Source organism: Propionivibrio sp., assembly GCF_029255185.1.
GTDB lineage: Bacteria > Pseudomonadota > Gammaproteobacteria > Burkholderiales > Rhodocyclaceae > Propionivibrio.
Genome location: NZ_JAPUVO010000117.1, coordinates 1 through 55,593, shown reverse-complemented (window position 1 = coordinate 55,593; position 55,593 = coordinate 1). Strand labels below are relative to the sequence as shown.

Sequence of the window (55,593 nt, the reverse complement as noted above, 5' to 3'; positions counted from 1 at the left end):
GCTGTATCGGCTGCGCGCCATCGTGCTGTCGGTGCGCTCCGACGGCCTGATTCGCGCCAACGAGGAAATGATGGCGTGGATCAGGGGCGAACGCTCGATGCCCTTCGGCCAGAACAATGAACATGTGCCGGTGCGGGTGATCGATTTCGACAACCTGGAGCAGAACCAATACGTCGTCACCCAGCAATTCACCTTCCGCGCTGGCAGCGCCGAACGTCGCGCCGACCTGATGCTGGTGGTCAATGGCCTGCCGCTGGTACTGATCGAGGCCAAGACGCCGACGCGGGCGGCAGTGAGCTGGGTCGATGGCGCCTTGCAGGTGCATGACGACTACGAGAAGTTCGTGCCCGAGTTATTTGTCTGCAATGTGTTCTCGGTGGCCACTGAGGGCAAGGAATACCACTATGGCTCGCTCGGCCTTCCGGTCAAGGATTGGGGGCCGTGGAATCTGGATGCCGATGGCGGTGACCCGCAACGGCATCCCTTGCATGGTTTGAAGCTCGCCGCCGAGAGTATGCTGCGGCCGCATGTGGTGCTGGATATCCTCTCCAGTTTCACCCTGTTCGCCACAGACAAGAAAAAGCGCCGCATCAAGATCATCTGCCGATACCAGCAATACGAGGCAGCGAACAAGATCGTCGAGCGGGTGCTGGCCGGTTACCCCAAGAAGGGCTTGATCTGGCACTTCCAGGGTTCGGGCAAATCGCTGTTGATGGTGTTCGCGGCGCAGAAACTGCGCCTGCATCCCCGACTGAAAAATCCGACCGTATTGATCGTGGTCGACCGGATCGACCTCGATACCCAGATCACCGGCACCTTCACCGGGGCCGACATCCCGAATCTGGAGAAGGCCGAGACGCGCGACAAGCTGCAGCAACTGCTGGCGCAGGATGTGCGCAAGATCATCATCACCACGATCTTCAAGTTCGGCGAGGCGGATGGTGCACTCAACGAGCGCAGCAACATCATCGCCCTGGTCGATGAGGCACACCGCACCCAGGAGGGCGACTTGGGCCGCAAGATGCGCGATGCTCTGCCGAACGCCTTTCTGTTCGGCCTGACCGGTACGCCGATCAATCGTTTCGACAAGAACACCTTTTACGCCTTCGGTGCCGATGAGGATGCCAAGGGTTACATGAGCCGTTACGGCTTCGAGGAGTCGATTCGCGACGGAGCGACGCTGAAGCTGCACTTCGAGCCGCGTCTGCTGGAATTGCATATCGACAAGGCCGCCATCGACGCCGCATTCAAGGAGATGACCGGCGGGCTCTCCGATATCGACAAGGACAACCTCGGTAAAACCGCCGCCAAGATGGCGGTGCTGGTCAAGACGCCGGAGCGCATCCGGCGCGTTTGCGAGGACATCGTTCAGCATTTCCAGAACAAGGTGGAACCGAACGGCTTCAAGGGCCAGATCGTCACCTTCGACCGCGAATCCTGCCTGCTCTACAAGACCGAACTGGACAAGCTGCTGCCGCCGGAGGCGAGCGAGGTCGTCATGACCGTCAACGCCAACGAGCCCCAATACAAGGCGTTCAGTCGTAGCCGGGATGAAGAGGAACGTCTGCTGGATCGCTTCCGCGACCCAAACGATCCGCTGAAGCTGATCATCGTCACGTCCAAACTGCTGACTGGCTTTGATGCGCCGATTCTCCAGGCGATGTACCTCGACAAGCCGCTGCGCGACCACACGCTGTTGCAGGCCATCTGCCGGGTGAACCGGACGTACTCCGAACAGAAGACCCACGGCCTGATCGTGGACTACCTCGGCATCTTCGACGATGTGGCCAAGGCGCTGGAATTCGACGACAAGAGCGTAACGGCGGTGGTGTCGAACATTCAGGAATTGAAGGACCGGTTACCCGAGGCAATGCAGAAATGTCTGGCCTTCTTTGCCGGCGTCGATCGCACCGTCGAGGGTTACGAAGGACTGATCGCCGCCCAGCAATGCCTACCCAATAACGAGGTGCGCGACAACTTCGCCGGAGCGTTTAGCCTGCTCAATAAGTTGTGGGAGGCCATTTCGCCCGACACCATCCTTGGCCAGTACGAGAAGGACTACAAGTGGCTGTCGCAGGTGTATCAGTCGGTGCAGCCCTCCAGCGGCCACGGCAAGCTGATCTGGCATTCCCTTGGGGCCAAGACCATCGAACTGATCCATCAGAACGTGCATGTCGATGCCGTCCGCGATGACCTCGATACGCTGGTGCTGGATGCCGATTTGCTGGAAGCGGTGCTGTCGAATCCTGATCCGACGAAGACCAAGGAAATCGATATCAAGGTGGCGCGACGACTGCGCAAGCACCTCGGCAACCCGAAATTCAAGGCGCTTTCAGAACGGCTCGATGCCCTGCGGGATCGCTTCGAGTCCGGCGTGCTGAACAGCGTCGAGTTCCTGAAGCAACTGCTGCAACTGGCCAGGGAAGTGCTTCAGGCCGAGAAGGACGTGCCGCCGGAGGAAGATGAGGATCGCGGCAAGGCGGCGCTGACCGATCTATTCAATGAAGTCAAAACCGCCGAGACGCCGATCATGGTCGAGCGCGTGGTGGCGGACATCGACGAGATCGTGCGCCTAGTGCGCTTCCCCGGCTGGCAGGACACTCTGGCCGGTGAACGGGAGATAAAGAAGGCGCTGCGGAAGGCGCTGTTCAAGTACAAGCTACATGCCGATGAGGAGTTGTTCGAAAAGGCGTACAGCTACATTCGGCAGTACTACTGAGTATCGCGGCCCCGATGCAGCTCAGCTGAATCAGCTTGAGATATCTGACCAAAGGATTTTCAGATGGCTATTCACCAATATCCGGTAGAGGTTCAACCTGATCACCTGGAAAAAATCACGCGGGCCAAGCCCATACAAGCTCTATCGGAATTGGTCTGGAATGGTCTAGACGCTGATGCGACCCGTGTCAGCGTCAGCTTCGAGGAAAATGATCTCGGTGCTCTCGATCGCATTACCGTCCGTGACAATGGAAGCGGTCTTTCCTACGGCGATGCACCAGAACGATTTCGTCGCCTCGGTGGCTCCTGGAAGCGTCCGGGTGCCACGACCGCTAACGGACGATTTTTACACGGTCAGGAAGGTAGAGGGCGCTTCAAGGCGTTTGCCATCGGGGGTTTTGCGGAATGGGCCGTTACGTACCATCGAGATGGCAAGTGCTGGTCGTACACGATAACGATGTCTGGGGGTGACATCCGCCATGTTTCCATCTCGGATGAGGTTGAAGCCGAGCCGGATACTGAAACGGGCATCACCCTCACAATTACGGAACCTGTTAAAGATTTTCGATCGCTTGATAGCGAATCTGCGCTGACCGAACTGACCCAGATTTTTGCGTTGTATCTCGCAGACTACGGTGATGTAACCATTCTCGTTGGCGGGCAACGAATCGACCCGACCACGGTCATCGCCAGCCGCAAGGCATTCAATCTTGCCGACATCGAAGTGTCCGGTAAGGTCCATCCTGTAAGGTTGGAGATCGTCGAATGGAATGGGGTGTTAAACCGTACCCTTTTTCTTTGCAACGACAAGCGTTTTCCGCTAACCCAAGTCGATCGACGCTTTCATATCGGCAACTTCCAATTCTCGGCCTACCTGCAATCTTCCTATCTCAGCGTCGCGCAGCAGGAAGGAACCATCGAATTGGCGGAGATGCAGCAACCGATCGTGATCGCAATTGAGGAAGCGATCAAGAGTATCAAAGACTACTTCCGGAACCGCGCTGCTGAAGAAGCACGTAGCTTCGTGCAGGAATGGAAAGCTGAGGCAATCTACCCCTACCAGGGGGAGGCCGTTACCCATGTCGAACAAGTCGAGCGCCAAGTTTTCGACATCGTGGCACTCAACGTCGCCCGACATCTCCCAGACTTTGCCGATTCACCGTCGAAAAATAGAGCATTCCAGTTGCGAATGCTGCGCCAGGCAATCGAAAAAAGCCCTGATGATCTGCAGTTGATCCTGACCGAAGTACTTAACCTTCCCAAACGAAAGCGGGATGAACTTTCCGAATTACTGCGTGACGTATCTCTGTCTTCAATCATCAGCGCAGCGAAAGTCGTGTCCGATAGGCTTAAATTTATTGCCGGCCTCGACGCAGTGCTCTTCGATCCGGAGCCAAAGAAACGGCTCAAAGAACGCTCACAGCTTCACAGAATCATCGCCGAAAACTGCTGGTTGTTCGGTGAAGAGTATGCGCTTTCTGTCGACGATCAATCACTGACGGAGGTACTTCGATCGCACAAAAAACTTCTGGGCGAGGATGTTGTCATCGACGCGCCGGTCAAGCATATCTCGCAGACACGAGGTATTGTGGATTTGGTTCTTTCAAAGGCAATACGCCAGCATCGGGCCAACGCCCTCACTCACTTGGTTGTCGAGCTTAAAGCGCCCAAGGTGCCCATCAACACCGATGAAATTTCACAGATTGAAGGATATGCCGCGTCGATCATGGATGACGTTCGATTCCGCAATGTTGGAGTGAACTGGGTGTTTTGGGTCATCAGCGACGAACTGGGGCCGCACGCGAAATTCCGCATTGCAGGCGAGCCCACGGGTTTGATCCACAAAGCTGGCAACGTCTCGATTTTCATCAAGACCTGGGCACAAGTTCTTGATGAAAATCGGTCTCGGCTGCAGTTTTTCCAAGAGCGCCTGGAGTACAAGGCCGATAAAGGTGAATCCTTGAAACACCTGCAAGAACGCCATGCACAGTATCTGGAAGGTGTATTCGATGACGAACAAGAACTAACAGCGACTGATGAAGAGGTCGTCAATGAAGTTTAGTCCGAATGGACCGGCAACTGCCCCAGATCCTTGTAGATACAACTCTACGGATTGGAGGTCGTAAAGTTCTAACTTGCGCACTCCACTGACAACTTGGTTTTGGATGCTAGCTGCTTTCAGCAAACGAAGCGATCAGACTGGACTTCTCGATCTTTCAGCTTGATCACGGTGAGACTTGGCCGAGTTACGGTCACGCAAATTTCAATGGTAAAGAAAGCCGAGAGGGTCCCCCCTCCCGGCCTTCCCGTAGCGCTGTCTAAACAGCCGCGCAGTACTCGATCACTTCCTCGGCTGACAGATCGAAACGATAACCTGCCTCGATAGTGTTCAGTCTCGGATCGACGAGCCTGAAGCCGCCGCAGTTATCGATTCTGCCGATTCCGCGGCGGGACTTCTGAGCCACCAGCCCAACGCGTTTTGCCTTACGGCGGGCGCGTTGCTCAAGGGCTTTCTCTGCACGTACTTGCTGGTTCGACATGGCGAACTCCTTTCTAACGAAATGACAAATAGAAAAAGGAGCGCCGGCTGGATGCGTTCGAGGGTATCCAGTACCCGCCTCATGACTTTTGGAAGAAACTACCCTTGCTGCGATACAACCCCTAACCAAGGAAGACCATGACTCACCAAAGCACGCTCGACACCGGTCACCCGGTGTCGCCCGAACGTGCTGAAACGATAGTCTCATTTCGCCACGGCATCAACAGGTCATAACCTCCTTCGCCGACGGTCGAGCGCCCAACCTCCGGCGGTAGCTCTCCGTTTCCTCAGCACGCGAATGACTAACGGCAAGCCCACCGAAAGATCACCCGCCACCAGGCTCCGTTAGGCACCACTTTTTGCCTCCAAACCTCGAAACAAAGCGATAGGGAATCCCCCCTGTCACCTGGAGACATCGCACATGCAACCATCCATCCTCCGGTCGTCCCGCTGGCTCGCCCAGCGGCTCGGCTTGTCCCTGACGACCGTCGAGCGTCTGCGCGCGTCCGGCTCCCAGCACATCCCGCCAGCCATCAAGATCGGCCGCTCGATCCGCTACGACGAAGCGACCGTAGAGCGCTGGTTGGCCGAACGCCAATCCGCCACGCCTACACAACCCGCGCCTGCGACTCAAGGAGCTGACCATGTGGCTTCCTGACATCGAGATCGCGATCACCCTCCCGAAGGGTCCGTTCCGGATTCATCCGGATGCCACGCGCACGGTCGGCCCGTTGCTGTGCACGCACCACAATGGGCAATGGTGGCTGGCTCACCCCGAAGGGGTTCGACGGGGCCAACTCTGCCCTGGCGCCTGGGTCAACCTTTATGAAGGCATCCAAGCCGACGGAACGCAATTCCTGATGCCGGTATTCAGCTATGCCAACGGCGCGGAACCCGATACGCAACCGTTCCTCGATGGCGCAGTCCAGCTCGCCCGCAAACAATGGGTCGAGATCAAAGGCGTGTTGCACGATGACTCCTGCCACCTCGTGCCCGTCGAGAAAAACCTGCCCGAGCCCGATGGCTGGTCACCGCATGTCTTCGCCGACCTCGTCGATAACGGGTTTGGTGGTCGCTATCTGGGATCGTGGCGCGACGTCATGATCCATATCCTTGGCGCGCGCGAATTCGTCGTTCACACGCCGCGCCCGGATTACTTCTACTGGATGCGCAAGCAATTCGACCCGGAAGACACGCAACTCGACCACGAACGCGGCATGGATATCACCGACTAGATCCGCAGGCGCGACCGCTCGCCGCTGACGATCTATGACGCGGCGTCGGACCGTAACCTGCCAGGTCCATATCATCTCCTTGACCCCGGTCGCCGTCATGGCGCCCGGGGCTTTTCTTTTCTGACTCCAGGAGATCACCCCATGCTGCCCCTTGCCGCCATCCCCCTCACCGAAATCGCTGTCGGTACCGTCGTTGGCGTCATCGTCGCCGCACTCGCCCCCGAGCGCATCGACGTGACGGTCAAGTTCAAAGACAAGTCCTGACCACAACAAGAGCCTTCGGCGACGCTATGGGCTCAAAAATCTGAAAGCGTCGTACCCCTCGGAAGCCCGATGACCACCACCGGTCATCGGGCTTCATCTTTTTCCGGTTCCGATTCGAGGAGCATTTCATGACTGCACCGAACACAACGCAATACCTGCGCCTGAAGTCCGATACCGCCCCCAAGCTTGGCCTGCGCGCCTCAGGGGGAATCCACTACTCGATCCTGTGCGACGCCGATCGCCAGAATCTTTTTGTCATGGTCACCGGCAACGACGGCGGCGGCTACTTCTCGAAGGAGATCACGCCGATGTCCAACATCCTTGCCTGCCTGCCGACCGACGGCACAGCGTTTTCAGGCAAGACGCTCGCCAAGGCCTGCGTCTCGCGCACGGCAAATCAGCCCGGCTTCCTGATGGCAATCACTCGTCATGAAGGCCTGACGGCAGCCGCATCGGACAAGCCGCACCAGCATGTCCGAACCGGCGATGTCGAAGCGTGGTCAGCCGCCCTGCTTGCTCTTCCCGGCGAGCCCTATGTCCCGGTCTTCATCGGCGAGGCATCGGCCCCGGTCACGCAAGCGGCCGTCGATCCCGACCCCGCGCCGAGCGAGCAAAGCGCGGCTGTGACAAAGCGCACCAAGCGCGTGTCGAAACGTGCTGCGGCCACCGGCGATGCGTCCGCTTAACCGGCATTCCGATCTTGGCGGGCTCGATCCGGCCTTGCAGTCAGTCATCACGACTTGCCTGCAGCGCTGGATCGACGCTGAGGTGCTGTACGACCCCGACACAGAGACGCCGGTCTATCTGGTCGAGGCCGGCGACACGGGCGAGCAACTGACCACGGCAAGCAGCCTGCTCGCCGCGATCGACGATCCGGACGGCTGCCCGCCCTTCGAGTGGGTGACCGATTTCGGCTGCTGCTTCGAGGCCGCACTGATCCTGTCCGACGACGGGAGCGGCCTGTCGCTGATCGTCCCCAAAACGCCGGGCATCTCATCCGCCCTGCTCGACCTCTGCGCCCGGCTTGCCACTGACGATGTACCGGCGGACTGATCCCCGCCCGCTTCTCTTCCCTGTCGTTTCACATCCGCTGCGCCGCCCACCCGATCGAATCGGGTCTGGGCGGTGTTTACTTTTTCTGGAGGACACCATGAATCAAACCGTCACATCCGCCAGCACGCGCAACCTACCGCGCTTCCCGCTTGGTCAGGTGGTCGCGACGCCGGGCGCACTGGCGCTGCTGGAGCGCTATGGACTGACCGCCTCACAGTTTCTTGCCCGCCATGTGCGTGGCGACTGGGGTGATGTGCCGCCCGAGGACGCCGCCGCGAACGATCAGGCCATTACCGGAGGGCATCGCGTCCTATCGGCCTATCCGGTCGGCGATAAGCGGGTCTGGATCATTTCCGAGTGGGACCGGTCGGTGACGACCGTGCTCATGCCATCGGAGTATTGAGCCGTGGATGCGCCGAAATACGTCCCGCCTACCGACCCACTGGTCGCCGATGTGGTCGCCCGGCTCGATGCTGAAGCGCTCGAACGCTGGAATGAGCGCGCCGGAATTATCGAGTTCAGTTGTCCCGGCACGTCACGCGGTCATGCCGAAGCCCTGGCGTTGATCGACCTGCTTCGGCAGCAATCTTGGTGGCTGACCGGCCTGCTGGCGATTCAGATCGAACTCGACGGAAGCACTGAGTGGGTGCTGACCTGTGACCCGGTGGCCGCGCGACACTTCTTTGCCGACATCGGCGCCGATGAAGTCGCCGTGTTGAACCCCGCCGATGTTGTCCACCAGCAATACGGTGGCGTCGCGATGCTCGGCACGGTCGGTTGATCGCTGCCTTCCGCTTCCTCATAAACCAGAGATGGACCGGAGGTCGTACTTGCTGCGACCTCCGCTGCGGCGTGGCCGCCGACGTGCCCAGAAAGCACAAGGCTTGATGACTGGCGCTCACCGGAATGTCGCGTGTGGTCGTTGGTTTCGTTCTCCAAGCACCCGCGCAGCACCTCGAATCGGACCGCCGGTTCATCTCGATTTTTTTCAACTGCTTTCGATGGAGGATCGACGATGCAACGTCGCATTCGTTTTACCCGGAAGGTCATCGATGGCCTTCCTCCTTGTCCGCCCGATCACGGCGGACGCGAGATTGAATACACCTCACTGGAGGCCCCGCCGGGATTGCGATTGGTCGTCAACAAGCGCGGCGCGAAATCCTGGCTCCAGCGCTACACGATGCCGACCGGCCGTGGCCCCGGCCTCAAGCGGGCGATCAAGCTCGGTGACTATCCGTCGATCGATCCGGCAGAAGCCTGCCGAATCGCGATGGAACACCGCGCCAACATCGGTCGGGGGATCGATCCGCTAGCGGTGCGTCAGGAGTTCATCGCTGAGCCAACGCTGAATGAGTTCTTTGACGAAGAATATTGGCCGCAGCAGGGTCGGCACCTCAAAAGCGCTGCCTGCTTGGAGACACGCTGGCGATTACACATCGCACCGGAATTCGGGAACCTACGCTTCAGTCAGCTTCGCCCGTCCGACGTGATGCGGTTTCACAACCGCAATCGCGAACGACGTTGTGCAGCGACGGCGAATCGCATCCTCGCTTTGTTGAAGCGTGTCTGCAACGTCGCGATCATGCTTGAACGCTGCGACAAGAATCCCTGTCGCGGTGTGCGCCTGCATCCCGAGATGAACATTCGTCGGCGCGTCCTGGCTGGCGACGAACTACGCCGGTTCATCCACGAATGCCAACAAGAAAAATCACGGGTGACTGCGGACTTCCTGATGTTCGCCCTCGCTACCGCAGCGCGCCGTGAAGAATGCTTACAGGCTCAGTGGAGCGAGTTTTCTATCGACGACCGACTCTGGCGCATTCCGGCTGAGCGCGCGAAAAGTGCGCGGTCGCGCTTGATCCCGTTGAACGATTTTGCCCTCAACATCTTGAAAGCCCGAAGGGAAGCCACGACCGGCGACTACGTGTTTCCGGGCAAGCGTGGTGGCTACCTCGTCAATCCGATGAAGGTCTTCGAGCAGATCAAGGCACGCGCCGGGATCGAGGACCTGCACATCCACGATTTGCGACGAAGCGCGGCGTCTCTGATCCTCAACACAGGGGGTGGCGGTACGGGCGGGCTCGTCTTGGCGCAAAACCTTCTCGGCCACGCGAGCAGTATCCTGACCTCGACGCGGTATGCCTTCCTCGCGGACCAGAACCTGATCGATGCCAGTTCAAGACTGGGTTCGGCGTTGGCCGGGGTCAGCGATGGCACTACGCCGTCACCCGCTCATTCAGGCTAGTCGCCTTCATAGAAGATGGGGCAACGGCTTTCGCCGTTACCCCATCTTCTTCGGTTCTTTTTTCATTGAGACCGACCTCCTCGACGTTGGTCGCGTCATTTTCCTGGCGGTGGTTTCATTTTCTGCCCGGGGGATATGTAGCTGTAGAAATGAAACCAGTGCGCGGGCACCCAGGTGCTGATACCAGCGCAGAAAACAGGAGTAGCGTGATGCCACTACCCCCGGCTCTCCAAGCGCAACGGAGTCGATGTTCCGGCCTCGACCAGGGTAATCCGGAATGATCGGCCGGGCAGCTTGGCGAGCTTGACCAAGCCGGCTGCCTCAAGGCGATGCGCGGAATCCGCCGCTGCCCAACGTGAGAGATTGACGCGCGCTGCCATCGATCTAGAGATCTGCACAGTCGGTGAGCGACGAATGGTGACGAGCATCCAGAGTGCGACACAAAAGTGCATCCCCTTTCCCGCGGGCATTGAGGCTGCTGCCTTCTGTAACCAGTCCATCCGAACAGGGCGTGGCTCGCTCGGGTTGAACCGAATGCGCGGCAAATGGTGCGACTGACTGGCTGACATAGGCTGCTCGCATCTGGATTGGATATTGTCTTGTTCGAGCCAGTACTCCTGCCGGTGACTTGTTGTCACCGCCTCTGGTAGCGGGGTGCCACCGGACTATTCACAACACCTCGTCCGCGCTGCTTTCCAGAGATCCCTTAACCGAGGCCGATGGCCCGCGCTGTCGCAAAGCTGTCACGGTCGCCCACAGCGTGGTGATCAGCTTGTCTTTCTGCCGATGACTCAGATTTTGCAACGCGGGCAAGGTACGCATTTCGACGTCGCTCAGCCGCTCATCGATGCTTGGCTCGCGGAATAGCTCGGCGAGACTGACCTGTGGCAATGGCCGGGCGATCGAGTGTTTCGTCTTGTGAAGAATTCGGAGGACAACGCCGTCATCGAGATGACACGGCATATCTTCGGCGACGCCAATCTTTCTGTGGTCGGCAAGCACGGCTTTGAGGCCGCTTCCGGCCGGCGCATGCAATACCAACGGCGTTTCTGCCAGCCCGCTTTCGGCTGCCTGTCGATCGCGTAACGCCTCAACAAATGCGCCCCACTGCCTCCGAGTTAGGGTCGAGGCCGTGATGGCTTGGCCCTCAGCGTAGCCCGAACACGCATCCTCCAGTTTGAAATGGATCCAGCACCGTTCCAGGTGGTAGGCGGCCATCAGGACTTTGGCTTTCCCGCCACCGCGAGATTGCGGTTTCACAACCTGCACGGGGAAAAATCGAAGCGAAATGTGTTCGACATTCCTCGGGATCAAGCCGAATTTTTGCTCGATCTCGCGATAGGCATTCCCGCGCAGACGAGTAATCTGCTTGCGCAACACCTTGCGCTCCGCCGTTTCGGCGATGTCCGGCCAAGCGCATTTCGTTCGCGATTGCCGACCGAGCCATTGATCGTAGATCGGCATGGGCAGTTGCTCAGCCCAGCCCAGCAGTTGTCCGTATGTCTCCAACACCTTGGCGACATCACGATTGGACAAAAGCGTCAGCGCCAGAAACTCCTGGATCAGCCTTGGCAGTGTTCTGGTCGCCTTTCCGGCGCGCTTCTTCGTTAGTAACTCGAACGAAAAATATTCACGCTTTTCTGACTCGTCGATCGGCATTTACGGCTCATGTCCATTGTGGATCAAGCATACGCAGAATTTTATGGTGTGCTCACTGTTTTCACCATAGTGAACTAAGGACTCCCAGCTCTCTGGCGGCGCCATGGGTAGTCGAAGATGGATTGACAACGCGCATTAATCCTGGCGCCTCCAAAAACATCGCTAATTACCATTGTGTAATCAATGGCCTGCATGTTTTTACGCGAAAACCATCGTGGCACCATGAGCGCCATCGATTCACTTTCCACGGCAAAAAACTGCCGCATCCACAGCAATGACAAAACCGAAAACACTTATCGACGCAAAAGACGCTAGCCAGCCGTCGGTCGGAGCTTGCCCTGTGGTCAGCATGGATCTTTGGAGGCGCCACCGGCAAGCACAGGAAAGCTTGCTGAAATCGTTCGTTGAGGGTCTCAAACCAGATCATTCGCTCGCAGCAGGAACGTCCATCGCTGACCGCCGGCGCGAGAAACTGCCCGCTAGTACGCGCATTGCAATCGCATTAGCTGGGATTGGTACTCAACTTCCTGCACAAATGATCGACGACGTCATGGCCAACCAGGTGGCATGGCAAAAATACGAATCGGGCGTCGGTACGAAACCACAACCCCAAAAGCAGATCACCGTGCCTGGAGTTACGGGGCTTTTTCTCCAAGCGTATTACACCGGAGCCCTTCGCTGGCTTGACCGATACATGAATCCTCTAACCGGAAAAAAAACCTGCTCCATCCTGGGGGCCTTCCCGGAGATGTCGCTCGCACGAGCTGCCGCCGCTCACTTCAAGTTGCGCGACGATCTTGCGCAAGGTGTATTGCCAGGCATAGGTGACCGCATGACACTGGACCAAGCAGTCACCGAGCAGGTCTTCCCAAACTCCGAACGGAACGGAAAAAAATCGCTCCGCAGCGATCGGTCCCGGTACCCCAAGCACATCAAGCGCATGTGGGGGGATAAGCGGCTGAGTGAGCTACGTGAGCCGGTCATCCGGCAGGGCATCGAAGAAATCCGACGCGTCGAATCCCCGGCCAATGCGGAGAAACATGTCGCATTCGCCAAGTCGATATTCCGCGACTTGGCGATCTTGAAACTGATCGCGCGCAACCCGGCGGCTGATATCAAGATGATCCAGGTCGAGAACCCGGTCTTGGTAATTCCATCCGACGATCAACTGGCCAAGCTCGGGCAAGCGTTGCTGGCGGAACCTGCCACCGTGTTTTCCGACTTCATTTTGACGGCGATCGTCACCGGCGGCCGACAAGGCGAACTGCGCCACGCGCTGGTCAGTGACCTCGACATTGAACGCAGGGTACTCACGGTCCGTGAAACGAAGAGCGGCCGGGTTGAGACACTTCAACTCTGCGATGTTGCATTGACGGTGCTTACCCGGCGCAAAGCCTTGGCAACGAGTCGCTATCTCTTCGGGTCCCCAAGCGGAGGCCCGCTCGGCGACCCCGGTCATGCGTTCCAGAAGTTCAGCAAGCGGGCGGGTGTTTCTGGCCTAACGCTCCATGCATTCAGGCGGGGGTTTGCAACAGCATGCATACAAGTTCCGGGCGTGACCGCGCACGACGCCAGCAAGCTGTTGACCCACTCCAGCGTCCGCGTCACCGAGAAGTTCTACTTGGTGGCGCCCAACAGCCGCCTGCAGTACGCGGCCGGTGAAGCTGGACGATCGCTCGCCAGGCGCCTTGGACTTGACCCGTTGGGCCGCCCTTTCCTCAAACCTTCGATACGCAGCCTTGCCATGAGCGACGAGGTGCGGTTTGTTGCGGCGTAATACCCGATGACTTTGGATTCATTTTTTTAACCCAGCCATAAGGAGGCTAGAGATGCAGCAAGAACCCTATTTCGATGAACGCGATTACGAGGATGGGTACAGCTACCCGTGCGACGAAGAAGAGCCGGTGAAAGCTCCCAACCCGAGGTCGTCGGCCGTAAATCGACGTCTTGACGATGGTCGTCCCAAAAGTCTCGAAATGCCAAAGCGGAAAGTTCGCGTTATCGAGACTGATGAAGCGCGGCGTGCTCGCCAGTTACAAACCGAATACGACCTCGGAATCCGGCAGCGTCCTCCGACGATTGTCGCGCTTGAAGACCTTTAATCAACGAACTGGAGGCCGACAACCCTTAAAACGACTCTTTGATTGCTCAAGCAGTTTGGTGTGGCAGGCAGCACCGGCAAGCTAGCCGGCGAGAACGGTGCCGCCGCCACGTTACAGCAAGCCATATCTTATAGGAGATAAAACATGGCTAAACACATCCGCAGTCTCATGCTGCGCAACTACTCATCAGTGTTGGTTATGCTGATGGCTCGCATCGCCGTGTACGAGGATGGAATCGGCATCCAGAACGCCAGTGGCAAAACCATTGGCTGGATCGATATCCTGACCGAGGATGAAACCCTCCGCGCGGAGCACTTCAAGCGCACCGCGATGATCTTGAACGACATCGTCAACGACCCGAAGCATGCCGTGCAACCGGACTGGTCGTATCTCGATGAGGGGGTGGTCTCTGCTCCTCTCGAATCGGCCGTGATGCCTACTCGCTCGAAGAAGAAGTTGGACCTTGCCAGTGAAGCCCAAAGCGTCTGATCGCTGATCATCGCCCACCTGAAAAAGCCGCCGTTGCGCGGCTTTTTCTTTTTCCAAACCGGTTTCAATTTCCATACGGGGGATACATAGCGTGAAAAATGAAACCACCGCTGGCGAGCCAAAACGCGCCAGCGATGAAGGAATACTCCATTTCTGCGATGGCTACTTCGCTTCCATGATGGAAGACAGCCTCACCGACGAAGCCCGACTGAAACACGGATTGGCGCAAAAGCCCGTCGCACCGCTTTCGGAACGCGAGCGCTACCTGAAAGCGCATCAAGCTGGCAAACAGAATGTCGGCAGGGCAATACGACGGAAGATGGAGCGCAAGCTGTTTCCGGAGCGCGGCCTCGGTCCTCGGGTGTTCATCGGTTTCGATGCTGAATGGACACGCGCACGGAAGGGTCGGAATCGCATCCTCAGCGTTCAGTTTTACCTGGTCGGGCCGACGGGTGAAGTCTTCACCATGGTCATTCCGGTGGTGAACGGCGAGATCGTCAGCCAGCGCCCGCGACTCGCTGAGGTCATCAATGATCTGCTGGAATCTGCCATGGATGCGGGGGTCATCACGGAACGCCCTGTAGAGGTTGTCCTCTGCGGATTTTTTACGAGGGCCGACATCACGATCTTTTCCGACTTCAAGCATCTCCGCCCGCAATTGGAAGGGGTCGGCGGCACCTTGGTCACCGTGAGCCGGCCCGCTAAAATTGAGTTGCCAATATCGCCGGATCGCCGAGCGGCGCTCAAACACCGCTACCAAGCCGTCGTCGGCGACGAGTTTGAACCCCATCTCTTGAATGTGCACCTGATCGACGCGAGCCGGCTCGCCCCTCCGGGCAAATCGCTTGTCCACCTTGGGAATTGGCTTGGAATTCCGAAGCACGACCTACCAGCGGGCTATGACAAGGCTGACATGGCGCGCTTCCAGCGTGAGCGGCCGGAGGAATACGAAGCGTATGGCTTACGCGACGCTGAAATCGCGGTGATGTTCGTGCTCTGGGTAACGTGGTTCGCCAGCCGTCACCTGGGCATGGATATGCGTCACCTGTCGGCCACCGCCAGTGGCCTGGCTGTACGTATCGGCGAAGCCTGTATCCGTCGCGATGGCGTGGCACTCGACGTCGCCCTGAACTATGAGGTCAAGCAACTGACGCGTTGGGACAACACCACCGGCGTGGGTTACACGCAGAAGAAACGCGTCCCGAAGCGGATTCGCAAGTGGCTGGAGCCCTTTCTGGCCGACGTCTTCATCGGTGGTCATAACCAGTGCTTCACTTATGGACCGACCGAGCGCCGACGTTTCTACGATCCCGATTTGTCTGGCGCCTATCTTTCTGCACTGGCCTACCTCTACACCCTCGACTATGACGAAGTATTCTGGAGCAAGGATGTCGCCGATTTCATCGGCCATGTGGCGGGGTTCGCCCTGGTCGAGTTCTCGTTTCCCGACGAGGTGAAGTATCCCTGCCTTCCCGTTTCCACCGAAGATCGCGGGCTCTTGTTTCCGCGTCGCGGCGAGTCGCTATGCACGGCGCCGGAAATAGAGCTGGCGGTGGCCATGGGCGCCAAGGTGGTCATCAAGCACGGCATTGTCATCCCCTGGATGAAGCGCGAGGACGTTTTCGCGCGCAGCTCGGAGACCCCAGGCAAGCATCGCCCCAAGAAGAAAGCCACGTCGCCTGCAGAAGAATGCGACGACACGCAGGTTGGCCAAACAGAGCAGCAGCATCCGCGCATAATTTCTGATGATGAGGGCTATCGGCTGTTTGAGAGCTATGCGGTTTTCATCCGCGTTACGCGCGATCCATTTGCCCGGAAAACCTTGCCCTTCGAGTTCGTGAAACTGCTCGGCTGTAGCCTTTATGGCAAGACCGGCCAAGGCTTCAAACGAAAGCGTGCATGGGGCGTTCGCGAAATGGGGAGCGTCATCGTCGGCACCTCACGGATATCCGAAGCAGCCATCGCTGCGCTGGTCTGCGGATTCATCCGCGCCGTGATCGCCGAAATCCTCTGGCGGCTGCCGGCCGGAACGACGGTGGTCAGTGCGACGACCGATGGTTTCCTGGTCGATTGCCCGATCGAGCAACTGGACCTGACGGGCGTCATGTGCCGGCGCTTCCAGGATCTCGTCGATCGCGTCTCCCCAGAGTCGCACATGCTGGAAAACAAGCACCAAGTAATGCAACTGTTCGCCGGCCGGACCCGCCTGCAATTCACGGTCGAAGCGGATGGCGATCATAAAACGGTCACGGCCAAAGGCGGCATCAAGCCGGGGCCCGAAGTCGAAGACGAAAACGCCTTCATGCTGGACCTGACGATCAATCGCCAACCTGGCCAGAAAATCACGTACGAATCCTTCATTTCAATGCGTGACCAACTACCGCTGGAACTCGATCTGCAAACAGAAACGCGGGAAACGCGGATCAACCTTGAGTACGATTTTAAACGCCGGCCTATCCCGGCCAGTGTGCGTATGGTTGAGATGGCAGGCACCGATCAAAGCCATTTGGCATTCGATACCGAGCCCTGGGGCACGGTCGATGAAGCGCTGATGACCCGCCTGATCTTCGATGCTTGGCGCGACAACCACTGCCTCAAGACCGTTGAGGACTTCCAGTCCTGGGAGTATTACCGTGCGTTCAAGATGGCAACGCTCAAAGGAGCAAAACCAGCTTCTCCGACGCACAACGGGAACGGGCAGCGGACCGGCCGGAAGAATTTGACGCGTGGGGGTTACCTTGCTGTCGCCAAACAGCTTTTTCTGGCTGCCTACCAGAAGAGGCAGTGGGGTCTCGACGGCGCTGATCTCAGCCAGCGCAAACTGGCGGAATGGCTGACTTCGGAAGGATATAAAACCTCGGTATCGGCCGTGAAAAACGGGACCCGAGAACACCCTGTGGAACACGTGGTGCCGGCGACTGCCGAGGTTGTCACGTTTCTTGAAAAGATGCGTGCTCGTTTCCCGAGCCTGGAAGTTGAGCGCTTCCTGACGGAGAGTTCCTGATTCCTACGCCGTCGAAAGTCGCTGCGGGTCATGCTTAAGCATCGTCAAATGGGCGACTGACCAAACACTTCGGCCGATCTATTAAATACAGCGAACGCCGTACGGCGTTCGCTGTTGACAACTGCCGTAGTCGCTGCCACACTGTGCCCATGTTGATTCAGGAGCGCAGCCATGGGCACCAAGAACGTCACCAAGATCACCGCCAAAATCTGGCGCCAAACGATCGAGAAGCTCGAAAACAAGCTGGACGCTGCTTGTTTGCGTCGCGATAGCTACTTGAGCCGGGTCCTCGACGTAGAGTTACCGATACTCGACCGCGAAATTTGCTTGCGTAACTCGCCAGACGCCAATCGGTTCGTTGCAGGCCGTCTCGAATCGCTCGGCGAGCGGAAACTCGTTACGTTCTCTCTCGATCCCGACGTTGCTGAACGTCTGAACGAAATTTGCGGACGGAAACTGATCGTCCGCGATGCGTTCCTGAATCGAGTGCTTCTCCTTCTTGCCGCGAGCCCGAAGCTGATCAACAGCCTGTTTTTCAAATGGCTCGGCATGGACTTGCACACTTTCATCTTGGATCGGCAAGAAACCGGAAGTCCGGCTGAGACCCGCAACTCGATTGTTTGGGGGGATCGCGGCAAACTCAGTGCGATTTACCCATTGGAACCGTCTATCGACCCGTTCTGGGCGATTCGGGTTGGTATCGAGGAATCCGAATGGGTTGAACTCGTCGACTTCACCGATCCGGATTCAGGATCGATCGTTAAGGTCTGCGAAGGAATCGGCGACGGAAATTTCATGCTTCCGCCGGGCATCTACTCCTCGCTCTTCCACGACAAGCAGTTCAAGGGCCTCGATCTCTACGGCCTGAACTGTTATGTCCCTGATTGGAAGATTCCAGGTCACGAAGCGGAGAGGCGGACTCAGAAACAACTCGACGAGTTATTTGGGGATTGAGGTCCGATCATGAAAACTCTTCACGCCCAAAAACGCGCCCAGCAGCGAGGTATCCCCCCGTTCATTGACGAGTTGCTCGACCTCTATGGCTGTGAGCGGCACGACGGCCACGGTGGCGTCCTGCGTTTCTTCAACAAGAAGAGTGTTCGGGCGATGGAACGGGATATGGGCCGAAAACCTGTCAGTCGCCTCGCCGAATGGCTTCGGGCCTACAAGGTGGTCACGAGTTCGTTCGAGGACACCATCACGACCGGAAAGCTTTTTCGGCGTGTGCTGCACTGACCGACGCTGACACCCAAAGCCATATAGGAGACCGGATCATGCAACTTCAAGCATGTTGTCGCGGCGCACTGCTCGGACTTGCCTGTGGTGATGCCGTTTTGCACGACCATCGAATTCAAACCTCTACGCCGCCGCGATCGCCAAGTGATCTTGGCCTGAATGTTGCCCCGGCACCCGCTCATCAATCAGACGCGACCTAAAGGAGAAAGATCATGGCTACGAAGACTGGCGAAAAGGTTCAGTTGCAATACATCAACAAGCATGGCGAGTTTTCGACACTGACGCTCGACAAGTTCATCGCCGACTACCTGTTCAGAAAGACGGCGAATGCGATGCAATGGGTTCAAGATCGCCATGATGAGTTCGTCCGCTCGATGGGCGAGGGCATGAAGAAGCTCGAAGGGCGCAAACTGGCCCGCGCGGTCGGAGACTCAATCCGTATTTCCGCCTTGACGCTAGCTCTCGGCGACGATGAGTTCTTGGGCGATTTCTGAGTTGTCTGCACAACAATCACCCTGCCGTCTTTATGAATCAAGAAACCAAGTTCGATGCCGAATTGCTCACCCATGCCCGGGGCGCAATGATTGGCGCCTTGGCTGGTGATGCCGCCGGTGCGACGCTGGAATTTCTTGGCCGAAAACCATTTGCGGCAGAGGTAGAGAACGCCATGCGTATGGTTGGTGGTGGGATCTGGAAAACGGCGCCGGGGCAAGTGACCGACGATGGCGAGCTGACACTGGCACTGGCCCTCGGACTGGCCGGGCAATCGGCCTATGACCGCAACCGGGTTGCCCGCGCTTATCGCCATTGGTTTCTCTCGTCACCTTTCGATGTTGGACATGCAACCCACAATGCACTGAGCGAGGGTGATCCCGCCAGTCCAGACTTTGGAGCACAGATGTGGCTGCGCGCTGCGCAAAAAAACCGTGACTCGAAGGCTAATGGCAGCCTGATGCGCGCATCGGCAATCGGGGTCTGGGGCGCCGGCAGATCGATTGGATCGACGGTGTATGCGGCTTTGTTTGACGCCCGACTGACCCATCCCAACCCTACCTGCCAATGGGCCGGTGTCGCGTACGTGGTTGCCATCCGTCACTTGTTGCTCAACCCTGGAGATGCGGCGGGCGCTTTAAAGCTCACTGCTGACATTCTGGACGAGGTTGAAGGCGACGCCAAAGAAGTCCGGTCTTGGTTGGGCGATGCCCTTCGTGGTGAGCTCCCTGCCAGTCACCCGCAGGCGGGGTACATTCGGATCGCCTTCACTTGGGCCTTTCATCATTTGTCCATTCAGACATCGTACGAATCGGCAATCTTCGCCACCCTGTCGGGCGGCGGTGATACTGATACCAACGCCTGCATCGTTGGCGGGCTGATCGGCGCCTTGCACGGTGAAAAGGGCATCCCCGAGACGATGCGGAACGCGGTATTGCATTGCGACACCCATCAGGGGCGGTCGCGTCCAGAGTGGCTTCAAACCAAGCAGGTCGATGCACTGATTGTCCGCCTTTTGCAGCCGACTACTTGGTAACAGCGCAGTCTATGGCTTCAGAACGCGACCCCTGGCCGTGGAGCAAGGGCATTCGTTTGCCTACCCAAGACACGTGCTTCAATAATGCATCTAGACTACATCGGCCTCAGTAGCTAGAATCAACGCCGGTGCCCACCCTACTTGCACGCGAGTAAAAAAAGGCAACACGGCAACGACCGTCATATCTTGATAGACCTCTCTTTGAGCCTCGTCGTCGGGGACTTAAACGCGTGCACCTGACCCGATCCGGCGAGGTTTTCAGGAAAGGTTGATCATGACGATCAAGCAACTTGCGTTTGACGCACAGCAGCACCTCCACGCCAATACGGGCGCGAACTTCAAGCGCGCCCACATCTACGAGCTACTCGCCGCCGCGCTCGGATTCAGTTCCTACGCGTCCCTGACCGCGGGTCACGTCTTCACCCAAAACGGCCTCACCAGTCGGCACCCGGCCAGTTTTGCCGAACGAGTCGGCCGCCGATGCCTAGACTTGGACTACCCGCCTGAAGCGGCCCTTCGGGTTTCCCAGGCACTCCCGATCTACATGACGCAGAAAGGCATCGGCGTCGTCCGCATCTCCGATCTGCTTGCAAACCTGCTGGGGGAAACGGGAGATTCGTCGTATGGCGGCGGCGACTCTGAGGGTGACGACAACGAACGGCTCGAATCGTGGCTCGATGTCGAATCGATTACTTGCCCCATCCTCCTCGAAGGCCTAGTCGCAGCAGGGGATAGGGGCGATGCACGCGCCCATTACGCGTTGGCGCTTCTTCACGCTCCGACCGACGACGACCCCTACGATGAACCCGTCGGCAGTGAGTTTTGGTACACCGAAGAGAAAAACGGCCGCGTTCTTGCGGGCGTTGAGAAAGAATGGGCTGACGCATACGCGGCCTCGCTTAGCAATGCCGAAAAGTACGAGCACCACCTTCGGACCGCTGGCGCCCTCGGACATGAAGGCGCCTTGCTCGAAATGGCCGAGCGCTTCGACGATCCGTCTTTCTTCGAGCGCCCCCCACACCCGTCCGCGGACATCGATCCGTCGCTTGCGGCCGATCTGGCCGAAAGATTAGGCCGCCCTGACGACGCATGGCAGTGGCTCACCATCGCCGCTGAACGTGGTGACACCGAAGCCATGCGAAAACTCATTGAAGGATACGACCAGTCGACCCCGCAGCGATGCTGGCAATGGTTTTACCTTGCCGAGATGCTTGGAACCGATCTCGCCAAGGACGAATACCGCGCCATAAATGAGGACGGATCAGACTATGACGATGATATCGGTGGCCCGGCCTATGTTGGAGGGCGTGGTGGCGTCGAGTTAGAGCTGATCGATGCGGCGTCAAAAGCCGCAGCAAAAAGCGCTGCATCCACGTTTTTTGACGCCATCAAAGTTAGGGGCGATGCGTTGCGCAGATCGAGTTCGATTTGACCCGGTTTCCGGTCCGGTTCCGGTACATCAGACCCCGTCTGGTACACTTCTGGTTCCGAATTTGTGGTTTGGGTTCGTGTCGAGAAACATGAACTAGCCTTTGCACTCAACAACTTAAAAGCAACGCACAAGTTGAGAGGGCGCGTTTCCGAGGGGCTCATAATCCTTTGGTCCACGGTTCAAGTCCGTGCGGGCCCACCAATTCTAAAACCCAACCCTTACCGGTTGGGTTTTTTTCTGCCCGCCGCGCCAGTACTGGCGGGGCTTTCGGCGGGGTCTGGTGTTTCGTCATCGCCCCGGCGGGGCATTCTCCTACCAGAAGTGGCCCGGACGCCTCTCTTTTCTCCATTTGACCTGTGGCTGAACAAGGCTCACCCCCTCGATTTCATGCGGGTTTCGGGCCGATAGTTGGGCGTCAACCGCACTGACCAGAAACCTTGCAAACCCGTTTTACGCATCGAATCCATCGAACAATGCGTGCTGCTCATCCCAATCCGACGGCGGCAAATGGTTCTTCAACCAGAGCAAGCTCAAGGTCTTCGGCTGCTGCCCATCAAGGATGCTGCGGATCAGCGTCGGCGAGAGCAGCGTCAGTCGCAGCAGCTCATTCACGGTCGTCTGGTGCAAGCCCTCGCGCCGGGCAATGTCTGAACCGCTGCTGACGATGCCTTCGTCGATGAGTCGCTGCCAGTGAAACGCCCTGGACAGCGCCGTCAGGATCGGCGCATCGTGCTCCGGTATCTTGTCGCCGGTCGCTGCCGGAATCACCACCTTGCGACCACCGTGCCGCTTGATGCGCACAGGGATGAAGGTCGTCAGTTTCGCGCCCGGCCGACCACCTTGATGCGTGGCCGTGCCCGTCTGAATGATCCTTGTCATGCCATCACCTCCTGCTGTTCCATCTCCAGTAATTCCGCCCCAATCGTGCCTGGCCGCATCTCGCCGGCCAGGGCGTGCCATCCGGACTCTCGCCATGTAATCTCGATGCCTTCCTCCCGGAGCGTCACGCGCTCGATCAGCAACTGGACGATGCGCTGGCGCTCGGCGGGGAACAACTGCGTCCAGACCTGGCCCATCTGCCGCAGCGGCAACACCACCTCCGGTTCGGTCAATGCCGGGTATTTCTCCCGGGCCACATCCCATACCGACTGCACCATCTCAGGTGACATCAGCGTGGCGTGGATTTGCGCCAGCACCAGTTCCTCGATGGGTTCCGCCGGCACCCGGCCTGCCGGGCTGGCGTCGGCACCGAACCGCACCTTGCGGTTGGGCACGTAGTAGCGATAGCGCTTGCCGTTGGACTTCTTCGTGAAGGCCGGCTGATACTTCTCGCCATCGGCGGTGTAGAACAGGCCGAGCAGCAATGCCTCCGGCTGACGCCGCTGCCAAGTCTCCGAAGTGCGCTGGCGATTATTCTGCGCGAGGATGGCGTGCGCGGCATCCCACAATCCCTGTTCGATGATCACCTCGTGCGCTCCAGGATAGAACTGCCCCTTGTGGGGAATCTCGCCCCGATAGACGCGGTTGTGCAGCAGTTTGTAGAGCATCTGCTTGCTGAAGGGTTTGCCCTGCTTGTTGGTCTTGCCGTCGGCAGCCAGTTGCCGCACCAGATCCGTGGTCGACCGGCAAGCCACGAAATCCGTGAAGATGCGCCTGACCAAGTCGGCTTCCGTCTCGACCACCACCAACCGCCGATCCTCGACTCGGTAGCCGAGCGGCGGATGACCGCCCATCCACATTCCCTTGGCTTTTGACGCCGCGATCTTGTCGCGGATGCGTTCGCCGGTGACCTCCCGCTCGAACTGCGCGAAGGACAGCAGGACGTTGAGCATCAGCCGGCCCATCGACGTGGTGGTATTGAATTGCTGGGTGACCGACACGAACGAAACCTTGTGCCGCTCGAAGACTTCGATCAGCCGGGAGAAATCGCCGAGGCTCCGGGTCAGGCGGTCGATTTTGTACACCACCACGATGTCGACTTTGCCGGCCTCGATATCGGCCATCAGGCGTTTCAAACCGGGACGTTCCATATTGCCACCGGAGAAGCCGGGATCAATGTAGTCGTCGGGCACAGGAATCCAGCCCTCGGTACGCTGGCTGGCGACGTAGGCCAGCCCGGCATCCTTCTGCGCATCGAGGGAGTTGAAAGTCTGGTCGAGACGCTCGTCACTCGATACCCGGCAATAGACGGCGCAGCGCTTCGGAGCAACAAGGTTCATTTCCGTCCTCCCTTCACGCCGAAGAAGGCTGGCCCTGACCAGTGCGTGCCGGTGATGGCGCGTGCCGCCGCCGATAGGCTCTTGTAGCGCTGGCCATTCAGTTCGTAGAACCCATCGGGCAGGACGGTAACACGGTACTCGCAGCGATCCCATTCGCGGATCAGCGTGGTGCCCGGCATCATCCGTACCTCGGGGCCACGACCGACCTTGATCTTGGAATACTGCTCGCCGCAGTCGGCCAGATGGGCCTTGACCGCCGGCGGCAAACCGCCAAGGGCGATCTCTTGCAAGCGGTAGGCCAAGCGCGCTTCAAGGTATCGACGATGCACACGCTTGGGCCGACGCGGGAAATGCTCATCCCACAACGCCCACAGGCGATCCTGCGGGAGTTGGGGCAACGCCGCCAACTGCGCGGCCACAGAGGATTTCGGACTGGCTGTCATCCTCAGTCCTCCCAGATCTGTATGACGTCCAGCGTGGTCCACAGACGGGCGTCATCGACGGTGGCCATCTCGCGTGTAGCGAGTCCCCTGTCTAGGCTCCGTCCCTCCTTGCCCGTGTAATGGTAGGTCTGCCCGGCGTGCTGAATACGTACCGGGCCGTGGGCGTCAAACTCGACCTGCACAGGCATTGCTCCACGAAAGTATCTGTTGGTGTCGGTCACCAGGGCGGTAACGGTTGTCATCTTCATTTCAATCTCCTTCATTGAGAGGGTTTTGCGGACCTCCATGAACGCTTCTTCCCGGGCAGAAGCCAAGTCAAACCGCGCTCTGTTCGGGCTCATCGGCCTGCCCAGTCGCAACATCGAAGCGCTCGCCCAGCAAGGTCTGCTTCCTGCCGGTACGCTTGTCCTGTACGCCCAGGATGTAGACCTCGCCATTCCACACCCCGCAGGCCACGTCGGTATCGTCGGCGTCAGCCGGTAGCAACCAGCCGGTGATGCCATCGGGCAATGTCAGCAAGTCCTCCGGCCGGTGGATCGGCCAGCGCATCGCCTCCTGATAACGATCGGCAAACTGCAAGATTTGCGGTGGCACGTCCGGGAAGTTCTCCTGACTGAGGATGGGAATCCAGGCCAGCAACTGCCCGCTGGCAAGCCATTGCTGGACGCGCTGGTGGACTTCCGGATCGAAGTGGCCCAGCCGCTCGATGGGCAGATGGCCGGTGGTGGTGGTCGTAGTGCTGTTCATTTCATCTCCTTGAATGGTGGTAACCCGGCACATCGCCGGGGTGGTAACCAGGGTGGTAACTGGTAACCTCGTTTCGTGGTCTATCGGTAGCGGGTCAGCGGGCTCGCGCCCCCCGCATGGCATTGCGGCGAGGAAGGACCCGTCGAATCATCTGGCGCTGCAGCTTGTTGAACTGCTTCATCTGCTGCTTTGCTGACTTGCGCATCATTCGGGTCAAGCGAATGCCGGCGACGATCCAGCGCCACTGCCAGGGTATATAGCCAACGATTCGCCGTGGCCGGAGTGCGGTAGTGGGGTAGCGTTGCTGAACCACCGGCCCGCCATCCCATTCCTCGACCTTGACGGTCACCATCGTCACGGCAGGCTCGATGGCTGGCGCAGGGTGGTGCATTGGCATCGGTGGCAGCATCTCGGCCAGTAGTTGCTCACGTTGCGCGGATGGCATCTGCCGCAGGACGGTCTCGACCTGATTCACCCGCTCCTGTAGCGGCGCGAACGGATTGGTCATATCGAATTGGGTGGATTTGATTTCCATTGATCTCTCCTGGTTGTTGAGGGATGCCGGCTTTCTGCGATGCCTTTCGCAGTCAGCGCCGGCGGCGCATTACCTGGCATGGCGAGCAAGAACTGACGCATCCCGAAATCGCTGCGTCAGAACGGATGGCGGCTATGCCGGGCCTCGTCGCCACCCGCCACAAATCAATCCGATGGAATCTCGGCGTCGAGCGATGCCGTGGCCGCTTCCAAAGCAGCGTCAGGAATCTGGATTTCGTAGGTATGGCGGTTGCCACCGTAGGCGCGTGCCTTGCTGACGGCGGCCCGGGCGATCACCTGGATGAACTCCGGCATCTGCTCGTGGAGATCGATCTCGGCAACCGATGCCTGGTCCGATTCGATGCACCGCCGCAGTTCCCTCTCCTGAGCTGGAATGTTCCCCAGTTCGGATTCGAGAGCCGCATCCTGCTGACGAACCTTCGCAACCGCTTCGGCGAGCAGCTTCAAGTCCTGGCGGCGCTTGACCAAGGCATCCGACGCGCTCGGCGCATCGCCACCCGACTCGATCAATGCCTGCGTGGCCGACTCGGTTTCCTGGTTGATCTCACCCCGCAAGGCCGTAATGCGCGACTCGAGCTTGGCGATGGCGGCCCGCTGTTTCTCGCGTTCGGCTGCGATCTGTTTCCGTCGCGTCGCCAGCGCCTTCAGTTCAGCAACCCGCTTTGCCAGACCATCCGGGGCCTCGGCCTTCCAGCGCAGACTGCGGTGCTCAAGTTCCAGACGCCCCAGGCGGGTTCGTAATTCGTCGTAGTGATGCTCGGCGGCGTTTTTCTGGCGCAGAAGATCCTGCTCGCGCCGCGTCCACACCGTCGAGTTGGATTTCTGCTCAACTTCGAAGAGCGCTTGCCGGGCATCTTCGAACGCAGTTTTTGCCTCGGCGACCTCGCGGCGCAGGGCCTCGAGTTCGCGGGTGCGTTCGGCGTAATCGGCCTTGATCTTGTCGAAATAGCCGTTGGTTTTGCGGCGGAATGGATTCAGTTTCATCGTTGCTCTCCTTGTGTCAGTGGGTGGAATCGGGGGTGTGGTCAGGCCACGGGTAGCGGGAATCACCGGGCAGCACCACGGTGCTTTCCCAGGTGTGCGGCCCAAGCCGGCGACGGATGCCAACCGGTGTGCCGTAGGGCGGGCGGTAGTCGCAGGTCGGTTCCCACTCACCGCTCTGTCGAGCTGCGCGAGGCAAGGCCGTGGCAGGACGAGACGCCTGTCTTGATGGCTGCACGGCAGACGGGCGAGAGGTGCGAGTGGCCTGCGGCTGGAAGCCGAAGTGGCGATACCAGATCGGATGCAGGTTGGAAGGGGGTTCTCTATTCACGATGAGCTCCATAACGAATGCCACCCTCGACGCCGGGCGGCGTGGCGGTTGAATGAGTGCGGATCAGGGCGATGCGCCACAGCGCGCCTTCCCGGCTGTGGCCGAGATGGCTGATCTCAATGCCCTTGGCGCGGTAGGCCGGCGCGATGCGGCGCAACTGGTCGGCCAAGCCCTTCGGCGACTTCGGCCAGGTGCTGCGATCCGGGATGATCTGGTTGTTGAGCAGGTCGTAGAGTTGGCCAGCCGTGCCCTGCCAGTTCCACGGCGTGATGCGCTCCTCGAAATACTTGTCGAGCACCTGCGCGACGGCGTTGCTCTCCAGGGCACGGTCGATGCCGGCACGCACCAGTTCGGCGTATTGGCGCTGGAATTCGCCGGGCTCGAAACCGAGTGCGCGGGCCACCGCCTCGCCGAAGCGCTCGAAGTCAGCCATGCGCTGCTTGTGGGCGAGCTTCACCGACGACAGGATGCGCAGGGCGTCGGCGAAGAGATCAAGTAGCGCGCCGAACACCAATGGCCGGTCACGTTCCCAGGTCGCCGAGGTGTCGGCATCGTCCTTCCTTGCCTCGGGCGGGATCGTCGGCATATCGACGTGAATTACCCGGTCGATCAGATCGGGGCGCGTAGCGACCACGGCGATGCCGTTCAGCACTACGGGCCGCTTGGTTTCCATGATGTGTTCTTCGCCATTCGTGTAGAGCTGACGCGAGGCGAAGCCACCGCCCGTACTCAAGGTGCAGAAGGCATCCTGTTGTTCGGCGGTGAGGCCCGAGAGGTTCTCGTAGGAGACCAACCAGTTGTTGGCAGCGGCGACGAAGATGTCTTCGACGGTCTTCGGCCGACCACGCAGCATCACCTTGTTGGGATCGACGAGACTGCGCAGCACGGACTGTGTGGTGGACTTGGCCGAGCCTTGCTCGCCAACGAGTTCCAGCACTGGGAATGGGGTATCAGGCCGGAAGCTGTCGAGCAACCACGTCAGCACCATCACGCGACGGTTGCCGGGGATGTTGGTGTGCTGCCAGAGCAGGCCGATGTCGCCGCCGCGCTGCGGTTCGGGCAATGGGCGCATCGACTGGGTGCGGGTGAAATACGCCCGGGAGTGGTCGAGCACCTGCCAGCCGGTCGGTGTAACCAACACTGCGCGCCATTGCTCATCGCAAAGATCGATCAGGTAGCCCGCGTCGTCCTTAGCGGCGCGGACGTGAAGGTTGATCTGCTCACCATCATTGATACCGGCGGCGGCAATGGTCGCCAGGGCCGACTTCATCGTGGTTTCTGGCACACCAGCTTCCTTGGCTCGCCAGTAAGCAGTACGCAGCCATTCCTCGTAGCCGGTGGAATAGACGCGCCAGACTTCCTGCCGGCCCGGCATCGGGATGACGGCAATGGCGTTGCGGTCGGGGTCGTGCTTGAGCTGGCATTGGTTGCGGGCCAGCGCGACCAGTTCGTCGAGGGCCGAAGGTTCGTCACCACCGCCCGGCAGCGATTGCTGCACGGCCTTATCGAGTTCAGTGACCAGGCAGCCCTTGTTGGCTTCCTTAGCCTTATGCCGTAGGCGCAGGTAATTGGGCAGGTCGGTGGCGCGCAGGATGGAGAAGGCGGTGACCACAGTGGGTTCGACGATAGCCCCGACGTCATCGCGCAGGCGCTCGATGGCGGCTTCGATGATGGTAACGGGATCGTCGGGCATCCCCTCTGCTGCCGACTGCAACAATAGAGAGGCATCGTCACCACCATCACCAACATCACCGATGTGACGGTGGTGATGATCGTGATGGTCGTTGTCTACTGACCGGGCCGGGGAAAGGGAGGTGTCGGCCATCACGACATCACCGTCCTGGATACCTTGGTGCGCTCGGCAATCCACGCATCGATCTCGTGTTCGAGCCAACCGACCGTATTGGCGGACAAGCGGATCGGTGCCGGAAACTGCCCGTCGGCGATCAGGGCGTAGATCGAACTGCGGCCAAGCCCGGTGCGTGCCTCGACCTGACGGCGGCGCAGCACTATCAGCCGGGGCTGGATCGTTTTGGACATCGGATGAACCTCCTGTTTCGCGTTGGAATGCGATGGAGGTTGGCAGGCCGAGTCCTGCCGTAGGAAGGCCCTACGGCAGGCGATCCAGTAACGGCGCGGGTTTCAGGCGAGTTTTACGGTGGGGAAATTTGAATCCGCCCCTACCGGAAATACGGTGGGGCTACGGCGGGGACTACTGTTCGTCGAACAGTTTGGCCCACTTCGGGAATTCTTTGCGCAGGACTGGGGCTACCTTGTGGCTCCCCAAATGCCTGGCATCGATTAGCCAGTGGGCGACCAGATCAGGCCGCCACCACGAGGGGTAGCTCTTGGCCCCGCGATTTTTCAGACCCTTCTGGACAAGCGCTTCGCCGAGGGCTTTGTTGGCGCGCGAGACATTGCCCATGCGCTCTTTCCACCACTTCTCGTTCTGGTGGCGAGTATCTTCAACCTGAAAAGCACTGATGATTTCGTCGGTAGGCACGCCGAGCTTGCGCAATTCGTCTTCGGACGGATAGGAATCGTAATCCGGCTTGGTGTCGGCTGGTGATACAAGTTCCTCATCCCAATCGTCATCCTCATTCTCTTCATCTGCGGACTCGGCGGACAAAGCAGATGCGGCGGCGGCTTTCGCCTCGGTGGCGCGCATTTCCATTTCCTTTACCCATTCTGGTGGGTCAAAGGGAAGCGGTGGTGTATTGGTGGGCTGGGCCGGTGGGGTTGCCCTGATCGGTGGTGTGACCGGCACCCAATCCCACTGTTCTTCATCAAACAGGCAGTCGCCCGGCGAGGCCCATCCCGGGTAGGGTGGCTGCTTGCGCGGACGCGCTGGCAGCGGGCTTTGGCCATCCACCGCAGTAGCCCAGGCAACGAAGCTGTCCCGGTCTATCAGCAGGATGCCGCGTGCAGACAGTTCGTGAATCGGGTCGTCGAAGGTCTTACCGTCGCTGCGCCGGTAGTAAACCTCGCCTCGCTCGCAGGCCGAGAGCAGCGCTTGTTGCTTGGCGTAACGGCACCGGGCGTCTTGCTGGCACCAGCGGTCGAGAATGTACTCTGGCGGCAGCCAGTCGGCATGTTCCCAGATCGGATCGCAGGTGTTGTTCGGCCAGTTCATCGGTGGTAAGTTCCAGTACGGAAATATTACCGGAGATGGGACATCCCTTCCATGCCGATGCAAACAATAGGCGGGCATCATCACGACTGTCACGACCATCACACTGCCGGTGATGATTGTGATGATGGTGACGGTCAGTCACTATTGTTATGGTCGGTGGAAGGCGGTATGGCTACCCGGTGTGATGATCACGGTCGTGGACATATCCCCGTTTCCGGCGACGTAAACAATAGGCAGCCATCGTCACAACCATCACCACTGTCACGCTGACAAAGACCCGGTGATGGTTGTGATGATGGTGATGGTCACTCGTATTGTTATGGTCGGCGGGAAAGGGGATGCCCAGGTAAGAGGGGTCCTTCCTGGCGATAAACCCATGCGGGGGGCGCGAGCGCGGCGCTTCGATAGCGTCAGGGTGCAAACCGAGGTTTGCAGGGTTTGCGGTTTGCACTCCGGCCAAGGGTGTGCGTTGAGTTCACACCCTTGAAACCGAAAAACGGTCACCCCTATTCCAGCCAGCGCTGGAGCAGGTTCCCTGCGATTTCAGGGTCGAAAAATGGCAAAACGGCCACCGAGTAAATTGGCCGAAGAAAAGGGTATCGATTGAAGCGATACCCTTGGGCGGTTTGCGGTCAGGCGATGCGATAGGCCCGCTGCCCGTCCGCCCCCTTCTCTGTGATCACCTCGTAGCCGAGGCGCTTCCTGACCATGCCGGATATCGCGCCCCGAACGCTATGGGCTTGCCAGCCGGTGCCGGCCATCATCTGGGCAATGGTCGCGCCGCCGGGATTGCGCATCGCGTCAATGATCGCGGCCAACTTGGTACCGGGGCGAAGGGTGTGTGGGATGGGCTCACTTCTCGTGAGGGCATCGGGGGCGTCCAGTTTCCGGACATCCTTGGGAATCCGGCTTCGTTTGCCGACGGCGGCGTAGCCGGCATCGGTCAGCAGGTGGCTGCCTTCAGATTCCGCGATGAGCCCTCGGGCGAGCAGGCCATCGATGACGGCGGTTCGAGCGCCGCCGCGCAGATTGGTCGGCAATGGTTCGATGTTGCCATCCGGACGGTCGGCAGCGGCTTTGAGGATGGCGGCTTGGGTGGTAGTCAGTTTGGCGTTCATGATCATCTCCGGTGGTTGGTGGGCGTCGTCACTCGTCGCCGCCGAAGATCGCCAGCAAATCGTCCAACCCAGCTTCTACCCGCCCGAGGTCGCCGACGTGGCCCCAGTTGATGGCGTCGGGGTCATGACCGAAATGGTCGTCGGCGAGTTGCTGCAGCCGTTCCAGCTTGGCGTGGATGGCGGCGGTGCGGGCGAGGTAGGCGTCGAGTGCAGTTGGCTTGGCGTTCATCTTGGGCTCCGTGATGTGATTGACGACACCAGCATGAACGCGCTGTTCTACAGGGAAGCCAAGCTATTTCTGATGCGGTTCGCATCAAACACTACCCCGGAAAGGCCAGACCTGATAGATTGCAACCTTTGCTACTAAAGCCGACTTTATGCTATCCGATCAACTGTTGCAGGAGCGCAGCGATGGCTGAGCCTTGGGTATCCGTCGAACAGCTCGTCGAGCATCTGGGCGTTACACGCGATTCGATTTACCGGTGGATTGACCGCAAGGGGCTGCCGGCACACCGGGTTGGTCGCCTGTGGAAATTCAAGGTTTCCGAGGTGGATGAGTGGGTACGCGGCGGTGGCGCGGATGAAGAAAAACACGGCGATGCTGCTCCGGCATCGCCGCGAAAAAAATAGAGGGATGGCCTGAATGCCCACACTCAACTGGATCGGCAAAGAAGCCGTCGTCAAACACCACAAGGAAGTGCCGTTCCGCCTGCTGGAACCGGTGCCGGAACTGTCCTGCGAGAAAGTCGGCGCTGGCAGTACAGCAAACTGCGCGGCGGCCAGCGGCAATCTGATCGTACAGGGCGACAACCTGCACGCCCTCAAAGCCCTGCTGCCCCGCTACGCCGGACAGGTGAAATGCATCTACATTGACCCGCCGTACAACACCGGCAACGAGGGCTGGGTGTACAACGACAACGTCAACAGTCCGGAGATTCGCAAGTGGCTGGGCGAGGTGGTCGGCAAGGAAGGCGAGACGCTGGACCGGCACGACCGCTGGCTGTCGATGATGTACCCGCGCCTGGTCTTGCTGCGACAGTTTCTGCGCGAGGATGGCGCGATCTTCGTTTCTATCGATGACAACGAGGTGGCGACGTTACGGTTGCTGATGGACGAGATATTTGGGGCTAAGAATTTCGTCGCATCTGCCATCTGGAACATGATGGACAGTCCCAAAAATAGCGCTCGGCATCTCAGTGAAGATCACGAGTACGTTGTTTTGTACGCCGCGAACAAGGACAAGTGGCGACCGAACCCTTTGCCGCGCAGCGAAGCGATGATTGCGCGATACAAGAATCCCGATAACGACCCACGTGGCCCTTGGTTGCTCAGCGACTTGGCTGCGCGCAACTTCTATGCGCAAGGTCGATACGCGATCACGACTCCTTCAGGAAAGGTGATCGATGGTCCGCCATCAGGAAGTTACTGGCGAGTGAGTGAAGAAAAATTCTGGGAACTGGATAGGGACAATCGAATCTGGTGGGGTAAGACAGGCAGCAATCGTCCTGGAATTAAACGTTTCCTCACCGACGTGAAAGATGGCGTTGTTCCCCGAACGCTGTGGCCTTGGCAGGAGGTCGGTAGCACGCGGCATTCAAAGCAGGAAATCAGCCAGATTCTCAATTTGGGAGCATCCAGCGACCTTTTCGTTACTCCAAAGCCGACGGCTTTGATTCAGCGAATTCTGCAAATCGCAACAGATGCGGATTCGCTCGTGCTCGATAGCTTCGCCGGTTCCGGCACGACCGGTCACGCTGTGCTCAAGCAGAACGCGGAGGATGGTGGTCACCGTAAATCAATTCTGGTGGAAATGGATGAAGGCATTGCTAGTAGCCTCACTGCCGAACGCGTCAAACGCATCGCCAACGGCTACACCAACGCCAAAGGGCAAACAGTAGAGGGCCTCGGCGGCGGCTTCCAATTCTGCCGCCTGTCCGCCGAGCCCCTGTTCGACGCCGACGGCCAGATCCGCAGTGATGTGAAATTCGCGCAACTGGCCGAGTTCGTCTGGTTTGCCGAAACCGGCACGGGCTTCACCGGTACCGCCGATTCGCCGCTGTTGGGCATCCACGACGGTCGCGCCATCTATCTGCTCTACAACGGCATCCTCAAGGACAAATCCGTGGGCGGCGGGAATGTGCTCACCGGCCCGGTGTTCGATGTGCTGCCGAAGTTCGCCGGCCCGAAAGTGATTTACGCCGCCGCCAACCGCATGGGTGCCCGCGCCGCACGCGAGGGCATCACCTTCAAGCAAACCCCTTACGCGTTGGAGGAGTAAGCCATGTCCGGATTCGCACCGAAAATCTATCAACAGCAAGTGCTCGACAGCGTGGAGGCCTATTTCAAGGCATGCCACGAACTGCCGTCACCCTCGATTGCTTTCACCGCCACCACCGAACGCCTGTGGGGGCGCGGCAATGCGTACCACCCGTTGTCGGGCTTCCCGGCCGATATGCCGTACTTCTGTCTGCGCGTGCCTACCGGCGGCGGCAAGACCTGGCTGGCGGCGAAAAGCGTCCAACTCGTCAACACGCATCTGCTGCGCTGCGAGCACAGCGTGATTCTGTGGCTGGTGCCCAGCAAGCCGATTCGCGAGCAGACGATCAAAGCATTGAAGGATCGTAGCCACCCGTATCACGCCGCACTGCGCGAGGCGGGGCCGATTACGGTGCTCGATCTCGAAGAGGCCAAGAGCGTCACCCGCGCCACGCTGGATACTTCGACCACGGTGATCGTCGCCACGCGCCAGGCGTTCCAGGTAGAAGAGGAAGAGTGCCGCAAGGTGTACCAGTCCAGCGGCGCACTGATGCACCACTTCGACAACCTGTCGCCGACGCAGCGCGATGAGTTACTGACCGATGGCGAGGGCAGCGAGCGCACCACGCCGTATTCGCTGGCCAACGTGCTGCGCCTGCGCCGGCCATTCGTGGTGGTGGACGAGGCACACAACAGCCGCACCGAACTGGCCTTCGACATGCTGGCGCGCTTCCGCCCCAGCGGCGTTATGGAGCTGACCGCCACGCCCGATCTGGAGCGCACGCCCAGCAACGTACTGCATAGCGTATCCGCCGCCGAGTTGAAGGCGGAAGAAATGATCAAGCTGCCGGTAGTGCTGGAAACCGAACCCAACTGGCAGCAGTGTCTGGCCGATGCGATTGGCCGACGCGATGCCCTGCACAAGCTGGCGGATGAAGAACGCCGGGCAGGTGCTCCCTACCTGCGCCCACTGGTGCTGATTCAGTCTGAACCGCGCCGCGCCGGCATCGAGACGTTGGATTTCGAGAAGGTGAAGAACGAGCTGATCACTAACCACGGCATTCCCGCCAGCGAAATCGTGGTGGCCACCGGTGAGGAAAAGGGGCTGGAGCAGATCGATGCCGATTACAAGCTGGGTATCGCCGACCCGGCCTGCCCGGTGAAGTTCGTCATTACCCAGAAGGCACTGGCCGAGGGCTGGGACTGCCCGTTTGCTTACATTCTGGTGAGCATGGCATCGCTGTCGTCGGCCACGGCGGTGGAGCAGTTGCTCGGGCGTGTGTTGCGTCAGCCTGATGCGGCCCACCGGCAGGCCAGGGCATTGAACCAATCCTATGCCTTCGTGGTGTCGCGCAACTTTGCCGAGACGGCTGGCGCACTGCGCGACCGCCTGGTAGCCGGTGCCGGGTTCGAGCGGCGCGAGGTCACGGAATTCGTCACTGCTGCCAAGGCCGAACAGGCGCGGCTCGACCTGGAGGGCCACGCCGGGCGCGTGGTCGTTCGGCCCGTAGCGATTACCTTGTCCGAAAAACCTGATCTGAAGAGCGTGCCGAAGCCGGTGCGTGACAAGGTCAGTTGGGACGGCAAGCTCAACACACTGACCATCAGTACGCCGCTCACGGAGGATGAGGCCGAAGTGCTCAAGGCCTCGGTTACTTCCGAAACCGCTGCGGCGGCGATTGTTGAAGCCGCCGAAGTCAGCCGCACCACGGCCATTGAGTTCTTCCAGACGCCCGCCGAGTTGGGTGAGCGTTTCCGCGTGCCGCAGTTGGCCTTGCGCGTGCAGGGCGAGCTGGCACTATTTGATGATCCGGAGGTGCTGGAGTATCCGTGGGACTTGTCTCCCTACGATGCCGCGCCGACAGCCGATGATCTGACGGCATTGGGTGCGGCACTGAAGGTGTCGGAAGGTGGTGAGATCGACATCGATGAGGGCGGTCATATGGTGTCGCGCTTCCTGCCCGAATTGCAGCGCGATCTGGGTCTCGTCTATCAACCTGAACATTGGGATGAGGTTCGCATCGCCACCTGGCTGTGCCGCAACCTGCCCGAGCAGTCGCTGACCCATGCCAGCAAGCAGGCCTTTGTCGCGGCGTGGCTCACCGATCTACTTCGCCGGGATAGCTTCACGCTGGCACGCGCCAACCTGCAGAAGTTCCTGATCCGTAATCTGGTCGAGGCGCGTATCCGTGAACTGCGCAAGCAGGCGGTCGGCAAGGCATTTCAGCAGGCGTTGTTCGGTGACGATGCGGCCACGCGGGTGGCGGTGACCGATCAATATGCCTTCGAGTTTCACGCCCAGGCCTACGCCCCCAGCCGCGACTACGATGGGCGCTTTGGCCATTTTGATTTCCGCAAGCACTTCTATGGGCGGATGGGCGACTTCGACAGCAAGGAGGAATTCGAGTGCGCCTGCAAATTGGATATGTGGGCGCAGCAGGGGCGCATCCAGTTCTGGGTACGCAACCTGGTTCGGCGCGAAGGCAGTTCGTTCTTCCTGCAGAAAGCCGATGGCCGGTTCTATCCCGATTTTCTTTGCCAGTTGCCCGGCAGTGCAGACAAGCCCGGAGTGATTCTGGCGGTGGAGTACAAGGGGGCTGATCGCTGGAACGGGGCTGAGGATGATCGTTTGATCGGGGGCCTGTGGGCCAACCTGTCGGAGGGCCGTTGCCGGTTCGTGATGGTCAAGGATAAGCGGTGGGAATGGATCGAGGAGAAGCTTTGATGGCCGAGACATACTGGTTCGTCGGTGCAAGCTACGACCGCACCAATGATCAAACACCACGATTCCTTGCTGATGGCATTTGGGAAAACGGATACGACGACCGCTATCTGGATCAGGTCAAATCCATGCGCCCCGGTCAGCGCATCGCCATCAAGTCTACCTATACCCAAAAGCACAACCTGCCCTTTGATGCCAAGGGGCAGCCTGTTTCGGTCATGGCGATCAAGGCCATCGGCACCATCACCGAGAACATGCAAGATGGTAAGCGCGTCAAAGTCGACTGGGAAAAAGTCGATCCTCCACGCATCTGGTGTTTCTACACCAACCGACTGACCGTCTGGCGCGTGGAATCTACGGACTGGTGCACCGAAGGGCTGATTGACTTCACCTTCAAGGGGCAGCCCCAGGACATCGACCGGTTTCGCAATGCCCCGTATTGGAAAGACCGCTACGGCGATCAGTCGACGTCGAACCAGTTCGCATGGACCGAGTTCTACGAAGCCTTTGCCCGCAAGCTGCTCGAGTACCGGCACAACCGTGCTCCTCTGATTGACGGCCTGCGAACGCTGGCAGAGACACAGCCTCTGTTGACCTACCTCACCAACGACGAAAACCCGGCGAAAAACAGAATCGCGCTGGATGATATTTGCCCATTCACCCTGATGGGCGGATTCAATCGTGGCAAGGTCACCAACAAAAACCGGACGACGATTGCCGGGCAGTTGGCCAAGATGATCGGCATCGACAACGGTCCGCCGACGTCGTTTGACGGCATTCCCATCCTCAATCCGCAGAACTCCTGGTTTTTCTCATACGCGTACCGGCGCAAGCCCGATGACATCGAAAAGCTCTGGCGCGTCTTTGAGGCCGCGATCAACCTGGCCGACGACGAGAACGGCACAACCCGCAACGAATTCATCGAGGCATACAACGCTGCCATTCAAATTCGCGGCACGTCCTGGAACCTGAGCCAAGGGTTCTATTGGGTATTGCCCTGGCACTACCTGACGCTGGATGGGCAGTCGCGCGATTACCTCGAAAGCAAGTTGGGCATCCAGATTCTGAAGCCTGGCCAAGGCGCACCCTGCAGTGCAGAGCGTTACCTTGAACTGGTTGAACAACTTGAGGGGGAGTTTGCCAGCAACCGTTTCCCCGTCCACGATTTTCCGAGTCTGTCGCTTGCAGCCTGGAAGTTCGGCTCAGATGCTGATGAATCGCCAACACAACAGGCAACGGTAACTCAGAAACTGGCAGCTCAAGGAGGCGGCATGAGCAAAAACGTCATCTACTATGGACCTCCTGGCACGGGCAAGACGTATGCATTGATGCAACTGCTCAAGCGTGACTACGAACGTGCCACCTCCGATGTATCCAGTGATGAGTGGCGCCAGCAGTTCATCGCGGACAACTTCTCGCATTTGAAATGGTGGGAGGTTGCCGCTGCCGCGCTATACGAGATGGGTGGCAAGTCAGCAACCGCGAAGGTCAGCGATATTGCCAAGCATCCCTTTACCCAGGCCGTGGCCGCGAAGAAGGGAGCAAAGCTCAGCGTCATCCAGAACACTCTGTGGCGCACGCTGCAAAACCACACCGTTGATGAGTCCGCTACGGTCAATATGAAGGTGCGAATTTCACCGGCGATTTTCGACAAGACCGAGAGCTCGTTCTGGCAGTTCGCCGGTGATTGGGAAGACGACTGTGCGCACCTCACGGAGTTGGTCGATGAGATGAAGAAGGGGCCCGAGCCTGTTGGGGCAGTGCAGCGATACGCCTTCGTCACCTTCCATCAATCCTATGGCTACGAGGAATTTGTCGAGGGCCTGCGCCCTGTGCTGACCGGCGGCGCAGAAGAATCCGATGTGCAGTATGAGATCCGATCCGGGGTGTTCAAAGACCTCTGCCGCCGTGCCCGACTGGCACCGGATCAGCGTTTTGCGATGGTCATCGACGAAATCAACCGGGGCAACATCAGCAAGATTTTCGGTGAACTGATTACCCTGATCGAGGCTGACAAGCGCGAGGGCGGTGCTAATGCGGTGACGGTGACGCTCCCCTACTCGGGAGAGACATTCAGCGTCCCGGCCAACGTAGACATCATCGGTACGATGAACACAGCAGACCGTTCACTGGCGCTGCTGGACACGGCGCTGCGCCGCAGATTCGATTTTCTCCCTATCCTTCCGGATGCCCGTGACGATGCAGATGCCCCGCTGGCAGGTCTGCGCGTTTCAATGGATAGCGAAGTCATCAATATTCCGAAAATGCTGGCCGTAATCAACCAGCGCATCGAAGCCCTCTACGACCGCGATCACTGCATCGGTCATGCCTATTTCACAGGCCTGAAGGAAATCGCTGACGGCCAGGCCAGATTGGATGCCTTGCAGGATGTTTTCCGTAACCGGATCATTCCGTTGCTGGAAGAATACTTCTTTGAGGACTGGCAGAAGATCCGCTTGGTATTGGCCGACAACCAAAAGCCCGTGGCCGCTCAGTTCATCACCGAAAGCCCTGACCACGAGGACGATTTGATCGGGCTTTTTGGCCGTGACCACGGTCTGGATACCTTCTCCACCAAGAGACGGTTCCGCAAGAATGATGATGCTCTGGCCAGTCCCAGTGCGTACATTGGCATCTACGAGCCACTGGCTGACTGATTGGCTCAGAGCGATGAACAGCCTCTCCATCTATGAATTCGACGCCCTGGTATCAGGGAACATCGGGGGCGCGAGTGCCGATGGGATTCATGGTGTTCCCGCCGTGGTGTTCGAATGGCTGGAGTCCGAGGCTTTGCGCATTGCGGACAGGGGCGAAGGTTCCTGGGTTAGGTTGTCTCAGCGCAAAGGTATGCGCGCAGTCCAAGTAACCAGTTTTGTAGGTGTACTGCGCGCACCGAACGGTTTTCAGATTGAGGTGCTGCCCAAGGTGGGTAAAGCCATCGGCGGTGGCGCGACGGAAGCTCGGCAATTCCTGATTGATATGCTCTGCTGCCTGCAACGCTTCCGGCATGTGCAAACAGACAAAGCCAGACTGTTGGCCCGCCGTATGCCGTTGCTGGAGGTCTTCATCTCCGAATTTCTGCGTGCGACTGACCAGGTAGTCAAACGTGGGCTTCACAGCGATTACGCTGTCAGACAAGATAATCTTTTCGCGCTGCGCGGCAAGTTGATGGTAGGGCAGCACTTGCGCCAGAACCAGTTTCGGGCCGATCGGTTTTTCACGCAGTTCGATGAGTTCACCACTGACCGCCCGGAAAACCGCCTGCTTCATGCTGCTCTCCGGCAAGCCCTTCGACTGACCTCTACCCAGGAAAACCAGAAGCTGGCCCGTGAGTTGGCATTCGTTTTTGCGGATGTCCCTGTGTCTGAGCAGCCAGGTGCCGATTTTCAGCGAGTGCACATCGACCGTAGCATGGCGCATTACGAAACAGCGTTGGCATGGGCACGCTTGATCCTGGGCAATGAATCCCCGATGACCGGTTCGGGCAATCATTCCGCGCCATCCCTTCTGTTCCCGATGGAGGCTCTGTTTGAGGCCTTCGTTGCCAAGCATCTGCAAAAGCAGGTCACCACTGGCCTTGTGCTCAAGACCCAGGCCCGCAGCCACTACCTGGTGCGCCATCAAGAGCAAGACTGGTTCCGGATGAAGCCAGATTTGCTCATTCACGATGACACAGCCAATCGACTGGTGTTGGACACAAAGTGGAAGTTGCTCGATGCCGTGAAGGAAAACGGTTCTGACAAGTACGGGCTTTCCCAGTCCGACTTCTATCAGCTGCAAGCCTACGGCCAAAGCTACCTTGACGGTGTCGGAGTGCTGGCGTTGGTTTATCCCATGACGTCGTCGTTTGACCAACCGCTGCCGGTATTTGAATTTCCAAAGTCTGAGGGGCTGCGCTTGTGGGTTCTGCCGTTTTGCTTGCGGGAAAAGCGCTTGCTGCTGCCACCTTGCGGCAGCCTTGATGCGAGCCTTATGTCCCGGGTACCAATACAACGTGCGATCCCCGAACCTGCCAGCCAACCCAGAGAGGCGGCCTTCATATGACGAAACTTCCCATCAACCTCAATGACCTGCTGCGCCAGCGCACGGTCGAGGGCGACCGTATCGAGTACAAGGCTGGATGGAACCCGGACCCGATCATCCGCACCGTGTGCGCATTTGCCAACGACTTCGAAAACCTCGGCGGCGGTTATGTGGTGATCGGGCAGGATTGCGACGCCAATGGCCAGCCGGTGTTTCCGCCGGGGGGGGTGCCAGACAAGCAGTTGGACAAAATTCAGCGGGAACTGTTGGCCTACTGCCAGTTGATCCAGCCGCCGTACTTCCCGGTATTGAGTGTTGAGGAAGTTGAGGGGCGCAAGCTTATCGTGCTGTGGGCGCCGGGCGGCCAGAACCGTCCCTACAAGGCACCGGAGTCGGTGACGGCCAAGCACAAGGTGTGGCGCTATTACATCCGCCGGTACAGCAGCACTGTGGAAGCCAAGGGCGAGACCGAGCAGGAATTATTGAGCCTGGCCGCCAAGGTGCCATTCGACGACCGCTACAACCAGTCGGCACGGATCGAGGATCTGTCCAAACCCCTGATGCAGGCATTTTTGCAAGAGGTGGATAGCGCATTGGCGGCGGACGCGCCCGGGTTGTCGGTCGAGGCATTGGCGCGACAGATGAACGTAGCGGGCGGGCCTACCGAGTCACCGTGGCCCAAGAACGTGGGTTTGCTGTTTTTCAATGAGACGCCGGAGCGATTTTTCCCCAGCGTGCAGATCGATGTGGTCTGGTTTCCCGAGGGCGCGGGCGGTGATCGCTTCGAGGAAAAGATCTTCAAGGGCCCACTGGCGCGGATGACGCGCGAGGCCTTGAGCTACATTCAGCGCAACTACCTGCGCGAGACGGTCATCAAGCATCCGGATCGCGCCGAGGCCACGCGGGTCTGGAACTTCCCCTACGCCGCCATCGAGGAAGCCTTGGTCAACGCGGTCTATCACCGGTCCTACGAGGAGCGTGAGCCCATTGAGGTGCGCATCGGCAACGACGAACTGGTGATCTTGAGCTTCCCCGGCCCGGATCGGTCGATCCGGCTGGAGGACTTTCAGGCGGGGCGTCTTGTCAGCCGCCGCTACCGCAACCGGCGGATTGGGGAATTCCTCAAGGAACTGGAGATGACCGAAGGGCGATCCACCGGCATCCCGAAAATTCTGAAGGAAATGGCGGCAAACGGCTCGCCCGCACCGCTGTTTGAGACGGACGACGACCGCCTCTCGTTTGTGATCCGTTTGCCGCGACATCCGCTGGCGCTTGTTCCTCCAGCAGACTCCCCGCAAGTCACCCCGCAAGTCACCCCGCAAGTCACCCCGCAAGTCACCCCGCAAGTCACCCCGCAAGTCACCCCGCAAGTGGGAATGCTGCTGGCACAGATAGAGGGGGAAATGACCCGGCAGGCAATTCAGGATGCTCTAGGGCTGGCCGACCGGGAGCATTTTCGCAAGACCTATTTGGCACCGGCGCTGGAGCTGGGCGTCATCGAAATGACCCTGCCCGACAAGCCCAACAGCCGCAGTCAGCGTTACCGCCTGACCCCCCTTGGGCAACGCTGGCTGGATACGCATCCTGGTGGTGGCGCAAGTTGAAATCCGGAGGAATGAGCCATGGCCGTTGAGAATCTTCCCGATTTCACCCGCCCCGCCCGCCAGCGTTGGGAGTCCATCCCCGCAGATATCCGCCAGCGCCTGCTGGCCAATGTCTGGTGCGGGCAATGCCGCCACGAAGTGACGATCACCAATTTCACCGGGACCATCAAGGGTGGCGACCTGCTGCTAGTGGGCAAGTGTGCCGAGTGTCACGGCGACGTGGCGCGGGTGATCGAGGGCTAGTGAGCACATTGCCGCAGCAACCCGCACCAGTGCTCATTGGCCCCAATAGCGAGTAATTCGGTTGTAAACTGCACGCCACCAGTAGCACCAAAGCCTCCAGAAATGGAGGCCTTTTTCATTGTGCGCCCAGCATGGGCGCGATCTTGGAGGTGAAAGTCCTCCCGTAAGTTGATCATAGCAAACGAAGCGAAGCGCAACTGCATGAGGGTGACCGAGTGCGGGAAGGATCAAGTTGACTAGCGACTTGATGCCAATTAAGGTATAGTTTCTATACTATGAATTTCTTCGAATTTGACACAGCAAAGAGTGAGTCCAATCGCACGAAACACGGCATAGATTTTGTTGAAGCGCAGAGTCTCTGGAGCGACCCGATGCTGTTGGAGATCCCTGCAAAAACGGATGATGAGCCGCGCTGCCTCGTGATTGGGCTTATCGATGGCAAGCATTGGTCAGCAGTCATTACCTACCGCGGGGCAAATATCCGATTGATATCCGTTCGTCGCGCACGCACAGAAGAGGTGGTACTTTATGAAAGCTAAAAAGTTCGAGCAACAGTTTGACGAGGGTGTCGACATTACGGCTACTTTGGACTTGTCCAAAGCTAAGCGCGTGCTGCAAGAGCAGAAGCGGGTGAATGTGGACTTTCCAACTTGGATGATTGACTCGCTTGATCGCGAAGCTAGCAAGCTGGGGGTTACAAGGCAGTCTGTTATTAAGGTCTGGCTAGCCGAGCGTCTTGAGGCGACCGCTTCTAACTTGCCGTGCCAACGGACGCGCGCAGGTGCCGCGCACCGCTGAACTCAACGTTGTGCCTCTCATTTCACACGGAACGCCTGGAGCATGAACCATTTTCTGAAACGTGTTGCATTGCTTGTGGCGCTGTTGTCTTGGCTGCCTTTTGCATCGGCACAGAATACTTCGACGTCCTCGCCAACTAGGAATCAAGTACGAGAGGCAATGAAGTCCCAGCTACCACTGCCACCTGAAGGATTCGGTTGGCAACTGTACAAAAACGTCGTTTTCCTTAAGCCTATTGGCTGGACTGAACAGGAGATGACGGAGAACATCGCGGGAATCCCCGCTACCACTTATGCGGCAAGCCCCGAGGTGTTTTCTCGCGCAAAGCAGTTCGAGATGGGGGTAACTATTCAACACATCAGTGGCTCTCAACGCATTCGTGGAATCTCAGCGAAAAAGCTAGCACTTGTCTACCTGAAACCGTTCCTTGATGCACACAAAAAGGAGGAGGTGCTAATGCTTCAGAAAAGTACCCAAGGAGACTTCGAGCGCACTTTCTTCCGTTATCGGGATGCACCTCCGGGGCTTAAACCGATCATCGTCCATAAATTCATTGTTGCGAATGATGTGACCGACAACATCAACATCTTTACCTTCGAAAGCCCCGTGGAAACGTGGAACGAAAATTGGGTGAAGTACGGAACTCCAATAATCAGCAAGCTAAACGTTATGCCAAGTGTTCCATCCGAATTCAATCGTTTCACTGAAGAATTGCCCCCTTTGCTAGAGAAGGATGCTGCGACTGTGATGGCGCGAGGCATGGCAATAGACTCGGCAAAGACTCTATGCGCACGTGTGGGTGGCGATGTAGCCCAGGCAGTGGTGAAGGAGGTTACTGCATGGCGGTCGCGAAACGATGGGTACCTAAAGGCAGCAGGGCAGGCATTCGATGAAATAGGCAATCGCCACATCTCGGACGGCGGAGAAGCAGAAAAGCAATCCTATCTTCGGATGGTAATAGTCCAGACGGGAAAGGTTACGAGCGAGAGCGTGCTACGCCGATTTGGCGGTGCCAATTTAGACAACGCCATCGTGCCCACGCCTGCCCAGTGTTTGAGCGAGGCATCGTCGCTTCAGAGCGGTCAGCGTGAAATTCGCAATACACCGGACATTACCAAAGCGCTTTTACCGTACATGGAACGTAAAGGGCTACCCGGGCGATGAGTGGCCCAACGAACAAGGTTAGATCGTGCAACCAGCGCATTAACAATATGAACGATGTGCTGAAAGCCATTGATGCGGCCAAGGTTCCCGATGACGTGCTGGCCAGCAAGGTGTTCGATTTTGACGGCAGGCAACTGGCAACCCTGCTGGACGGGGCGATCTACGGTCGACGCTTTGCCACAAATACGTATTGCTACGGCTGGAATGCCTGCTGGCCAGCCACGCAGCCTCGCTGAACTTGCCCGATGAGATCAACGTCGAGCACATCCTGCCGCAGACGCCGGCCAAAACCAGCCAGTGGATCAAGAATTTCACGGAAGAGCAGCGGGATCAGTGGGGAACCGCAGATGCCCGCAGCGTTACTCATTGGCCCCAACAGCGAGTCGTTCGGTAGCAAACTGCACGCCACCAGATCAAGCCCCAACACTAACCGGTTGGGGCTTTTTTCTTGCCTACACTACATGACAAAGGATTGACTCAACGAGGTGGTCTCATACAATGACCGATCTCCAATAACTCCAGCGAATGTTTTGGCCGTCACCGGCAACCGAAAGAATCAGCCGCATGCAATGGATCGCCCCTTCAGTAAAAGACGCCGCTTCCACCTTGCTTGAAAAGCGCCTGTGGGACGCCGCCGACCAGCTCCGCGCCAATTCCGGCCTCAAGGCGCAGGAATACTCCGGCCCCATCGGATCGCCGCGCGAGGTGGGCTCGGCCAGTGCATCAAGATCGCGTAACAGATTCGCGTCCTTGGCCACGGCGCTAACGCCTCCACGTCCAAGGCTACGTGCTTCAGTGGCTGCCCACATGCGCAACGCCGCTTCATCCAGCCGTCCAGACAGCGCTTGAAATTTTGCCTCGATCATCGCCAGGTTACCCATGGCTTCATCATGGCGTAAGGCACATATTGTTCAGGTCATATTTGCTTGATCAATAAGTTTCTGATCGTAAAAGTTTTTATGCGTTGGCTTATGACATTTGCGTAATCGATTGCCCTGACCAGCGGAGGGCCAGACTTTGTTGTTTCTTTTGCTTGGCGCTGGCGCACGTCAGGTTAGAATGCCGCCCATGCTGATTCTTGGAATTGAATCCTCTTGCGACGAAACGGGGATTGCGCTCTACAGCCCCGACGCTGGCGGCCTTCTCCTTGCACACGCCCTGCACTCTCAGATTCTTATGCACCGAGAATACGGTGGCGTCGTCCCGGAGCTGGCCTCGCGCGACCACATCCGGCGCGCCGTGCCTTTGCTGCGTAAGGTAATGCGCGATAGCGGCCACTCGCTCACCGAGCTTGCGGCCGTCGCCTACACGCAGGGCCCCGGACTGGCAGGTGCCTTGCTGGTTGGCGCTGCGTTTGCCGAAGGGCTGGCGGCCTCACTGGGCATCCCGACGGTGCCGGTACACCACCTCGAAGGTCATTTATTATCGCCACTACTGTCGCGCACACCGCCGTGTTTCCCGTTCATCGCGCTCCTGGTCTCGGGCGGACACAGTCAGTTGATGCGTGTTACCGGTGTTGGCGAGTACCAGTTGCTCGGTGAGACGCTTGACGACGCAGCCGGCGAAGCCTTTGACAAGACCGCCAAATTGCTTGGCCTGCCCTACCCCGGTGGCCCGGCGCTGGCCGAACTGGCCGAGCACGGGCAGCCGGACACGGTAAAACTGCCGCGCCCGATGCTGCATTCCGGCGACCTCGACTTCAGCTTTAGCGGCCTTAAAACGGCTGTGCTAACCAAGGTGCGCGAGATGGGGAATCTCGACGAGCAGCAGCGCGCCAATATCGCACGCGGCTTTCAGGATGCCATCATCGACGTGCTGGTCAGCAAGTCGATGCACGCCGTGCGGCAAAGCGGTCTGAAGCGGCTGGTCGTCGCCGGTGGCGTTGGCGCCAACCGCGAACTGCGCCGTCAGCTCAATGCGCAAGCGGCACGCCTGGGAATTTCCGTTTTCTACCCCGAGCTTGAGTTCTGTACCGATAACGGCGCCATGATCGCCCTGGCTGGCGCCTTGCGCTTTCAGGCTGGATGCTCGATCAAGCCGGCTGGCGCCTTCGCCGTGCGGCCACGCTGGCCGTTGGCCGAATTAACGGGCTGATCTTTTACCGGCGCCGATCTTCGGCTCGGTTCCCGCCATCAGCCGTTGCAGGTTCTGCCAGTGCTTGCCGATCAAGGCCATGGCAATGATCCCGACGGCCAGCAACCTGACATCGCTGCCCCAGAGAAAAAAAGCGAAAAGCGGTGCCGCCGCCGCTGAAACCAGTGCCGCCAACGAAGAGTAGCGCAGCAGGGTGGCAATCAACAGCCAGCTGGCGAAGATTGCCAGACCAAGCCGTGGATCGATGGCCAGCAACACGCCAGCAGCGGTGGCTACGCCTTTTCCACCCTTGAATTTCAGGAATATCGGGTACAGATGCCCAAAAAAGACGGCCAGCGCGACGAAGCCGACGAAACTCTCTTCGAAACCGTAATCAGGGCCATAGGTCTGGGCCAGAAAAACCGCCAACCAGCCCTTGGCCATATCCCCGAACAGGGTTGTTGCGGCAGCAGCCTTGTTGCCGCTGCGCAGGACGTTGGTCGCGCCTGGATTCTTTGAACCATAGCTGCGCGGGTCAGCCAATCCAAAAAACCGACTGCAGACCACGGCAAACGGGACGGATCCCAAGAGATAGGCCATAAGCACGGCTAATAGAGCGATCAGGGCATTGGACATGGGGAATTCCGTAAACTGGAAGGATGGCTGACAGCCTGGGTTAGAATGCGCACACTATCGGGTTAGGTCTTTCCGCCCGACCGGCAATTCTACACCGCCCAGACCCTCTCCCACATGGACATCATCTTTATCGACGACCTTCACCTATCGACCCTGATCGGGATTTACCCGCGCGAAAAGGCGGTTCCCCAGACGGTCGAGATCTCCTTGCAGATCGGTATCTCCACTGCCGGCGCCGGGGCCAGCGACGATGTTGGCGACACCATCAACTATGCCGTTGTCGTTGATCGCCTGCGCAATGAATTGGAGACGCGACACTTCAACCTGCTCGAAAAGCTGGCCGAGTACGTAGCCACACTTCTGCTCGAAGAGTTCGGCGCCACCTGGGTACGTGTCTCAATCGCCAAATTGGGCGTGATGCGCGGCGTTCGACGTATCGGCGTCGTGATCGAACGCGGCGTAACGAGCTGATTGGCTGATCTTCTCAGCCCTTTAACGCGACCTGCACAATTTTCGGCAACAGCGCGCGCAGCAGATCGTGCGGATGCACGCCGACCAGATAGCCACGGCGGCCGCCGTTGATGTAGATCAGAGGCAAATCGAGGATGCTTTTCTCGATGCATATCGGCATTTTATTTTTGGTTCCGAACGGGCTGGTACCACCGACCAGAAAACCGGTATGCCGGTTGGCGACTTCCGGCTTGCACGGTTCGATCTTCTTGCAGCCGATTTGGCGCGCCAGTTCCTTGGTCGACACTTTGCAATCGCCATGCATCAACACGATCAGGGGCGTCCCGGATTCGTCTTCCATCACCAGCGTCTTGACCACCGCATGCTCGTCGACATTGAGTTCGCGCGACGATATTTTTGTCCCGCCATGCTCTTCGTAGTCGTAGAGATGATTGGAGTGGGCGATGCCATGTTGCTGCAAAAATTTTGTCGCCGGAGTTTCCGGGGCGTTTTCGGATCGCATGCTAATACTCCTGAAACACGATATTCCTGGCAAAGGATAACAGATGCGCTGACGCTTCAGCCGCGCGGGTGGTGCTGGGCATGCAAGGACTTGAGCCGTTCGCGGGCAATGTGCGTGTAAATCTGCGTCGTCGAAATATCGGAGTGCCCGAGAAGCAACTGAACCACCCGCAGGTCGGCGCCATGGGTGAGCAGATGCGTGGCGAAAGCGTGCCGCATGACATGCGGCGACAGTCGTGCGTCATCCATTCCGATCAGCCGAGCATAGCGCTTGATCAGGTACCAGAAGGCCTGGCGCGTCATTGCCGATCCGCGTGTGGTAACGAAGAGATCATCGCTTTGCTGCCGCTCGAGCAGTGCTGGGCGGCCTTGCGCAAGATAGCGCCGCAGCCAGGCGATGGCGTCCTCGCCAAGAGGCACCAGGCGCTCTTTGCTGCCCTTGCCGAACACCCGGACGACGCCCATGTCAAAATTCACTTCGTGCAGCTTCAGCCCGACCAGTTCCGAAACACGCAAGCCGGTGGCATAAAGTGTTTCGAGCATGGCCCGGTCGCGCAAACCAAGGCTGGTGTCAACTCGTGGCGCAGCGAGCAGAGCCTCAACCTGCACTTCGGAAAGCACCTTCGGCAGACGTGAGGGTTTGACCGGCATAGCGATCTTCAGCGTCGGATCGGCACTGATGCGCCCATGCGCCAGCAGGTAACGATAGAAGCGGCGCAGGGTAGAAATGTAGCGCGCCTGCGATGTGGCGCGCAGAGTGTGCGAGAGCGTGGCGACAAAGTGCGTAAGCGCCGGCTCATCGGCCTGGCAAAGCGAAGCCAGTTCCTGCTCACGCAGCCAGGTCGACAAATGGATCAGGTCGCTGCGATAACTGGACAGCGACGCCTTGGCCAACCCATCCTCCAGCCATAGGGTGTCGCAGAAGGCATCAATCTCCGTCTGTGCGTCCACACCCGTTTCAGTGTCCTTCATGAGCCAGCAGCCAACGCTTGACGTCAAGCAGAAAGCCGCCGCGCTGCCGGGCAAAACCACCCAGTCCGCCGCCGGTGGCGATCACCCGATGGCAGGGCACGATGAGTGGAAAAGGGTTGGCGCCGCAGGCCTGGCCGACCGCCCGTGGCGCGTTGTGCAGGATCCTGGCCAGTTCACCGTAGCTCTTCGTCTGACGACTGGGAATCGCGATAATCTGTTCCCAGACACGCCGCTGAAAGGCGGTTCCCGAGGGCCGCAGCGGCAGTTCGAAGATAAAACCGGGATCAATCAGATAAGCGCGCAACTGGCGCGCGGCTTCCGCCGCTAAAGGGTTCCTTGGCGGCACTTCGGGGCCGGGTTCGAGATAGACAAGGGAATGAAGTTCGCAGTCGTCACCGCGCAGCCCGAGGCAGAAACTTGGGGCGGCGACGATCGCCTGATAGGTCTCACTGACCGGCGCGCGCATCAAATTTTTCATGCTGCCCCCTGCGGGTGTTGTTGCAAGTGCTTTAGCTACGTACCTGTCCATTGCCGAGCACGATCCATTTCTGACTGGTCAGCCCCTCAAGCCCGACCGGGCCACGGGCGTGTATCTTGTCGGTCGAGATGCCGATTTCCGCACCGAGGCCGTATTCAAAACCGTCGGCAAAGCGCGTCGAGGCGTTGACCATGACCGATGCTGAATCGACCTCGCGCAGGAAACGCATTGCGTTGGCGTAGTTCTCACTGACAATCGTTTCGGTGTGATGCGATCCGTAACGATTGATGTGCTCAATCGCCTCGCCAAGGCCAGTCACCACCTTGACCGAAATGATCGGCGCCAGGAACTCGCTGGCGTAGTCCTCCTCGGTCGCCGCCTTGGCTGCGCTGACCAGCGCCTGCGTTTCGGCGCAACCACGGATTTCGACGCCTTTACCCATCAGCATGGCCGCAATCGGCGGCAGCAGGCGAACGGCGACGGAACGTGCAACCAGCAGGGATTCAGCGGTGTTACAGGTGCCGTAGCGCTGCGTCTTCGAGTTCTCGACGATGGAGAGCGCCTTGTCGGCATCGGCATCGTCGTCGATATAAACGTGACAGTTGCCGTCCAGATGCTGGATCATCGGCACCCGCGACTCGGCCAGCAGGCGCGAAATCAGCCCTTTGCCGCCACGTGGAACGATCACATCGACGTAGTCGCGCATGGTGATCAGATGGCCGACAGCGGCGCGGTCGGTGGTGTCGATCACCTGCACGACGTTGGCCGGCAGGCCTGCGGCGGCTAGCCCCTCCTGGACCAGCGCGGCGATTAGGCGATTGCTGCGGATCGCTTCGGAACCGCCGCGCAAAATGGCGGCGTTACCCGATTTCAGGCACAGTGCTGCGGCATCGGCCGTCACGTTCGGACGGGCTTCGTAAATGATGCCGATGACGCCCAGCGGGACGCGCATTTTGCCGACCTGAATTCCGCTCGGGCGAAATTTCAGTTCGCTGATTTCGCCCACCGGGTCGGGCAGCGAGGCCACTTGTTCGACGCCTTCAGCCATGGCGGCAACGCTTTTCTCGGACAGCGTCAGACGCTCAAGCATGACTGGTTCGAGACCAGCGGCGCGGGCGGCGACCAGGTCTTCCCGGTTGGCGGCAAGCAGCGCAGCCGATTCGCGCCGGATGGCGGTGGCGATGGCACGCAGTGCTTCGTTCTTGACCTGGCTGTCGGCACGGGCGATGACACGCGAAGCTTCGCGCGCCTGGCGCCCGACACGCTGCATATACTGCTGGAGTTCCACGACTGACCTTCTTTCTGGGCCCAAAACATGATTATAGCCAGCGATCGAACAAAACCCTCAGCGGAACCATTGGCAAGAGATGCACTCTGACCGCTATCAAATCTTGCACGTATGGACCATGACTACAAAACTGATTGTCCCCGCTGAAGTGAAAGTTTGCGCAACCTGTAGCTACTGGGACGGTGAGCGCGAGATCGATCCTGAACTGCGAGTGGTCGTCGTCTCTGAAAGCTGCGAAGGCGAATGCCTGGTACAAGGCAAATGCTGCCAGGGCCTAAGCCAGGAAGCCAAATGGCGCGATGACTGCCTGTGGGAACATCTGGCGCCTGACGAGCCGGCCAGCAAGGAATAACCGTTATTGAGCCAGACCGGGGCAGTCAGCAGATTCGCAGACCGAGACGCAAAAACTCATCCCACACATCCCCGGCCCCGGCAGCTCCCTTGATCATCCGATCGATCAGCGCCGCATGCGCCAGAGCAGCATTGGCCCGGGGGGCATCGATGCGTTGCAAGGCACGTTTGAACAACGGTTGTCGCACACCCCAGACGCGAACCTCCTTGAGCATGACATCGACCGACTGGCGCTGTTGCAGACCGGCTTTGACCTGGGCTAACGCCCGCACTTCTTCAGTCATCGCCCAAAGCACCAGGGGCGGCGCTTCGCCTTCCTGCTGCAAGCCGTCCAGCGTCCGGGTCAGGCGCGCCACATCGCCGGCCAGCAGCGCTTCGCGCAGACCGTCAAGGTCGTAGCGGGCAACGTTAAGCACCGCCTCTTGCACCTGTTGCAGCGTGAGTTCGCCAACCGGGTAAAGCAGACCAAGCTTGAGGATTTCCTGATGTGCGGCTAACAGGTTACCTTCGACACGTTCGGCAATGAAGCGCAGCCCTTCGTTATCCGCGCCCTGCCGCTGGCGGCGCAGGCGACCGGAAATCCACGCCGGTAATTCAGCCAGATTGGGAGGAATCAGCTTGACGGCAACGCCGGCCTCGGCCAGCGCCTTCAGCCAGGCAGCTTTTTCTTCGCTCCAGTCAAGCCCGGGTAAGGTCACCAGCAAGAGAGCATCGGGTGAGGGATTGGCGCAGTAGTCCTGAATTGCCGCGCCGCCCTCACGCCCCGGTTTGCCCGTTGGAATGCGTAGATCGATCAGTGTCCGACCGCCAAACAGCGACATATTACCCGCCGCATGGTGCAGTTCAATCCAGTTAAATCCGGCTATGGCGGTGAGCACTTCACGCTCGTCGAAACCGCGATGGCGAGCCGCCGCGCGAATGGTGTCGGCCGCCTCAATGACCAGCAATGGGTCGTCGCCATAGACAACATAGACCGGCTTCAGATCACGCTCAAGATGGGCTGCCAGTTGCTCACCCTTAAGTTGCATGCCGCTTTACTCCACCATCGGAGGCATTGGTTTGACGGCTGCCAGTCGGCGCATCAACTGCTGCACCAGATCGTTTTCCATATCCCGCCAAAGCAGATCTTCTTCCTGGGTCTTGGCCAGCACGTCGGAGTCGGCATAGGTCAGATCACGACTCAACTCGACCGTTCCAGGCAGCACCAGATCACGCCCCTTATCATCAACAATGCGGTAGCCATAACGATAACGCAGCCGTTTTTCACGCACGCGGCCGGCACTGGAGAGCGAGAGAATGATCGGCTCCTTGGCGTCCACCGTAGGCAGGAAGGTCGCCTGCGCGTCTCCGGCAGTTTCGGCAAGACGGGTTGAACCCGAGGAGCGGATGGCGCGTTTCAAACCGGCAACGATCAGCGAATAGTCGGGGCCGGCAATAAAAATACTCTCGTAGGGCAGAGCATAGGAGCCGCGCAATTGAAAGCCGCAGCCTGCGACAAGCGTTGTGGCCAGAGCAAATAAAGTTAAACGCAGCGTTGAGCGCATCTTTGCAGTCCTCGGCAATTCACACAACGATATTGATCAGCCGGCCCGGAACGACAATCAACTTCTTGGGCGCTTTCCCGGCAAGGTGTTTGTGCGCCACTTCACTGGCTAGCGCCGCCGTTTCAATGGCCGCGCGGTCGGCGCCAGCGGGAACGCGCAGGCTGCCGCGCAGCTTGCCGTTGATCTGCAACATCAGCTCGATTTCGTCCTGCTCCAGCGCTTTTGCATCGACTTTCGGGAACGCTTGCTCAGCCGCCGCCCGGCCGGGTTTGAGTTCGGCGTATAACGCTTCGCAGACGTGTGGAACGATCGGATAGAGCATCAGCGTTATGGCCTCCAGCGCCTCCTGCCTGACCGCGCGTGCGCTCGTCGCGCTCGACGAACTCGTCGAGTCGGCGGCGAGTTTCCCATAGGCGTTGAGCAGCTCCATCACAGCAGCGATGGCCGTGTTGAACTGCTTGCGCCGCCCATAGTCGTCGGTCACCTTGCCGATGACCTGATGCAACTGGCGACGGAAGGTTCTTAGCTCATCGGTCAGTGCGCTCACCTCGCCGCTCGCGCAGGCGGCCACGAGGCCACCCGAGACGTGCTCGAAGACGATCCGCCAGACCCGCTTGAGGAAGCGAAACGCCCCTTCGACGCCGGCGTCAGACCATTCCAGTGACTGATCCGGAGGCGCAGCGAACATGATGAACAGGCGCGCCGTGTCGGCGCCAAACTGATCGATCAACGACTGTGGATCGACGCCGTTGTTTTTCGATTTCGACATCTTCTCGATGCCCCCGATAAGCACTGGCAGGCCATCGGCGCGCAAATTCGCACCCACCGGCCGGCCGCGCTCGTCGCTGGTGAAATCGACATCGGCCGGGTTGATCCACGCCTTCTTGCCAGTGGCGTCCTCGCGATAGAAGGTCGGTGCCACAACCATGCCCTGAGTGAGCAGGTTGGCAAAGGGTTCGCCAAGTTGGTGATCACCAAACAGGCCGACATCGCGCATCAGTTTGGTCCAGAAACGCGAGTAGAGCAGATGCAAGATGGCGTGCTCGATGCCGCCGATGTATTGGTCGATGCCTCCTTTGCACCAGTAGGCGACACGTTCGTCGACCATCGCCTGGTCGTTATCCGGGCAACAATAACGCAGGAAATACCACGACGACTCGACAAAAGTATCCATCGTATCGGTCTCGCGACGTGCCGACCGGCCACACTTCGGGCAACTGCATTCATAGAACTCTGGCATCTTGGCCAGCGGACTGCCGGCGCCGGTCACCGTCACGTTCTCCGGCAGCACCACCGGTAGTTGCGCGTCAGGCACCGGTACGTCACCGCAAGCGGCACAGTGAATGATCGGAATCGGACAGCCCCAGTAGCGCTGACGCGAGATGCCCCAGTCGCGCAACCGGAACTGTGTGCGCTTGGCACCTAGTCCCTTGGCCGCAAGGTCGCCGGCAATCTCGGTAAACGCTGCCTGAAAATCAAGGCCGTCGTACTTGCCGGAATTGACACAAACGCCAGGCTCGGCATACGCCTCGTTCCACGGGGCGCTGACCTGTTTATAAGCATCACTCGGCGAGCCAATAACCATGCGGATTTCCAGCCCATACTTGGTGGCGAAAGCAAAATCGCGCTCATCATGCGCCGGGACGGCCATCACCGCACCTTCGCCATAGCCCATCAGCACGTAGTTGGCGACCCACACCGGTAGTTTTTCGCCATTGAGCGGATGGATCACGTAAAGCCCTGTCGCCATCCCCTTCTTTTCCATCGTCGCCATATCGGCTTCGGCAACGCCGCCGCGCTTGCATTCGGCAATAAATTCGCACAACTCGAGATTGTTGATGGCCGCCTGTGTCGCCAAAGCGTGTTCGGCCGCTACAGCAACATAGGTCGCGCCCATCAGCGTATCTGGACGTGTGGTGAACACCTTGAGCACACCCTCGGCGCCGATCGAAGCAGCATCGTAGGGAAAGCCTACATCGCAACCGAAGCTCTTGCCGATCCAGTTCTTCTGCATCAGCTTGACCTGCTCCGGCCAGCCGCCGAGTTGGTCAAGATCCGCCAGCAGTTCTTCGGCGTAAGCGGTAATTTTCATGCAGTACATCGGGATTTCGCGCTTCTCGATCAACGCGCCCGAACGCCAGCCGCGCCCATCGATCACCTGCTCATTGGCGAGCACGGTTTGGTCTTCTGGATCCCAATTGACTGTGCCGAGGCGCTTGTAGATTATGCCTTTTTCATAAAGGCGGGTGAACAGCCACTGCTCCCAGCGGTAATAATCAGGCTTGCAGGTCGCCAGTTCACGCTCCCAGTCGATGGCAAAGCCAAGCCGCTTGAGCTGCCCCTTCATGTACTCGATGTTGGCGTAGGTCCACTGCGCCGGCGGCACCTTGTTCTGGATTGCCGCATTCTCGGCGGGCATGCCGAAGGCATCCCAACCCATCGGCTGCATGACGTTAAAGCCCTGCATCGCGTGGAACCGCGCCAGTACGTCGCCAATCGTGTAATTGCGCACGTGTCCCATGTGCAGCTTGCCCGACGGATAGGGAAACATCGACAAGCAGTAGTACTTGGGCTTACTGCTACCTTCGCTGACACGCGCGGCACCCGTCTTGTTCCAGTGCGCCTGGACGGCGAGTTCAATCTCTTGGGGCTGGTATTTTTCCTGCATGGCGGGCAAAGCTCAGAAATAGACTAACCGGCGAATTATACGCGGTTTGCCACAGCGGGCCGGAAGGAAGGAGCCTTGTCAAAGGACAAAGCGAGTTTCCAAATCCCATGGGCCGGTGGTATATTCCCCGCCAGGAGATGGCATTCCTCCCTAGGCCGTTGGCATGACACAAGGCGGGCGCTGTTCCTGTGGCTCGTCCGCAGATTAAACATGTGATCAGGATAGTGCGATGTGGAAATCGATCCTGGCGATCAGTCTCGGCGCGGTGCTTGGCACCCTGTTGCGCTGGCAGCTTGGCAGCAAGCTCAACAGCATCTTTCCAACAATCCCTCCCGGGACGCTTGCGGCCAACTTGGTCGGCGCCTATGTCGTCGGGATTAGCCTTGCTTTCTTCGCGACCTTTTCGGCGATTTCGCCGGAATGGCGCCTACTGGTGATCACCGGTTTTTGCGGTGGCCTGACCACGTTTTCAACGTTTTCCGCCGAGATCACCATGCTGTTGCAGCAGGGGCGAATTTCCTGGGCGCTTGGTGCTGTTGCGGCGCATGTCGTCGGATCGGTGCTGATGACCTTCGCTGGAATCGGTACCGTGTACCTGCTCAAAAACTCACCGTGAAGCAAGCGTCAATCGACTGATATGTATTGACCTGTCAAGTTTTCCAAGAACCCAGTTTTAGATCATCGTCCAGTGTGTGGGTAGCAGAACGGGCGGCAAGCCGACGGTTGATCAGTCTGATATGCGCGGGTTGGCTACCGCATGACAACCGATT

59 protein-coding genes and 1 pseudogene (1 of these 60 only partly in view) are annotated in these 55,593 nt (G+C 59.0%); 35 read left to right on the top strand and 25 right to left on the bottom strand.

All coding sequences use genetic code 11. The features are described from left to right. On the top strand, positions 1–2,719 hold the 3' portion of the coding sequence (locus tag Q1J43_RS10775; RefSeq protein ID WP_301102502.1) for an HsdR family type I site-specific deoxyribonuclease. 263 nt of this gene lie to the left of the window's left edge; only the last 2,719 of its 2,982 coding nucleotides appear in the window; its start codon lies off the left edge, out of view; its stop codon occupies positions 2,717–2,719. A 63-nt stretch (positions 2,720–2,782) separates the two neighbouring features. Beyond that, on the top strand, positions 2,783–4,780 hold the full coding sequence (locus Q1J43_RS10770) for an ATP-binding protein (protein ID WP_301102501.1): 1,998 nt from the start codon (positions 2,783–2,785) through the stop codon (positions 4,778–4,780). Positions 4,781–5,036: 256 nt separating this feature from the next. Here Q1J43_RS10770 and Q1J43_RS10765 read toward each other — a convergent pair whose 3' ends face one another. Next, positions 5,037–5,258, bottom strand: a complete 222-nt coding sequence (locus tag Q1J43_RS10765) for a hypothetical protein (protein WP_301102500.1) — start codon at positions 5,256–5,258, stop codon at positions 5,037–5,039. Between the two features lie 420 nt (positions 5,259–5,678). On the opposite strand from Q1J43_RS10765, the gene Q1J43_RS10760 reads away from it, so the two are divergent. The 8 genes from Q1J43_RS10760 (at position 5,679) to Q1J43_RS10725 (ending at position 10,054) form a co-directional block, all read left to right on the top strand. Beyond that, a complete protein-coding gene (locus Q1J43_RS10760; protein ID WP_301102499.1) occupies positions 5,679–5,915 on the top strand; it encodes a helix-turn-helix domain-containing protein in 237 nt (78 codons plus the stop codon). Then, a complete protein-coding gene (locus Q1J43_RS10755; protein WP_301102498.1) occupies positions 5,902–6,492 on the top strand; it encodes a hypothetical protein in 591 nt (196 codons plus the stop codon). The genes Q1J43_RS10760 and Q1J43_RS10755 overlap by 14 nt, the downstream gene beginning before the upstream one ends. Before the next feature lie 141 nt (positions 6,493–6,633). After that, positions 6,634–6,756 (top strand): hypothetical protein, encoded by a 123-nt coding sequence (locus Q1J43_RS10750; RefSeq protein WP_301102497.1) that lies wholly within the window; start codon positions 6,634–6,636, stop codon positions 6,754–6,756. A 128-nt stretch (positions 6,757–6,884) separates the two neighbouring features. Then, entirely contained in the window at positions 6,885–7,442 is a 558-nt protein-coding gene (locus Q1J43_RS10745; RefSeq protein WP_301102496.1) for a hypothetical protein, read from the top strand. Then, positions 7,429–7,809, top strand: coding sequence for a hypothetical protein (locus Q1J43_RS10740; protein WP_301102495.1), 381 nt, complete (start codon positions 7,429–7,431; stop codon positions 7,807–7,809). The genes Q1J43_RS10745 and Q1J43_RS10740 overlap by 14 nt, the downstream gene beginning before the upstream one ends. Before the next feature lie 97 nt (positions 7,810–7,906). After that, positions 7,907–8,212: a hypothetical protein gene (locus Q1J43_RS10735; RefSeq protein ID WP_301102494.1), complete on the top strand. Its 306-nt coding sequence runs from the start codon at positions 7,907–7,909 to the stop codon at positions 8,210–8,212. Between the two features lie 3 nt (positions 8,213–8,215). Then, complete coding sequence (locus Q1J43_RS10730; RefSeq protein WP_301102493.1) at positions 8,216–8,590, top strand: hypothetical protein; 375 nt, start codon at positions 8,216–8,218, stop codon at positions 8,588–8,590. Between the two features lie 234 nt (positions 8,591–8,824). Further along, positions 8,825–10,054 (top strand): site-specific integrase, encoded by a 1,230-nt coding sequence (locus tag Q1J43_RS10725; RefSeq protein WP_301102492.1) that lies wholly within the window; start codon positions 8,825–8,827, stop codon positions 10,052–10,054. Between the two features lie 215 nt (positions 10,055–10,269). On the opposite strand, the gene Q1J43_RS10720 is transcribed toward Q1J43_RS10725, so the two are convergent. Further along, on the bottom strand, positions 10,270–10,506 hold the full coding sequence (locus tag Q1J43_RS10720) for a hypothetical protein (protein WP_301102491.1): 237 nt from the start codon (positions 10,504–10,506) through the stop codon (positions 10,270–10,272). 217 nt (positions 10,507–10,723) lie between these two features. Beyond that, a complete protein-coding gene (locus tag Q1J43_RS10715; RefSeq protein WP_301102490.1) occupies positions 10,724–11,713 on the bottom strand; it encodes a hypothetical protein in 990 nt (329 codons plus the stop codon). 388 nt (positions 11,714–12,101) lie between these two features. Here Q1J43_RS10715 and Q1J43_RS10710 point away from each other — a divergent pair, with 388 nt between their 5' ends. The 9 genes from Q1J43_RS10710 (at position 12,102) to Q1J43_RS10670 (ending at position 21,504) form a co-directional block, all read left to right on the top strand. Continuing rightward, positions 12,102–13,490 (top strand): site-specific integrase, encoded by a 1,389-nt coding sequence (locus tag Q1J43_RS10710; protein WP_301102489.1) that lies wholly within the window; start codon positions 12,102–12,104, stop codon positions 13,488–13,490. A 52-nt stretch (positions 13,491–13,542) separates the two neighbouring features. Continuing rightward, positions 13,543–13,815 carry a hypothetical protein gene (locus Q1J43_RS10705; RefSeq protein ID WP_301102488.1) on the top strand — a complete coding sequence of 91 codons (273 nt, stop codon included), beginning with the start codon at positions 13,543–13,545 and terminating at the stop codon, positions 13,813–13,815. 144 nt (positions 13,816–13,959) lie between these two features. Then, the gene (locus tag Q1J43_RS10700; RefSeq protein ID WP_301102487.1) at positions 13,960–14,304 is read left to right on the top strand and encodes a hypothetical protein; all 345 of its coding nucleotides are present in this window, start codon (positions 13,960–13,962) and stop codon (positions 14,302–14,304) included. Positions 14,305–14,395: 91 nt separating this feature from the next. Next, positions 14,396–17,308 carry a hypothetical protein gene (locus Q1J43_RS10695; protein ID WP_301102486.1) on the top strand — a complete coding sequence of 971 codons (2,913 nt, stop codon included), beginning with the start codon at positions 14,396–14,398 and terminating at the stop codon, positions 17,306–17,308. 171 nt (positions 17,309–17,479) lie between these two features. Beyond that, positions 17,480–18,262 carry a hypothetical protein gene (locus tag Q1J43_RS10690; protein ID WP_301102485.1) on the top strand — a complete coding sequence of 261 codons (783 nt, stop codon included), beginning with the start codon at positions 17,480–17,482 and terminating at the stop codon, positions 18,260–18,262. A 9-nt stretch (positions 18,263–18,271) separates the two neighbouring features. Next, entirely contained in the window at positions 18,272–18,544 is a 273-nt protein-coding gene (locus tag Q1J43_RS10685; RefSeq protein ID WP_301102484.1) for a hypothetical protein, read from the top strand. Positions 18,545–18,756: 212 nt separating this feature from the next. Beyond that, positions 18,757–19,038, top strand: coding sequence for a hypothetical protein (locus Q1J43_RS10680; protein WP_301102483.1), 282 nt, complete (start codon positions 18,757–18,759; stop codon positions 19,036–19,038). A gap of 32 nt (positions 19,039–19,070) precedes the next feature. After that, complete coding sequence (locus tag Q1J43_RS10675) at positions 19,071–20,072, top strand: ADP-ribosylglycohydrolase family protein (protein WP_301102482.1); 1,002 nt, start codon at positions 19,071–19,073, stop codon at positions 20,070–20,072. Between the two features lie 274 nt (positions 20,073–20,346). Next, positions 20,347–21,504, top strand: a complete 1,158-nt coding sequence (locus Q1J43_RS10670; RefSeq protein ID WP_301102481.1) for a hypothetical protein — start codon at positions 20,347–20,349, stop codon at positions 21,502–21,504. Positions 21,505–21,954: 450 nt separating this feature from the next. Here the strand turns inward: Q1J43_RS10670 and Q1J43_RS10665 are convergent, their stop codons facing one another. The 13 genes from Q1J43_RS10665 to Q1J43_RS10605 form a co-directional block, all read right to left on the bottom strand. Continuing rightward, positions 21,955–22,383 carry a site-specific recombinase resolvase gene (locus tag Q1J43_RS10665; protein WP_301102480.1) on the bottom strand — a complete coding sequence of 143 codons (429 nt, stop codon included), beginning with the start codon at positions 22,381–22,383 and terminating at the stop codon, positions 21,955–21,957. After that, positions 22,380–23,723: a recombinase family protein gene (locus Q1J43_RS10660; RefSeq protein WP_301102479.1), complete on the bottom strand. Its 1,344-nt coding sequence runs from the start codon at positions 23,721–23,723 to the stop codon at positions 22,380–22,382. Before Q1J43_RS10660 ends, Q1J43_RS10665 begins: the two co-directional genes overlap by 4 nt. Further along, a complete protein-coding gene (locus Q1J43_RS10655; RefSeq protein WP_301102478.1) occupies positions 23,720–24,166 on the bottom strand; it encodes a DUF2924 domain-containing protein in 447 nt (148 codons plus the stop codon). Before Q1J43_RS10655 ends, Q1J43_RS10660 begins: the two co-directional genes overlap by 4 nt. A gap of 2 nt (positions 24,167–24,168) precedes the next feature. Beyond that, complete coding sequence (locus tag Q1J43_RS10650) at positions 24,169–24,414, bottom strand: hypothetical protein (protein WP_301102477.1); 246 nt, start codon at positions 24,412–24,414, stop codon at positions 24,169–24,171. 67 nt (positions 24,415–24,481) lie between these two features. Further along, positions 24,482–24,913, bottom strand: a complete 432-nt coding sequence (locus Q1J43_RS10645; RefSeq protein ID WP_301102476.1) for a hypothetical protein — start codon at positions 24,911–24,913, stop codon at positions 24,482–24,484. A gap of 94 nt (positions 24,914–25,007) precedes the next feature. After that, positions 25,008–25,448 (bottom strand): hypothetical protein, encoded by a 441-nt coding sequence (locus tag Q1J43_RS10640; RefSeq protein WP_301102475.1) that lies wholly within the window; start codon positions 25,446–25,448, stop codon positions 25,008–25,010. 164 nt (positions 25,449–25,612) lie between these two features. Further along, positions 25,613–26,452: a hypothetical protein gene (locus Q1J43_RS10635; RefSeq protein WP_301102474.1), complete on the bottom strand. Its 840-nt coding sequence runs from the start codon at positions 26,450–26,452 to the stop codon at positions 25,613–25,615. Positions 26,453–26,468: 16 nt separating this feature from the next. Then, positions 26,469–26,780, bottom strand: coding sequence for a hypothetical protein (locus Q1J43_RS10630; RefSeq protein ID WP_301102473.1), 312 nt, complete (start codon positions 26,778–26,780; stop codon positions 26,469–26,471). Beyond that, positions 26,773–28,605: a hypothetical protein gene (locus Q1J43_RS10625; protein ID WP_301102472.1), complete on the bottom strand. Its 1,833-nt coding sequence runs from the start codon at positions 28,603–28,605 to the stop codon at positions 26,773–26,775. Before Q1J43_RS10625 ends, Q1J43_RS10630 begins: the two co-directional genes overlap by 8 nt. Further along, a complete protein-coding gene (locus tag Q1J43_RS10620) occupies positions 28,605–28,820 on the bottom strand; it encodes an AlpA family transcriptional regulator (protein WP_301102471.1) in 216 nt (71 codons plus the stop codon). The genes Q1J43_RS10625 and Q1J43_RS10620 overlap by 1 nt, the downstream gene beginning before the upstream one ends. Before the next feature lie 172 nt (positions 28,821–28,992). Beyond that, a complete protein-coding gene (locus tag Q1J43_RS10615) occupies positions 28,993–29,913 on the bottom strand; it encodes a hypothetical protein (RefSeq protein WP_301102470.1) in 921 nt (306 codons plus the stop codon). Between the two features lie 632 nt (positions 29,914–30,545). Beyond that, positions 30,546–31,031 (bottom strand): DUF3489 domain-containing protein, encoded by a 486-nt coding sequence (locus Q1J43_RS10610; protein ID WP_301102469.1) that lies wholly within the window; start codon positions 31,029–31,031, stop codon positions 30,546–30,548. Between the two features lie 28 nt (positions 31,032–31,059). Then, a complete protein-coding gene (locus Q1J43_RS10605) occupies positions 31,060–31,260 on the bottom strand; it encodes a hypothetical protein (protein WP_301102468.1) in 201 nt (66 codons plus the stop codon). A gap of 182 nt (positions 31,261–31,442) precedes the next feature. Between Q1J43_RS10605 and Q1J43_RS10600 the strand changes: the two genes are divergently transcribed. From Q1J43_RS10600 to Q1J43_RS15915, 12 genes are all read left to right on the top strand, one after another. Next, positions 31,443–31,661 (top strand): helix-turn-helix domain-containing protein, encoded by a 219-nt coding sequence (locus tag Q1J43_RS10600; protein WP_301102467.1) that lies wholly within the window; start codon positions 31,443–31,445, stop codon positions 31,659–31,661. A gap of 13 nt (positions 31,662–31,674) precedes the next feature. Then, positions 31,675–33,309 carry a site-specific DNA-methyltransferase gene (locus tag Q1J43_RS10595; RefSeq protein ID WP_301102466.1) on the top strand — a complete coding sequence of 545 codons (1,635 nt, stop codon included), beginning with the start codon at positions 31,675–31,677 and terminating at the stop codon, positions 33,307–33,309. 3 nt (positions 33,310–33,312) lie between these two features. After that, positions 33,313–36,012: a DEAD/DEAH box helicase family protein gene (locus Q1J43_RS10590; RefSeq protein WP_301102465.1), complete on the top strand. Its 2,700-nt coding sequence runs from the start codon at positions 33,313–33,315 to the stop codon at positions 36,010–36,012. Then, positions 36,012–38,666: an AAA family ATPase gene (locus Q1J43_RS10585; RefSeq protein ID WP_301102464.1), complete on the top strand. Its 2,655-nt coding sequence runs from the start codon at positions 36,012–36,014 to the stop codon at positions 38,664–38,666. The genes Q1J43_RS10590 and Q1J43_RS10585 overlap by 1 nt, the downstream gene beginning before the upstream one ends. 13 nt (positions 38,667–38,679) lie before the next feature. After that, positions 38,680–40,053 carry an McrC family protein gene (locus Q1J43_RS10580; protein ID WP_301102463.1) on the top strand — a complete coding sequence of 458 codons (1,374 nt, stop codon included), beginning with the start codon at positions 38,680–38,682 and terminating at the stop codon, positions 40,051–40,053. After that, entirely contained in the window at positions 40,050–41,636 is a 1,587-nt protein-coding gene (locus Q1J43_RS10575) for a Fic family protein (RefSeq protein WP_301102462.1), read from the top strand. The genes Q1J43_RS10580 and Q1J43_RS10575 overlap by 4 nt, the downstream gene beginning before the upstream one ends. Before the next feature lie 18 nt (positions 41,637–41,654). Beyond that, positions 41,655–41,879: a hypothetical protein gene (locus Q1J43_RS10570; protein WP_301102461.1), complete on the top strand. Its 225-nt coding sequence runs from the start codon at positions 41,655–41,657 to the stop codon at positions 41,877–41,879. Between the two features lie 275 nt (positions 41,880–42,154). Then, positions 42,155–42,418, top strand: a complete 264-nt coding sequence (locus Q1J43_RS10565; protein WP_301102460.1) for a BrnT family toxin — start codon at positions 42,155–42,157, stop codon at positions 42,416–42,418. Further along, complete coding sequence (locus Q1J43_RS10560; protein ID WP_301102459.1) at positions 42,408–42,677, top strand: hypothetical protein; 270 nt, start codon at positions 42,408–42,410, stop codon at positions 42,675–42,677. Before Q1J43_RS10565 ends, Q1J43_RS10560 begins: the two co-directional genes overlap by 11 nt. Before the next feature lie 42 nt (positions 42,678–42,719). Continuing rightward, entirely contained in the window at positions 42,720–43,841 is a 1,122-nt protein-coding gene (locus Q1J43_RS10555) for a hypothetical protein (RefSeq protein ID WP_301102458.1), read from the top strand. Then, positions 43,838–44,077 carry a hypothetical protein gene (locus Q1J43_RS10550; protein ID WP_301102457.1) on the top strand — a complete coding sequence of 80 codons (240 nt, stop codon included), beginning with the start codon at positions 43,838–43,840 and terminating at the stop codon, positions 44,075–44,077. The genes Q1J43_RS10555 and Q1J43_RS10550 overlap by 4 nt, the downstream gene beginning before the upstream one ends. Next, positions 44,032–44,235 carry a DUF1524 domain-containing protein gene (locus Q1J43_RS15915; protein WP_366141880.1) on the top strand — a complete coding sequence of 68 codons (204 nt, stop codon included), beginning with the start codon at positions 44,032–44,034 and terminating at the stop codon, positions 44,233–44,235. The genes Q1J43_RS10550 and Q1J43_RS15915 overlap by 46 nt, the downstream gene beginning before the upstream one ends. A 274-nt stretch (positions 44,236–44,509) precedes the next feature. Here Q1J43_RS15915 and Q1J43_RS10545 read toward each other — a convergent pair. After that, positions 44,510–44,722, bottom strand: a pseudogene (locus Q1J43_RS10545) (hypothetical protein); the annotation flags it as partial. Between the two features lie 187 nt (positions 44,723–44,909). Between Q1J43_RS10545 and tsaD the strand changes: the two are divergent. Beyond that, positions 44,910–45,935, top strand: coding sequence for a tRNA (adenosine(37)-N6)-threonylcarbamoyltransferase complex transferase subunit TsaD (gene tsaD / locus Q1J43_RS10540; protein WP_301102456.1), 1,026 nt, complete (start codon positions 44,910–44,912; stop codon positions 45,933–45,935). On the opposite strand, the gene plsY is transcribed toward tsaD, so the two are convergent. Next, on the bottom strand, positions 45,924–46,550 hold the full coding sequence (gene plsY, locus Q1J43_RS10535) for a glycerol-3-phosphate 1-O-acyltransferase PlsY (RefSeq protein ID WP_301102455.1): 627 nt from the start codon (positions 46,548–46,550) through the stop codon (positions 45,924–45,926). The two genes, tsaD and plsY, sit on opposite strands and share 12 nt — an antisense overlap. A gap of 114 nt (positions 46,551–46,664) precedes the next feature. On the opposite strand from plsY, the gene Q1J43_RS10530 reads away from it, so the two are divergent. Then, positions 46,665–47,021, top strand: coding sequence for a dihydroneopterin aldolase (locus tag Q1J43_RS10530; RefSeq protein ID WP_301102454.1), 357 nt, complete (start codon positions 46,665–46,667; stop codon positions 47,019–47,021). A gap of 13 nt (positions 47,022–47,034) precedes the next feature. Here Q1J43_RS10530 and ybaK read toward each other — a convergent pair whose 3' ends face one another. The 4 genes from ybaK to Q1J43_RS10510 are packed head-to-tail and all read right to left on the bottom strand — an operon-like array spanning position 47,035 to position 50,260. Beyond that, the gene (gene ybaK / locus Q1J43_RS10525; RefSeq protein ID WP_301102453.1) at positions 47,035–47,523 is read right to left on the bottom strand and encodes a Cys-tRNA(Pro) deacylase; all 489 of its coding nucleotides are present in this window, start codon (positions 47,521–47,523) and stop codon (positions 47,035–47,037) included. Between the two features lie 56 nt (positions 47,524–47,579). Beyond that, positions 47,580–48,494 carry a site-specific tyrosine recombinase XerD gene (gene xerD, locus Q1J43_RS10520; protein ID WP_301102452.1) on the bottom strand — a complete coding sequence of 305 codons (915 nt, stop codon included), beginning with the start codon at positions 48,492–48,494 and terminating at the stop codon, positions 47,580–47,582. After that, a complete protein-coding gene (locus Q1J43_RS10515) occupies positions 48,481–48,972 on the bottom strand; it encodes a methylated-DNA--[protein]-cysteine S-methyltransferase (RefSeq protein ID WP_301102451.1) in 492 nt (163 codons plus the stop codon). The genes xerD and Q1J43_RS10515 overlap by 14 nt, the downstream gene beginning before the upstream one ends. Positions 48,973–49,003: 31 nt before the next feature. Then, positions 49,004–50,260 (bottom strand): glutamate-5-semialdehyde dehydrogenase, encoded by a 1,257-nt coding sequence (locus Q1J43_RS10510; protein ID WP_301102450.1) that lies wholly within the window; start codon positions 50,258–50,260, stop codon positions 49,004–49,006. 118 nt (positions 50,261–50,378) lie between these two features. Here Q1J43_RS10510 and Q1J43_RS10505 point away from each other — a divergent pair, with 118 nt between their 5' ends. Then, a complete protein-coding gene (locus Q1J43_RS10505; RefSeq protein WP_301102449.1) occupies positions 50,379–50,612 on the top strand; it encodes a hypothetical protein in 234 nt (77 codons plus the stop codon). Between the two features lie 25 nt (positions 50,613–50,637). Here the strand turns inward: Q1J43_RS10505 and holA are convergent, their stop codons facing one another. From holA to leuS, 3 genes are read right to left on the bottom strand one after another with little or no spacing between them, the layout of a single operon-like run. Beyond that, on the bottom strand, positions 50,638–51,639 hold the full coding sequence (holA, locus tag Q1J43_RS10500; protein ID WP_301102448.1) for a DNA polymerase III subunit delta: 1,002 nt from the start codon (positions 51,637–51,639) through the stop codon (positions 50,638–50,640). A 6-nt stretch (positions 51,640–51,645) separates the two neighbouring features. Then, positions 51,646–52,155 carry an LPS assembly lipoprotein LptE gene (gene lptE / locus Q1J43_RS10495; RefSeq protein ID WP_301102447.1) on the bottom strand — a complete coding sequence of 170 codons (510 nt, stop codon included), beginning with the start codon at positions 52,153–52,155 and terminating at the stop codon, positions 51,646–51,648. Between the two features lie 19 nt (positions 52,156–52,174). Then, complete coding sequence (gene leuS / locus Q1J43_RS10490) at positions 52,175–54,823, bottom strand: leucine--tRNA ligase (RefSeq protein ID WP_301102446.1); 2,649 nt, start codon at positions 54,821–54,823, stop codon at positions 52,175–52,177. A 229-nt stretch (positions 54,824–55,052) separates the two neighbouring features. On the opposite strand from leuS, the gene crcB reads away from it, so the two are divergent. After that, complete coding sequence (gene crcB, locus Q1J43_RS10485; protein WP_301102445.1) at positions 55,053–55,439, top strand: fluoride efflux transporter CrcB; 387 nt, start codon at positions 55,053–55,055, stop codon at positions 55,437–55,439. Positions 55,440–55,593: the final 154 nt, after the last annotated feature.

Bases quoted from the DNA above. Each gene is read 5' to 3' on its own strand.
- Q1J43_RS10770 (WP_301102501.1), top strand. From the start codon at position 2,783: ATGGCTATTCACCAATATCCGGTAGAGGTTCAACCTGATCACCTGGAA.
- Q1J43_RS10765 (WP_301102500.1), bottom strand. From the start codon at position 5,258: ATGTCGAACCAGCAAGTACGTGCAGAGAAAGCCCTTGAGCAACGCGCC.
- Q1J43_RS10760 (WP_301102499.1), top strand. From the start codon at position 5,679: ATGCAACCATCCATCCTCCGGTCGTCCCGCTGGCTCGCCCAGCGGCTC.
- Q1J43_RS10755 (WP_301102498.1), top strand. From the start codon at position 5,902: ATGTGGCTTCCTGACATCGAGATCGCGATCACCCTCCCGAAGGGTCCG.
- Q1J43_RS10750 (WP_301102497.1), top strand. From the start codon at position 6,634: ATGCTGCCCCTTGCCGCCATCCCCCTCACCGAAATCGCTGTCGGTACC.
- Q1J43_RS10745 (WP_301102496.1), top strand. From the start codon at position 6,885: ATGACTGCACCGAACACAACGCAATACCTGCGCCTGAAGTCCGATACC.
- Q1J43_RS10740 (WP_301102495.1), top strand. From the start codon at position 7,429: ATGCGTCCGCTTAACCGGCATTCCGATCTTGGCGGGCTCGATCCGGCC.
- Q1J43_RS10735 (WP_301102494.1), top strand. From the start codon at position 7,907: ATGAATCAAACCGTCACATCCGCCAGCACGCGCAACCTACCGCGCTTC.
- Q1J43_RS10725 (WP_301102492.1), top strand. From the start codon at position 8,825: ATGCAACGTCGCATTCGTTTTACCCGGAAGGTCATCGATGGCCTTCCT.
- Q1J43_RS10720 (WP_301102491.1), bottom strand. From the start codon at position 10,506: ATGCACTTTTGTGTCGCACTCTGGATGCTCGTCACCATTCGTCGCTCA.
- Q1J43_RS10715 (WP_301102490.1), bottom strand. From the start codon at position 11,713: ATGCCGATCGACGAGTCAGAAAAGCGTGAATATTTTTCGTTCGAGTTA.
- Q1J43_RS10705 (WP_301102488.1), top strand. From the start codon at position 13,543: ATGCAGCAAGAACCCTATTTCGATGAACGCGATTACGAGGATGGGTAC.
- Q1J43_RS10700 (WP_301102487.1), top strand. From the start codon at position 13,960: ATGGCTAAACACATCCGCAGTCTCATGCTGCGCAACTACTCATCAGTG.
- Q1J43_RS10690 (WP_301102485.1), top strand. From the start codon at position 17,480: ATGGGCACCAAGAACGTCACCAAGATCACCGCCAAAATCTGGCGCCAA.
- Q1J43_RS10685 (WP_301102484.1), top strand. From the start codon at position 18,272: ATGAAAACTCTTCACGCCCAAAAACGCGCCCAGCAGCGAGGTATCCCC.
- Q1J43_RS10680 (WP_301102483.1), top strand. From the start codon at position 18,757: ATGGCTACGAAGACTGGCGAAAAGGTTCAGTTGCAATACATCAACAAG.
- Q1J43_RS10675 (WP_301102482.1), top strand. From the start codon at position 19,071: ATGAATCAAGAAACCAAGTTCGATGCCGAATTGCTCACCCATGCCCGG.
- Q1J43_RS10670 (WP_301102481.1), top strand. From the start codon at position 20,347: ATGACGATCAAGCAACTTGCGTTTGACGCACAGCAGCACCTCCACGCC.
- Q1J43_RS10665 (WP_301102480.1), bottom strand. From the start codon at position 22,383: ATGACAAGGATCATTCAGACGGGCACGGCCACGCATCAAGGTGGTCGG.
- Q1J43_RS10660 (WP_301102479.1), bottom strand. From the start codon at position 23,723: ATGAACCTTGTTGCTCCGAAGCGCTGCGCCGTCTATTGCCGGGTATCG.
- Q1J43_RS10655 (WP_301102478.1), bottom strand. From the start codon at position 24,166: ATGACAGCCAGTCCGAAATCCTCTGTGGCCGCGCAGTTGGCGGCGTTG.
- Q1J43_RS10650 (WP_301102477.1), bottom strand. From the start codon at position 24,414: ATGAAGATGACAACCGTTACCGCCCTGGTGACCGACACCAACAGATAC.
- Q1J43_RS10645 (WP_301102476.1), bottom strand. From the start codon at position 24,913: ATGAACAGCACTACGACCACCACCACCGGCCATCTGCCCATCGAGCGG.
- Q1J43_RS10640 (WP_301102475.1), bottom strand. From the start codon at position 25,448: ATGGAAATCAAATCCACCCAATTCGATATGACCAATCCGTTCGCGCCG.
- Q1J43_RS10635 (WP_301102474.1), bottom strand. From the start codon at position 26,452: ATGAAACTGAATCCATTCCGCCGCAAAACCAACGGCTATTTCGACAAG.
- Q1J43_RS10625 (WP_301102472.1), bottom strand. From the start codon at position 28,605: ATGGCCGACACCTCCCTTTCCCCGGCCCGGTCAGTAGACAACGACCAT.
- Q1J43_RS10620 (WP_301102471.1), bottom strand. From the start codon at position 28,820: ATGTCCAAAACGATCCAGCCCCGGCTGATAGTGCTGCGCCGCCGTCAG.
- Q1J43_RS10615 (WP_301102470.1), bottom strand. From the start codon at position 29,913: ATGAACTGGCCGAACAACACCTGCGATCCGATCTGGGAACATGCCGAC.
- Q1J43_RS10610 (WP_301102469.1), bottom strand. From the start codon at position 31,031: ATGAACGCCAAACTGACTACCACCCAAGCCGCCATCCTCAAAGCCGCT.
- Q1J43_RS10605 (WP_301102468.1), bottom strand. From the start codon at position 31,260: ATGAACGCCAAGCCAACTGCACTCGACGCCTACCTCGCCCGCACCGCC.
- Q1J43_RS10600 (WP_301102467.1), top strand. From the start codon at position 31,443: ATGGCTGAGCCTTGGGTATCCGTCGAACAGCTCGTCGAGCATCTGGGC.
- Q1J43_RS10595 (WP_301102466.1), top strand. From the start codon at position 31,675: ATGCCCACACTCAACTGGATCGGCAAAGAAGCCGTCGTCAAACACCAC.
- Q1J43_RS10590 (WP_301102465.1), top strand. From the start codon at position 33,313: ATGTCCGGATTCGCACCGAAAATCTATCAACAGCAAGTGCTCGACAGC.
- Q1J43_RS10585 (WP_301102464.1), top strand. From the start codon at position 36,012: ATGGCCGAGACATACTGGTTCGTCGGTGCAAGCTACGACCGCACCAAT.
- Q1J43_RS10580 (WP_301102463.1), top strand. From the start codon at position 38,680: ATGAACAGCCTCTCCATCTATGAATTCGACGCCCTGGTATCAGGGAAC.
- Q1J43_RS10575 (WP_301102462.1), top strand. From the start codon at position 40,050: ATGACGAAACTTCCCATCAACCTCAATGACCTGCTGCGCCAGCGCACG.
- Q1J43_RS10570 (WP_301102461.1), top strand. From the start codon at position 41,655: ATGGCCGTTGAGAATCTTCCCGATTTCACCCGCCCCGCCCGCCAGCGT.
- Q1J43_RS10565 (WP_301102460.1), top strand. From the start codon at position 42,155: ATGAATTTCTTCGAATTTGACACAGCAAAGAGTGAGTCCAATCGCACG.
- Q1J43_RS10560 (WP_301102459.1), top strand. From the start codon at position 42,408: ATGAAAGCTAAAAAGTTCGAGCAACAGTTTGACGAGGGTGTCGACATT.
- Q1J43_RS10555 (WP_301102458.1), top strand. From the start codon at position 42,720: ATGAACCATTTTCTGAAACGTGTTGCATTGCTTGTGGCGCTGTTGTCT.
- Q1J43_RS10550 (WP_301102457.1), top strand. From the start codon at position 43,838: ATGAGTGGCCCAACGAACAAGGTTAGATCGTGCAACCAGCGCATTAAC.
- tsaD (WP_301102456.1), top strand. From the start codon at position 44,910: ATGCTGATTCTTGGAATTGAATCCTCTTGCGACGAAACGGGGATTGCG.
- plsY (WP_301102455.1), bottom strand. From the start codon at position 46,550: ATGTCCAATGCCCTGATCGCTCTATTAGCCGTGCTTATGGCCTATCTC.
- Q1J43_RS10530 (WP_301102454.1), top strand. From the start codon at position 46,665: ATGGACATCATCTTTATCGACGACCTTCACCTATCGACCCTGATCGGG.
- ybaK (WP_301102453.1), bottom strand. From the start codon at position 47,523: ATGCGATCCGAAAACGCCCCGGAAACTCCGGCGACAAAATTTTTGCAG.
- xerD (WP_301102452.1), bottom strand. From the start codon at position 48,494: ATGAAGGACACTGAAACGGGTGTGGACGCACAGACGGAGATTGATGCC.
- Q1J43_RS10515 (WP_301102451.1), bottom strand. From the start codon at position 48,972: ATGAAAAATTTGATGCGCGCGCCGGTCAGTGAGACCTATCAGGCGATC.
- Q1J43_RS10505 (WP_301102449.1), top strand. From the start codon at position 50,379: ATGACTACAAAACTGATTGTCCCCGCTGAAGTGAAAGTTTGCGCAACC.
- holA (WP_301102448.1), bottom strand. From the start codon at position 51,639: ATGCAACTTAAGGGTGAGCAACTGGCAGCCCATCTTGAGCGTGATCTG.
- lptE (WP_301102447.1), bottom strand. From the start codon at position 52,155: ATGCGCTCAACGCTGCGTTTAACTTTATTTGCTCTGGCCACAACGCTT.
- leuS (WP_301102446.1), bottom strand. From the start codon at position 54,823: ATGCAGGAAAAATACCAGCCCCAAGAGATTGAACTCGCCGTCCAGGCG.
- crcB (WP_301102445.1), top strand. From the start codon at position 55,053: ATGTGGAAATCGATCCTGGCGATCAGTCTCGGCGCGGTGCTTGGCACC.